Here is a 57,671-nt window from a genome sequence, read left to right as displayed (position 1 = left end):
GTTCGAGCCGCTGGCGGCGGTGAACGCTTCGGCCAACACCATCACCCACGCGGCCGGCCACAAGAACATGCAGCAGCTGATCCAGCTGCGCTGGATTGCCGTGGTGGGGCAGATCACCACCATCTTCGCCACCACCATGGTGTTCGACGTGCGCCTGCCGCTGCCGGCCATGTTGAACGTGCTGGCCTGCCTGATCGCCTTCAACATCGCCAGCACTCTGCGCTGGCAGGAAAACCAGGTGGTGTCCAACAGCGAGCTGCTGCTGGCGCTGACGGTGGACATCGCCAGCCTGACGGCGCAGCTCTATTTGAGCGGCGGCGCCACCAATCCCTTCGTGTTCCTGTACCTGCTGCACGTGATCCTGGGCGCGGTGCTGCTGGAGGCATGGTCGACCTGGACCATTGTTGTCGTCACCGGCACCTGCATCGCGGGACTGGCCTTGTTCTCCGAACCGTTGGCGTTGCCGTTGGACCACGGGCGCGGCATCTCCAGCCTGTATGTGCAGGGGATGCTGATCTGCTTCGTGCTCGACGCGGCGCTGCTGGTCATCTTCATCACGCGCATCATGCGCAACGTGCGGGTGACGGCGTCCAAGCTGGCGGACCTGCGCCAGCGCGCGGCCGAGGAAGACCATATCATCCGCATGGGCCTGTTAGCCTCGGGCGCGGCGCACGAGCTGGGCACGCCGCTGGCGACGCTGGCGGTGATCCTGGGCGACTGGAAGCACATGCCCGAGTTCAAGGCCAACGCCGTGCTGCTGGAGGAGATCGTCGAGATGCAGACCCAGCTCAAGCGCTGCAAATCCATCGTCAGCGGGATTTTGCTGTCGGCCGGCGAGACGCGCGGCGAATCGTCGGCGGCCACCACCATCAACACCTTCCTGGCGGAACTGGTGGCAGAGTGGCGGGTGGGGCGGCCGGTGGTGGCGTTTGAATTCGACAACCGCATCGCGCCCGATCATCCGGTGGTGTCCGACTCAACCTTGAAACAGATGATCTGCAACGTGCTCGACAATGCGCTGGAGGCGTCGCCGCAATGGCTGCGCATGGAGGCGTGCCTGGAAGAAGGCCAATTGGTGTTGCAGGTGATGGACGCGGGGCCGGGCTTCGCGCCGGAGATCCTGGCGCAATTGGGCAAGCCCTACAACTCCAGCAAGGGACGCCCGGGCGGTGGCCTGGGCCTGTTCCTGGTGGTGAACGTTGCGCGCACCTTGGGTGGTGCGGTGACGGCGTCGAACTGGCCGCAGGGCGGGGCGCTGGTGCGCCTGACGCTGCCGCTGTCGGAAATCGAAATCAAACCGGAAAGTAATCAATATGACTACTGAAGAAGAACGCGTGTTGTTGCTGGTCGAGGACGACGCCGCCTTCGCCCGTACCTTGAGTCGTTCCTTTGAACGGCGCGGCTACAAGGTGCTGCTGGCCGAGAACGTGGACGAAGCCAGCGCGCTGCTGGTCGACCACTCGCCGGGCTATGCGGTGGTGGATCTGAAGCTGAAGGGCAATTCGTCCGGCCTGGCCTGCGTGCAGATGCTGCACCAGCACGATGCCGAGATGTTGATCGTGGTGCTGACCGGTTTCGCCAGCATCAACACGGCGGTGGAAGCGATCAAGCTAGGCGCCTGCCAATACCTGGCCAAGCCGTCCAACACCGACGACATCGAAGCGGCCTTCGAACACGTGGCCGGCGCGGCGGAGCTGGAACTGACCAACCGCGCCACCTCGGTCAAGACGCTGGAGTGGGAGCACATCCACACCGTGCTGGCCGAGACCGACTTCAACATCTCGGAAGCGGCGCGGCGCCTGGGCATGCACCGCCGCACACTGGCGCGCAAGCTGGAGAAACAACGCGTCAAATAACACCGGGGGTCAAGTCTGACATTCGGACACGAGCTCTACTGTATCGCCCGCTAAGGCTCAGCTTGTGTCCGAATGTCAGACTTGACCCCGATTCGTGACCCCGATTCGGCTTCGCTGATCGGTGGAATGGCTTTCATCGTTTCCTTCATTTACAAGTGTAATCGAGGCTGTCAAGCGTTAAACTGTGGGGCATGACACAACAGACCTTACTGCCGGGTTTTGAACCCGAACCTCAGCTGACGGACCGGATCTTCTTTGCGGTCTTGCCCGACGCCGGCGCCATCGCCCGTATCCACCAACTGACCGCCGGGCTGAAGACCGCGCACGCCATGCGCGGCCGGGCCATCGCCGATACGCGCTTGCATGCCACGCTGTGCAACCTGGGTGACTTCCCCGGCATGCCGGACAGCCTGGTAGCGCGGGCAGGGCAGGCCGCAGCTTTAGTGGCTGCGGCAACGGCGCCTTTCGCGGTCAGCTTCGACGTTGCCCAGACCTTCGTCAACCGCGCCCGCAACCGGCCGTTCGTGCTGACCGGCGGCGACGGCGTGACCGGACTTGCCTCCCTGTATAAAAGTCTCGCGATGGCCTTGCTCAAGGCGGGCCTGCCCGGCAACCCGCCGAGCTATACGCCGCACGTCACACTGCTGTACGATGATGTGACGGCGCTGCCGCAAGCCGTCACTCCCGTCGAGTGGACGGTGCGCGAGTTGGTGCTGGTCCACAGCCACATCGGCCAGAACCTGCCTTACACCGCACTAGGCCGCTGGAGCTTGCAAGGCTAACTTTCAAGGTGAGTCCCACATGCTGATCAGACGCTGCGCCGTATTGTTCCTGGAACCCCGCGAGGATTTGGATATCGACTGGACGGCGCTGTTCGCCGGCGACGGCGCGCTCGGCGCGACGATACGCTGGATGGCGCTGGCGCCGCACTTGGGTGAGGAAGTGGAAGTCACCCTGGACGAGATGGCGGCGCTGGGCGGCATCGGCCTGACGCTGTGGCAGGAGCGCGACACCAGCGAAGGAAAATACGGCGCCGCCGTCATCGCCCGCCTGCTGGAATGCGGCCTGCTGATCGGCGATGAGCCCCGCTTCCGCGAACGCGACGAGGTGCTGCGCTCGCAAAACTGGCGGCCGCTGTCGGCGGTCGCCCATACGTTCAGCCGCTGGGGCGATATGCGGGTCGACAAGGGCATGCAGTTCCCCAGCTTTGAAGAGCTGGTGGTCTCGTATGGCGCGCCGCCCGGTCCCACCATCGAGCGCTGCGCCGAGGGCGAGGCCATCGCGCTGCCCCATCCCGACCGCGCGCGCCTCGACGACACGCTGTTCCAGCGCTACACCGGACGCAATTTCGATCCCGCCGCCGCATTGTCCGTCGCCACCGTCGCGCGCCTGTTGCAGCGCGCCTTTGGCTCGCAGGGCGAACGCGAAATGGCGCCCGGCGCCTTCGTCTTGAAAAAGCTCAGCCCATCAGCCGGCGGCCTGCATCCGGTCGAAGCCTATGTGCTGGCGCAGCGCATCGATGGCGTCGCGCCCGGCCTGTACCACTATCATCCGGTACGTCACGCGCTGGAGCCGCTGGCGGCGATGGATACCACGCAAACGGCGGAACTGGCGATGCGCATGGTGGCCGATCAGGATTGGTTTGTCGATGCGCCGATGATGGTGGTGCTGGCGGCGCGGGTGGAGCGCAATTTCTGGAAGTACCGCAATCACGCCAAGGCTTACCGCGCGCTGCTGCTGGACGCGGGCCATCTGTCGCAAACCTTCTATCTGCTGGCGACGGAAGCCGGTATGCCGGCCTTTGTGACGGCGGCGGTGAACGAGATCGACATCGAGCGGGTATTTGGGCTCGACCCCTTGAAGGATATGGTGATCGCTGTATGCGGTTGCGGACAGGCGTCCGGCGCGCAGGATACGGTGGAAATGCGCTACGAACCGTGAGCGATCGTTCGGGATGGCTTAGCGTTGGCCCGACAGGAAGAACGGAATCGCGCCGGCGGCGTTTTCCAGTTTGCCTTTGATGGCGTGGCGGGAGGCGATGAAGACTTCCTTGGCCGGCAGGCTGCGCAAGGCTGGGATCTTGTCGGCATCGAGCCTGATGCCCAGCGTGCCCAGTGCCAGTTGTGGATCGTTCAGGAAGCTGGCGCGGAACGTGTCGTCGCCGGACAATTTGGACAGCAGCAGATCGAGATCTTGCGGGGAGTGCGTGGCCATGTCATTACCTTTCGTGTGGGTTTGAAGAAATCTCGCGTGTCGAAACGCAAGTTCATCCTAGGCCAAAGCAAGCATTACCTCAAGCAACTTCCGCAAGCCCCGTGCAACTCGCAAATTGCTAGGTAGTCTGGGCCAGGTCGGCCATCCTTGCATCTTGCTCAAGCATGTCGTGATGCGCACTGTCCATCACGATCGCGAACGACTGGGCGAATGCCTGCAGCAAATCGGCCAGCGCAGAGGGATCATCGCGCAGCCGGTCCTCCAGCGCGGTGGCGGTTTCAAACAACTCTGTTGCCGAGATATTACCGGCCGCGCCGCGTATCTTGTGCACCTGGTCGGCCGCCTTCAAAAATTCGCCGTGGTGGATTGCATCTTGAATCTGTTGCAAACTCGCACCAAAATCCTTGGCGAATAGGCCAAGCAGCCGCGACAGCAGGTTGCCGTGGCCGCCCAGCCGCGCCATCGCCGCATCCAGGTCGATGCCGCGCCGCGCGTTGGCGGAGGCGGTGTGGTCCGGATGGGCGGCCGGCGCCGGTCCGGCGCTGTCCAACTGCGACCGGCCCGGGTCAGGCTCGACCCAGGTCGCCAGCACGGCGTACAAGGTGTCGGGGTCGATCGGCTTGGTGACGTAATCGTTCATGTCCATCGCCAGGCAGCGTTCGCGGTAGCCCGCCACCGCGTGCGCGGTCATGGCGATGATCGGCAGCTTGCCGTGGACCTCGTCGGCGCGGATCAGGGCGGTGGCCTGGTAGCCGTCCATGTCCGGCATCTGGATGTCCATCAGTACCGCGTCGTAGTCGCCGGCGGCGGTCATGCGCGCCGCCTCCTCGCCGCTGGCGGCCAGGTCGACCTTGACGCCGGCCCGCTGCAGGATTTCGCTGGCCACCTGTTGGTTGATGCTGTTGTCGTCCACCACCAGCACGTGCGCGCCGCGGATGCGCTGCACCGCCACCGACGGCGGCGCCGCCAGCTTGGCGGCCGGCAGGCTGCTCTCCAGGCCCAGCGCCGCCAGCACCGCGCCGCGCAGCAGATAGGGATTGGCCGGCTTGTCGAGGAAGGGCATCAGGCGGCTTTGCTCGGCGGTCTGGCGGTGATGTTCGCGCGCGTAGGCGGTCACCATCAACACCGCCGGCACCGCCGCCAGCTGCGCATCATCGGCCATCAGGCGCAGGGTCTCGATGCCGTCCAGGTCGGGCATGTCGGCGTCCATCATCAGGATGTCGTAGTCCTCCTGCTGCAGCGCCGCCACCGCCGCCGTGCCCGAGGCCACCGCGCGCGGCTTCAGGCCCAGGCTCGCCAGCTGGACCTTCATCATGTGGCGCACCGCTTCGCTATCGTCCACCACCAGCACCCGCTTGCCCTGCACCGAGGGCGGCAGCGGCGCCTGGCGCGGCGTCTGGTCGGCGGCCGGCTGCAGCGCCACGGTGAAACTGAAGCTGCTGCCCACGCCAGGCTCGCTGTCGACCTGGATCACGCCGCCCATCTTGCGCACCAGCTGCTGCGAGATCGCCAGTCCCAGTCCGGTGCCGCCGTACAGGCGCGTGGTGCTGGCGTCGGCCTGGGCGAAGGCCTGGAACAGGCGCGCCTGCTGCTCCTGGCTGATACCGAGGCCGCTGTCTTCGACCACGAAGCGCAGCGCGATGTGGTTGTCCGGCGCCGCCGCGTGATCGCGTTCGACGCGCAGCTCGATGTGGCCGCGGGCGGTGAACTTGAGGGCATTGCCGACCAGGTTGACCAGGATCTGGCTCAGTCGCAGCGGGTCGCCCAGCAGGTTGGACGGCACGTCCGGCGCGGCCCAGATCACCAGTTCCAGCCCGCGTTCGGCGGCGCGCCACGCAAACAGGTCGGCCAGCTGGCTCAGGGTGTCGGGCAGGTCGAAGGGCAGGGCTTCCAGTTCCAGCTTGCCCGATTCGATCTTGGAGAAGTCCAGCACATCGTTGATGATCTCCAGCAGGCTCTGGCCGGCGCGGCCGATCTTGCGGAAGTAGTCGAGCGGCTGCGGCGCCAGGTCGAGGTGCGTGCCCAGGCCGGCGAAGCCCAGGATGGCGTTCATCGGGGTGCGGATCTCGTGGCTGATATTGGCCAGGAAGTCGCTCTTGGCGCGGGTGGCCGCTTCGGCGTTGGCGCGCGCCTGTTCCAGCAGCCGCAGCGCGCGCGCCTTCTGGTAGGCCGAGACGAACGGCTCCTTCAAGGCCTTGAGCAGATCGAGGTCGCTGGGGGCGAAGGCCGCCTGGTACTGGTAGTTCTCGAACACCAGGTAGCCTTCCACCTGGCCGTCGATCACCACCCGCACCGCCAGCAGCGCGCAGACGTCGCCGGGCAGCGAATGCTGGTGGTGGACCTCGAAGATGTCGGGCGCGATCATGCCGCTGGCCGGCGCGTAACGCAGCTCGGCCTGGCGCAGGTCGATATTGTAGGTGTCGGCGGCGGCGTCGATGCGACCCCAGGCCGCGCGCAGCGACAGCGTCTCGGTGCCGGCTTCGCGCACCAGCGCAAGCGCCGAGTCGATGCCCTGGATGACGGTCGATTCATGCAGGATGGTGTGCAGCAGCGCGTCGAAATCGAGCTGCTCGTTGATCGACTTGACGATGGCGTTGAGTTTTTCCAGGTGCTGGGTGCGCGAGTAGACCAGCGCCTGCAGCTGCTCGCCTTTGATGTGCAGCTGGCGTACGCGCCAGCGCACCAGCGCCCAGGCCAGCGCGCACGCGGCCAGCAAGTATCCCAGCCACGCCCACCAGGTCTGGTGCCAGGCCGGCAGCACCACCACTTGCAGTTGCAGCTCATCGCTGGTCCACTGGCCGTCGCGGTTGCTGCCGCGCATGCGCAGGCGGTAGGTGCCGGGCGGCAGGCGGTTGTAGCTGGCGATGCGGCGGCTGGCGTCGACCTCCACCCAGCGTTGGTCGAAGCCTTCCAGCAGATAAGCGTAGCGATTGCGCTGCGGCGCCGAGAAGTCCAGCGCCGCCAGCTCCACTTCGAAGTTGCGGTTCTCCGGCCTGAGTGTCAGCGTCGGACCCTGCTCGCCGGCCAGCCGGTCCGGGGTCAACACCCGCTGGTCCACGCGCACCGAGCTGATGACCAGCGGCGGACGGTAGCCCCAGTCGTTCAGACGTCCCGGATAGACCACCGCGAAGCCGGCCGTGGCGCCGAACACCAGGTCGCGTTCCGGCGTGACCGCGCTGGCGCCGATGAAGAAGGTGCGGAAGGCCAGGCCGTCGGCGCGGGTCAGCGCGCGCGCCTTGAGGGTGGCGGCGTCGATCACCGCGATGCTGTCGGCGGTGGCCGCCCAGACCCGGCCCACGGGATCGGACTGCAAGGACATGATGGTGCCGCTGGCCAGGCCCGCCGTGGTGCCGACCCGCGCGAACTGCGGCGCGCCTTGCGCGTCGCGCCCGGTCATGACGCAGATGCCGCCGCCGTAGGTGCCCACCCACATGCGGCCGCGCGTGTCCAGCACCAGCGTGCTGATGACGGCTTCCGACAAGGCGTTCGGCTTGCCGGGATCGGCGCGGATCTGTTCCACCTTGCCGCTTTCCGGGTCCAGCCGGTTCAGGCCATTGCGGGTGCCGATCCACAGCGTGCCGTCGGCGTCGGCGACCACCGCGTGGATGCGGTTGTCGGTCAGGCCACCGGCATCGGCCGCGCCTTGCACGTAGCGCCGCACGGTGCCGGCCGACGGATCGTAGCGCAGCAACCCTTCGAAGGTGCCCAGCCAGAGTTCTCCTTTTCGGCGCAAGATGGTGCCGATGCGCGGATAGGGACTGGCCTGCGGCAGCGGCACGCGGCGCACGCTGCGCGCCTGGCCGTGGGTGCGGTAGAGGCCCAGTTGGGTGCCGATCCAGGCGTCGCCGGGATCGGCTTCGGCCATCGACAGGACCATGCGGTTGGGCAGGGCGGTGTCGGGATGGGCGGGGTCGGGGCGCAGCGCGGCGCGGCGCGCGCCGTCCGGCCGCACGATGTCGATGCCCTGGTCGGCCAGCGCGATCCAGACCTGGCGCTGGCTGTCGGTCATCAGGGAACTGACGGCCGCTTCCGGCGCGCCCTCGGCGCCGAACACCGAATCGACGCTCTCGTTGTGCGGATCGAACATGTCGACTCCGCGTTCGGTGCACACCCAGATCATGCCGCTGCGGTCGCGCAGCAGGGCGGCGGTACGGTCGTTGCTGAGACTGAGCGCCACCGCCGGCTGGTGCAGGATGCGGTGGCCCTTGCCGTTGCGGTACTCCACCACGCCGCCGCCGTAGGTGCTGGCCCACCAGGTGCCGGGCGTCGTCTCGATCACGGCCAGCACCATATTGCCCTGCATTTCCTTCACTCCCGGGATGCCGAGGATGCGGCCCTGGTCGGCCCCGGCGTCGACCAGGCCGACGCCGCTCTTGAGCGTGCCGAAGGCGATCTGTCCGAGGCTGTTCTCGCCGAGCGACAGCACGGTGTCGCTCCAGCCGCCGCGGCCCTCGCCGCTGACGGCCACCTGGGTGATGGCGCCGCCTTCCTTGAGCCGGGACAGGCCGGTGCCGCTGCCTATCCACAGCGTGCCGGCGCGGTCCATCAGCAGCGAGCGGACCTGGTTGTCCGGCAGGCCGGGATACTCCTCGTGGGTGTAGCGGCGCAGCGTGTGCTCGATGGTGTCGTAGTACTTCAGGCCCGCCGAGGTGCCGATCCACAGATTGCCCCTGGCGTCGCTGGCGATGGCGTTGATCTGGCCTTTGCCCAGTTCTTCGATGGGGCGGGTGAATTGTTCGCGGCGCTGGTCGAACATGGTGAGGCCGGCGGCGGCGGTGCCCACCCACAGGCGGCCGCGCACATCGACGTGCAGCGCCTGGATAAAGTCCCCGGGCAGCGACATCTGGGCGGCGCTGTCGTGGTGGAAGCTGCGCATATGATAGCCGTCCCAGCGCGCCAGGCCGGCCTGGGTGCCGACCCAGATATAGCCGTCGCCGTCCTGCGCCAGCGCCATGCCGACCGGATGGGGCAAGCCTTGCTCCAGGCCGAGGTGCTCGAACAGGGGCGTGGCCAGCTGGTCCCAGCGCTCAGGGCCGGCGACGGCGGCGCCGCACAGCATCATGCAGGCGGCCAACGCCGCGCACAGCCAGCGGCGGGCGGCCAGACAGGCGAGCGGGGTGGGGGCGTGGACGTTCAAATCGGGGCGCGCTCCTGGAAGGTAGCTTCCAGCATACGGAAATGCCGACAGAAAGTCTACGCAAAGCCACGGGAAAGCTGCGCCGCCGTTTGCACAATCGGTACAATCACCACATGGACCATGAAACCAATATCAAACCTGAAATACTGGTGCTGGCGGCGAGTCCGTCGGCGGCCGTGATGGCGCAGCTGGAGCACGCGTTTCGCTGCCATCACCTGTGGCGCCAGCCTTGCGAGGCCCAGCCGGAGTGGCTGGCGGGTGTGGCGGGGCGCATACGCGGCGTGCTGACGACGGGAGCGATCGGCATCGGGCCGGCGTTGCTGGAGCAGTTGCCGCGGCTGGAAATCGTCGCCGTCAACGGCATCGGGGTCGACGCGGTGGCGCTGGATGCGACCCGCGCGCGTGGCATTTTTGTCACCAATACTCCGGGCGTGCTGACCGAGGACGTGGCGGATCTGGCATTGACGCTGCTGCTGTCGGCGGCGCGCCGGCTGCCGGCGCTGGACCGCCATGTGCGCAGCGGCGCCTGGGAGCACGGCATGTCGCTGGCGCCGACGCGGGCGTTGCGGGGCAAGGTGTGCGGGGTGTTCGGCTTTGGCCGTATCGGCCAGGCGGTGGCGGCGCGGGCGGCGGCGTTCGGGATGCGCACCCGCTACTTCCAACCGCGCCCGGTGGACGGCGTGGCGGTCAAACGCTGCGCCACGCTGCTGGAGCTGGCGCGGGCCAGCGACTATCTGGTGGTGTGCGCGCCCGGCGGCGCGGCCACGCGGCATGCGGTCGATGCGGCGGTGCTGGCGGCGCTGGGCCCGGAGGGCACGCTGGTCAACATCGCGCGCGGTTCACTGGTGGACCAGGAGGCGCTGGTCGCGGCGCTGCGCGACGGCACGCTGGGCATGGCGGCGCTGGACGTGTACGACAACGAGCCGCATGTGCCGGCGGCGCTGCGCGAGTTGGACAACGTGGTGCTGACGCCGCACGTGGGCAGCCTGACCGTGGAGACCCGCCACGCGATGGGCCAACTGGTGCTCGACAACCTGTTGGCCCACTTCGGCGGCCGGCCGTTGCTGACGCCCGTGCCATGACGGATCGCCGACATCTGTCCTTGTTATTTCGGCGCGGGCACGAATCTCATCTCGAAATCAACCCCGGTGATATGGCGATTCGCCGGGGTGAGTTGGATCGGGTCGGGGCCATTTATCTGGCCCGCCACGAGTTCGCCGAACCCGAACGCCGGACCCGGGGTGAACGCGGCGGCTATCGGCGACACGACAACGGACAAGGTCTTGCCTAGCAGCGCGCCTTTAATCGTGTACGGGACTATATGGAAGTCGGAGTCGGCTGAATTGACGGCGCCTTCGAGGCCGACCGCTTCGACGGTGACTTTGTCGAATGGGAATTGGCCGGGGTTGGCGATCGTCACCTTGGTATCGGCGTTGATTGAAAAGTGCGTCGAGCCGAGTGGCGTGGCCAGGTTCTTGGGCCAGCGGATGTTGCCGCTGATGCTAGCTTCATCCAGGACCACCTTGGCGCTCACGTTGTAGTAGAAGGACCAGAACTCGGCATCACCTTCGCCTGTCACGGAGGTGTTCACGGTGAGGACGAGATCACCGTTGTCGCGAATGGACAGGCCGGTCGACGAGATGATCCACTGTCCCCAGGTGTCCTCCTCAACGATGTTGGCCATGCTCGCGCTCGTCGCCGCCTGCAACAGAACGCCGGAGATCCGATCGATCGTCACGTGAACGACGGCATCGGTCTCCGACGTGCTCTTGCCGATGCCCAGGAAGCCGGAGCTCCCCTCGGCGCGTTGCCTTTGCACCGCGATACCAGAATAGATGAACAACCAGACATTGGGTTCGGCCGTCAGGACCGAAACCTTTTGGGGAAGCTGAACCTGGCTGCTGTCAGCGACGTTCAAGTTGATGGTGTTGGCCATTTGCGTTTCTCCTGCCGTGACGTGAATTGAACTGAGTGTTTCCACTCTTAGAACGTGAAACGTGCTCAAAAGTTCAATTGTTTTTGCAAGGTCAATGGCAAGGAGCTGATACGTCTTCGGGCGCTGGCGGCGTGGCGGTCGGTTGTGGCGGCGGCAGCTGCGTGTGCAGCTTGACGCAGTTGCGGCCGGCGCGTTTGGCGGCGTACAGCGCTTCGTCGGCATGGCTGTAGGCGGTTTCGAAGCTGGTGCCGGCGCGGTTCCAGCTCACGCCCACGCTGGCCGTGACCTGGCGGTCGATGGGCGCGGCGAACACCTGGTCGGCGATGGCGTCGCAGATGCTGGCGGCCACCCGCATGGCTACCTCGATGGCGCTGGTCGGCCACACCACCGAGAATTCCTCGCCGCCGACGCGGCCTATCGCCACCGACGGCCCAAGCAGCTCCTGAAGGCAGCGCACCACGGTCTGGATCACGGCGTCGCCGGCCGGGTGGCCGAAATCGTCGTTGACCCATTTGAAGTGGTCGATATCGAGCACGATCAAGGCCATGTCGCCGCGTTCCAGGCAGCCGGAAGCCTGCTCGATGACGGCGGCGCGATTGAGCGCGCCGGTCAGCGGATCGTGGGTGGCGCGGTATTCCAGCTGCTGCGCCAGTTCGTGCAGCTGGCGGTTCATCTGGTTCATGTCCAGCTCCGCGCGGTCGCTGCGGCGGATCAGGCGCCGGCTCTCGCGCATCAGGCGCTCGTAGTGGACGATCATTTCAGCCAAGGCCGCGCGGGCGTCGGAACGTGGATCGGCGTGGGCCGCCCTGGCGTTGGCCAGCGCCGCGCTTTCCAGCGCAAACAGGTCGGCTTCTTCGCGGCCAGGGATGGTCATCATCAGTTGCTCACAGGGTGGTCTTGGAAATCGAGCGCGCCGAAATCGTCCTGCAGTTCCTGGCCGAATTCGAGGATGGTGTCGTCGTCCTCGTCGTGGTACCAGTTCAGGCGCACCTGGTTGCCGGCGATGGCGGCCTTGTTCAGCGCATCGAAGAAGGAGAACAGCATCTTGGTGCTGGAGCTGTTGAAGTAGGCCAGCGAGACGTTGACGGTGATGCTGGCGTCGACGCAGCCGTCCAGGTAGGCCTGCACGCGCGCGATCAGCGGGCCGTAGAAGGCTGCCGCGTTTTCAGGATAGGACTCGCCCTTGATCGACAGGGTGTCCTGGTCGAAGCGGAAGTCGATTTCCGGCGAGGTGGGCGAGGCGCTGATGAAGAGGGGTTCCATATCTGTTCCAGTACTTATTTAAATGATCGCTTTGATGCAGAACACCGTGGTGTCCGGGTGCTGCGCTTCCTGCACGAACTCGAACTCCAGCGGCTCGCTGGCGTCGCGCGCCATGGTCAGGAAACCCAGGCCGGCGCCCTTGCTGTCGGCCGGCGTCTCGTCGCGCAGCGCCTTCTTGTAGGCGGACTTGATCTCTTCCATCGTCATCGTGTGCAGCGGCTCCAGGCGGTTGCGGATGCGCTCGACGTTGGCGCTGTCGACCGGATTGGCGCACAGCAGGAAGAAGCTGTCGTCCTTCATGCCGATGCAGAAGGAGCCGCGCCGCATCTGGTTGTCGCTTTGCTCGTGCGGCGTCAGCGTGTCCGACGAGTAGTGCATGATGTTCTGCGACATTTCGACGAAGGACGAGAAGATGCGGCGGCGCGTCGGCCCCGCCGCACCGGCCGTGTCCAGGCGCGCCTTGATGGTCTCGGAAATGGCGGCCACCACGTGCTGCGAGAAATAGCCCACGTAGAAAAAGATGATGTGGCGCTTGCGGGCCACGTCCCAGAAATCGTTGAATTCTTCGTACAGCAAAATCGGTGCTCCTATGGGCGGAAACAGAAAAAGGTCAGGTCGTCGCGGCGCGGCTGTTCGCCTTGCCAGGCCCGGTAGTCGGCCAGCATGGCGTCGCTGACGTCGCGCGCGCCGGCGCCGCGCTGGGCCAGCATCACGTCGCGCATGCGGCGCTTGCCGTAGGCGATGTCCTTGGGGCCGCCGATCTGGTCGATCAGGCCGTCCGTAGTCAGGAACAGCAGGCTGCGCTCGGGGATGGTGATGATCTTGTTGGTCCAGGCGTAGTCCAGCGGGGTGTCGACGTAGCCCACGCCCATGCGTTCGCCGTCCACCGTCTGCACCGCCTGTTGGTCCGGGTCGAGCTGGAACAGCGGCAGCTTGGCGCCGGCGAAATGCAGCTGGCGGCTGGCGTTGTCGAACCACAGGAAGGCGGCGTCCATGCCGTCGTTGGAGGCCGGCGCTCCGTGCTGGCTGTGGCGTTGGTCCACCTGGCCCAGCATGCTCTTGACGCCGCGATTGACCTCGGCGATCAAAGCGGCCGGATCGCGTGGACCCAGTTGCTGCAGGGCCTGCGCCAAAGTCGACGACGAGATCAAGGTCATGAAGGCGCCCGGCACACCATGGCCGGTGCAGTCGGCGATGGCGGCGAACCAGCCGTCCGGGTAGCGGGCGAAGTGATAGAAGTCGCCGCCGACCACGTCGCGCGGCTGCCATTCCAGGTGGGCGTCGCGCAGCGTGTCGGCCAGCGCCAGCTCGGAAGGGCGCAGCAGCGAGCGCTGGATCACGCTGGCGTAGTCGATGCTGTGCATGATCTGGCGGTTTTTCTCGGCCTGCATATTGGCCACCACGTTCATCAGCTGCAGGCCGAAGCCGACGCCGGCCAGGGCGCCGTCGCGGGTGACGATGAAGCCGTCGGCCAGCGCCTTCTCGCCCGATTCGACGGCGCGGAAGGTCAGCGCTTCGATGCTCATGGCGGCGTCGACGATCAGCGGCTCCTTGTCCATGAAGGCGATGCAGCTCTTCTTACCGTACAGCTCATGGTAGAAGGGCTTGGACATCTGCGACATGAAGATGTTGCGGCTGATGAGGCCGATCGGGCGCTCGCTTTCCAGCACCGGCAAACTCATCAGGTCGCGGCGTTCGGTGAACAGTTCCAGCACGCCGAAATTGCTGGTGTCGGACAGCACCGAGACCGTCTCTACGCACAGGTCGGCGGCGACGGACAGGCGAAAACGGGGCAGGTGCAAACGAGAGGCATTGAACTCCACGGCCAGTAACCTTTGGTTGAGGACAGTGCCGTTAATGCTAATGGGAAATTGTTACAGGCCGATTACATCTTAACCAAAAGAAAAGTATGTTATCAGTCTGCGCATAGCGAGAGCATGAAGTTGAGGTGCTGGCTGATGGCGCCGCGTTCGGCATCGAGGCGCTGGTCCTCGCTTTCGGTGGCGAACTCGTCGCGGATGGCGTGGCACTGCGCCAGCGTCGCGTCGAGCGAGCGCAGCATGCCGTGCAGGCCGGCCTCGCTGTACCAGATGCGCAACAACTTGCTCAGCGCGAGCAGGGCGTCTTGTTCGGATTGCAGCAGTTCGGCTTCGGCGGCGGGGTGTTTGCTCACGATTTCCAGAGGAGGCAAGTGGTCAAAGCAGTATATACGGATTCGCCGAAATATTGCTCTTGAAAAATATATATTGTTCCCGCATAAACATATGTGAATAAGTTTCCATGCGGTAATAGTGCGGTCATATTCGCCGCGTATATTCACAATCATCTTGTGCGAACCGCACCTATCTTGCTGAAACGTCATGAAAATCCCCCAACTCAATACCGCCGTCCGTGTGATGGCCTCGTTCGCCGCCCTGTTGTTCCTGATGGCCTGCATGTCCGGCGTGGCGTTGTGGCGCTTGCAGACCGCGAATGACACCACCTCCAACCTGGTCAACCAGAAATTGGCCAGGCAACAGCTGACCTCCGAGCTGCTGGGCATGACCGAATTGAATGGCTTGCGCGCCACCTCCATCGCCCGCAGCGACAGCCTGGAGGTGGGCGACATCTTCCAGGCGCAGCTGACCGCTGGCGAAAAGCAGGCTGCGGCGCTGGAAACCCAGCTCACGGCGATGCCGGCGCAGGGCGCGGAAGCGGAACTGCTGCGCGGCGTGGCGGGCAAGAAGGCGGCCTACCTGGCGCTGCGGGCCGAACTGTTCAAGCTGAAGGATAGTGGCCGCACCCAGGAAGTGGGCGATCTGCTGGACAACAAGATGGCCACAGTGTTCCAGGCCTACACCGGCGCGTTGGGCAAGCTGCTGGCTTATCAGACGCAGCAGGCGAAGGCGCTGGCCGAGGAGTCGGCCAGCCAGTTCCAGGGCAGCCGCGCGATGCTGGCCGGACTGGGCCTGGCGTCGCTGGTGCTGGGCGCGGGGCTGGCGCTGGCGCTGACCCGCAGCATCGTGCGGCCGCTGACGCAGGCGGTGACGCTGGCCGAGCAGGTGGCCGCCGGCGAACTGCATGTGGCCATCCAGCACGGCCGCAGCGACGAGATCGGCCAGCTGTTCGATGCACTGAGCCACATGACCGGCCGCCTGGCCGATACCGTCGGCCGCGTGCGCGACGGCGCGGTGGCCATCGATGCCGCCTCGCGCGAGATCGCCAAGGGCAATATGGATTTGTCGCGCCGCACCGAGCACCAGGCCGGCGCGCTGCAGGAGACGGCGTCGGCGATGGTCGAGCTGACCTCGGCGGTCAAGCAGAACAGCGGCAACGCGCGCCAGGCCAACCGCCTGGCGGAATCGGCGTCGGCGGTGGCGGGCAAGGGTGGCAAGGTGGTGTCCGAGGTGGTGCAGACCATGGCCAGCATCAACGCTTACGCCCACAAGATCGTCGACATCACCAGCGTGATCGACAGCATCGCCTTCCAGACCAATATCCTGGCGCTGAATGCGGCGGTGGAAGCGGCGCGCGCCGGTGAACAGGGACGCGGTTTCGCCGTGGTGGCCTCCGAGGTGCGCAACCTGGCCCAGCGTTCGGCCAGCGCGGCCAAGGAGATCAAGCTGCTGATCAACGAGTCCGCCGAGCGCATCGCCAGCGGCAGCGAACTGGCGCAGGCGGCCGGCGCCACGATGGAAGAGATCGTGCTGAGCGTGGAGAAGGTGACCGGCATCATGTCGGCCATCAGCGCCGCCAGTGCCGAGCAGGAGCACGGCATCGAGCAAGTCACCGCCGCCATCGGCGACATGGACGATGTCACGCAGCAGAACGCCGCGCTGGTGGAAGAAGCGGCCGCCGCAGCCGACGCGATGCAGGACCAGGCGCGCGAACTGGCGCAGCTGGTGGGCTCGTTCAAGATCGATGCCGATGGCTGGAGCAAGGGCAGCGTGCGGGCATTCCCTACCGCCGTGCCGCGTGCCGCCTTGCCGGCGCCGGCTAACGGAGCGCTGCGCAGGGCCGCGTAAGAAGTCGCCATCACCTGGCGAATTGGCCGTCGATGGCCTGTAGAATGGACGCGTGCCAACCACGCGTTCATGCCATGACCCATTCCCGCCGCATCCTGATTCCGATTCCACTGCACGACTTCGATCCGACCGAGGTCGCGCTGAGCTGGCGCATCCTGCGCGACGCCGGCCATCATATCGAGTTCGCCACCGTGGACGGCACGCGCGGCCATGCCGATCCGATGATGCTCAGCGGCGAGGGCCTGGACCCGTGGGGCTGGCTGCCCGGCCTGCGCAAGCTGCGGCTGTTCGGCCTGATGCTGCGCGCCGATCACCATGGCCGCCAGGCCTACGCCGCGCTGGAGTTGGACCCGGCGTTCCTGCAACCCAGGCGCTTCCAGGATCTGAATGCGGCACAGTACGATGCGCTGCTGCTGCCCGGCGGACACGCGAAGGGCATGCGGCCCTATCTGGAAGACCGGGTCCTGCAAGCGTTCGTGGCGGAATTCTTCGACAGCGGCAAGCCGGTCGCTGCGGTCTGCCACGGCGTGCTGCTGGCGGCCCGTTCGATCTCGCCGCGCACCCAGCGCTCGGTGCTGTACGGCCGCAAGACCACGGCCTTGACCTGGAAGCTGGAACGCAGCGCCTGGGACTTGACGCGCTTCCTGGCCCGCTTCTGGGACCCCGGCTACTACCGCACCTACGGCGAAAGCAAAGGCGAACCGGCCGGCTATTGGAGCGTGGAGCAGGAGGTCAAGCGCGCGCTGGCGTCGGATGCCGATTTCGTCGACGTCCCGCCCGGCACGCCGGACTACCTGCGCAAGACGGGTGGCCTGGTGCGCGACCGTGCGGGCGACGACCGCGCGGCCTGGGTGGTGCAAGATGGGAATTATCTGTCGGCGCGCTGGCCGGGCGACGTGCACACCTTCGCGCGCCGCTACGCCGACATGCTGGCGTAGCGGCGGCGGGGCTTACATCTTGTACGACGCTTGCAGCGAGATCGTGCGCGGCGCCATCGGCAGGTCGTGCGGCAGGCTCAGGCCGGGTGCCGGGCTTGGTTCGCGCACGTCGGTGTTGAAGGCGTTGCGCAGCGCCAGCGCGAAATTCCACTGCTTGCGGCCGGCGCGGGTCGCCAACGTCAGGTCCACGGTGGTGTAGTCGGAGATCGCAGGGCGGGCGTCGCCAAAGGCGCGCATCCGGCCGGCCACCCAGTTCAGCTGGGCGCCGGCCTGGTAGCCGCTGGCGAAGCTCCAGTCGCCGCGGCCGAAGGCGTGATGGCGCGGCGCATAGCCGGCGTCGGTGTGGGTGGTCTGGTCGATGGAACGCTGCCACGCGTAGTTGCCCGCCAGGCGCAGGTCGCGCGTCACGGTCCAGTTCGATTCCAGCTCGATGCCGTGGCCGGTCTGGTCGCCGGTGTTGGCGTAGGTGGCGCCGGTGCCCGGCACCGAATTGGGCACGGTGCGGATGATGTTCTTCATATCGTAGCGATAGAAGGTCAGGCTGACGGTGGCGTCGCTGCGGGCCTGCCAGTTGAAGGCCATCTCGGTGGTGGCGTTGCGTTCGGGCTTCAGGTTCGGGTTGCCCAAGGCGACCGGATTGGTGATGCCGTAGCTTTCCAGGAAGGCCGGGGCGCGGAAGGCGCGGCCGTGCAGCAGCTTGGCGGTCAGGTCGAAGCTGGCGTCCCACACCAGCGCCAGGCGCGGATTGGTGGTGCCGCCGAAGTCCGAGTAATGGTCGTGGCGCACGCCGGCCGTCAGGTTCCAGTCCTTGGCGACATTCCATTCGTCCTGGAAGTACAGGTAGTCGATCTTGCGCCGTTGCGGGCGCAGGAAGGGCGTGGTGTTGGTGGTGTCGATCACCGCCGGCAGCGGGATCGGCGTGCCGTTGGCCGCGTAGTTGAAGTTGCGCCATTCATGGGTGCGGTACAGGTCGATGTCGTCGTGGCCGACGCCGAGGCGCAGGTGGTGATCGTTGAAGCCGCTGTAATCGGCGTAGCCGGACAGGCGGTAGGTGCGCTCCCAGGTTTCCGGCACGCCGATCATGCCGTTGACGAAGGTGCCGGTCGGGAACGTCGCACCAGCCGGCAGCAGGTGATACCAGGTGTTCACTTCCTGCGCATATTGCTGGGTGCTGAGGCTGGCGCCCAGGCCCCAGTCGCGCGTCACCTGCGGCTCGGCCCAGGCCAGGTTGCTGGTGATGCGTTCGCTTTGCTGGCGGCCCGCCGGGTCCAGCGCCGAGGCGATGCCGGCGCCGGTGCCCATGTCGTAGCGTTTCTTGTAGCCGAAGCGCGCGCGCCACTGGCCGTAGACCAGGTCCAGATTGCCGTCGATCGCCTTGTCCTGGTTGTTGAGCGGGCCGGGCGCCAGGCTGGCGTGGGTCTTGAACAACGTGTCGTTGCGGCTCTGGGCGTCGGCTTCGAGGGTGCGGTCGTTGCCGTCGGTCTGGCCGGCGCGTAGATAGGCCGCCACTTCCACCGGGCCGAGCATGCCGCCGTGCTGCAGCCAGGCGTCGCGGGTTTTATACGAGCCGGTGCGGGCGCCCAGCTCGGTGCCCGGCACTTCGCCGGGCCCCTTGGTGATGATGTTGATGACGCCGGAGAAAGCGTCGGAACCATACAGCGCCGAACCGGGGCCGCGGATGATCTCGATGCGGGCGATGTGTTCGAGCGGATAGCCGCCCCAGATGTTGCCCTTGTTGCCGATGTAGGCGGTGGTGATGGGCACGCCGTTTTGCAGCATCAGGATTTGCGGCGTGTAGGCGCTGACGATGCCGCGCACCACATACAGCGGCGAGTTGCTGTTGGGCGTGCGGTTGACGTGCACGCCGGGCACGCTTTCGAGTACCTGGTCGAGGTCGGTGGCGCCCATGGCGGCGATGTCGGCCGCCGTGATCACCGTGGCCACCGCCGGCGCGCGCCGCAGCGTTTGCAGATTGCCGGTGGCGATGCTGACGCTGTCGCTGGAACCATAGACCAGCGCCAGTTCGTCTTCTTCGGTCACGGGATCGAAACTGGCCTGGGCCATGCCGTGCACTGCAACCAACGGTAGGGTGAGTGCCGCGGTCAGATACAGCCGGTGGGCGCTCAACACTTTCAAAATGCTATCTCCTGTTACGTTTTTTTGATTCTAGCTTGCCCGTTGTTGAGCCGGGGTAAATATCAGCATATCCTTGCCGTAACTGTTGTAGCCGTGTCTACATGTCGTCGTACCAGTTCGGCGAATTGTTCGGCCGGCACCGCGGGGCTGAGGTAGAAGCCTTGCATCATGTCGCACTCGCGGCCTTTGAGGAAGGCCAGCTGGGCCTCGGTTTCCACGCCCTCGGCCACCACTTCCAGGCGCAGGCTGTGGGCCAGCGCGATGATGGCGCTGATGATGGCGGCGTCGTCGGCGTCCTGCGGCACGTCGCGCACGAAGGAGCGGTCGATCTTGATGATGTCGACCGGGAAGCGCTTCAGGTAGGACAGCGAGGAGTAGCCGGTGCCGAAGTCGTCGATCGACAGGCGCACGCCCAGCGAGTGCAGGCGGTGCAGCGCGGCCAGCGTGTCCTGGGCGTTCTCCATCAGCGTGCTTTCGGTGATCTCCAGCTCCAGCAGCTGCGGCGGCAGGCCGGTGTCGGCCAGCACGGCCTCGACCGAGGCGGCGAAATCCTTTTGCAGCAGCTGGCGCACCGACAGGTTGACCGCCACCCGCATCGGCGGCAGGCCGGCGCAGATGAACTGCTGCAGCTGGGCGCAGGCGGTGCGCAGCACCCAGTCGCCCAATGGATTGATGAGGCCGGTTTCCTCGGCCAGCGGGATGAAGTCCACCGGCGGTATCATGCCGCGGGTCGGATGGCGCCAGCGCACCAGCGCCTCCATGCCGATGATCTTGCCGCTGTCCAGGCAGGCCTGCGGCTGGTAATACACTTCCAGCTGGTGCTGTTGTTCCATGGCGCGCCGCAGGTCGCTCTCGAGCCGCACGTGCTCGGAGATCGAATGCTCCATCGACGCCTCGTAGAACTGGAAGCCGGTGTTGGTGCGCTTGGCGCGGTACATGGCGCTGTCGGCGTGCTTGACCAGGGTGGCGACGTCGGCGCCGTCATGCGGGTACATGGCGATGCCGACGCTGGCGGTGACGAAGATGTCGTGGCCGTCGATCGGGAACGGCGCCGACAGCACGCGCACGATGTTGTGGGCGGCGGTGGCGGCGGCGGCCGGGCTGTCGAGCTCGTTGAGCACGACGGTGAATTCGTCGCCGCCCAGGCGGGCCACGGCGTCGTCGGCGCGCACCGTGTGGCGCACGCGCTGGGCGACCGCCTGCAGCAGGCGGTCGCCGACGTCATGGCCGAGGTTGTCGTTGACGTACTTGAAGCGGTCCAGGTCCATGAACAGCACGGCCACCTGCTGGCCGTCGCCGGCCTGGCGCGCCTGGTCGATGCTGGCCGCCAGCAGCTCGAAGAACAGGGTGCGGTTGGGCAGGTTGGTCAGCACGTCGTTGTAGGCCAGGTGGCGGATGCGCTTCTCGGCGCGGTTGGCCTCGATGATGCGGCGCACCCGCTGCGACAGCACGGCGTAGTGGATGGGCTTGGGGATGTAGTCGCTGGCGCCGGCGGCGAAGGCGCGCTCGACCGACGAATTGTCCTGCAGCGCGGTGATCATCAGCACCGGCACGGCGCCGGCGTTGGGCAGTTCCTGCATGCGGGCGCAGGCGGTGAAGCCGTCCATCACCGGCATCATCGCGTCCATCAGGATCACGTCGGGCTGGAAGCGCGCCAGCATCGCCAGCGCCTCGGCGCCGTTGGCCGCTTCTTCGACATGGAAGCCGTCGCGCTGCAAGGTGTGGCGCAGCGTGCTGCGGGTGCTGCGGTCGTCGTCGACCACCAGCACTTGCGGGCGGTCGTCGCCGGGCAAAGGCGCCAGCGGGGTGGCGTCGCTGATCTCGGCGTGCAGGAAGGCGGCCAGCGCCTCGTAGTGGGCGCGCAGCGGCGCCAGCAACGGTGCGATCTGTTCGGCTTGCTGCTCGGCCGCGTAGTGCTCGGCCTGCTGGGCCAGCTGGGCCAGCGTTTCGGCGCCGAAGTTGCCGGACGAGCCCTTGAGCGCATGGGCGCGGATGCGGGCGGTGGCCATGTCGCCGGCCAGCACCGCCTGTTCCAGTTCGTCCAGGCAGGCCGGCGTGTCTTCCAGGTAGGGCGTGACGGCGTGCGGCAGGGTGTCGCCCAGCACTTCGCGCAGCTTGTCGAACACGGCCTGGTCGACCGGGCAGGGGCCGCCGTAGGCGCGCGCCTCGAACGGCGGCGCGGCCTGGTGGGCGGGAGGGCTCAGCGGGCCGCCGTGGGGCAGCCATTTTTCCAGCTTCTGGCGCAGTTCGACCAGCGTGATCGGCTTGGCCAGGTAGTCGTCCATGCCGGCGGCCAAGCATTTTTCCGCGTCACCGACCTGGGTGTTGGCGGTCATCGCCACCAGCGGCGTGCGCCGGCCCATGGCCAGCTCGGCCAGGCGGATGTGGGCGGTGGCTTCGTAGCCGTCCATTTCCGGCATGCTGCAATCCATCAGGATCAGGTCGAAGCGTTCGCGCTGGGCGGCGCGCACGGCCTCCACGCCGTCGGCCGCGAATTCGCAGACGCAGCCGTTCATCGCCAGCATGCCGGCGGCGACCATCTGGTTGGTGCGGTTGTCTTCGGCGACCAGCACGCGGAACTGGCGTTCCGGCGTCGGGGCCGGGCTCAACGCCGGCAATGGCAGCGGCGCCGGCGCCGGGTTGACGCTTGCCGGCGGGCGCATCGGCAGTGGCGGCCCCGCCACCTGCTGCTGCGCCGGACGGCAGCGTATCGTGAAGTGGAAAGTGGTGCCGCTGCCGGCCACGCTGTCGACGCCGATGTGGCCGCCCAGCAGTTCGACCAGCTGCTTGCAGATGGCCAGGCCTAGGCCTGTGCCGCCGTAGCGGCGCGTGGTGCTCGGGTCCGGCTGCACATAGGCTTCGAACAGGTGGCGGCGGACGTCCTCGCTCATGCCGATGCCGGTGTCGCGCACCTCGAAGCGCAGGCCGAACTCGGCGCCGGGCGCCAGCGCCACGCCGACCGCCACTTCGCCCTGGTCGGTGAACTTGACGGCGTTGCCGATCAGGTTGATGAGGATCTGGCGCAGGCGCAGCGAATCGCCGGCGATGCGCACCGGCACCTCGGGCGCAATGGTCCAGTTCAGGGCCACGGCTTTCTGCTGCGCGGGACGGGCCACCAGTTCCAGCACCTCGGACAGCAGGGTGCCGAGGCAGAACTCGGTCTCTTCCAGCTTGAGCTTGCCCGCTTCCATCTTGGAGAAGTCGAGGATGTTGTTGATCAGCGCGATCAAGGTGCGCGACGAGTTCCAGGCGACGTCGACGAACTCCTGCTGGCGCGGCGTGAGGCGGGTTTCCTTGAGCATGTCGAGCATGCCGACCACGCCGTTGAGCGGCGTGCGCACCTCGTGGCTGACGGTGGCGGCGAACTGCGCCTTCATCTGCGCCATGTTGACGGCGGCGTCGCGCGATTCCTTCAGCTCGGCCTCGCGCTGTTCCAGCACGTTCATCATCTGGTTGAAGGCGTGCGCCATCTCGATCAGGTCGCGCGGGCCGGCGGGCGCGGCGCGCATGCCGGACTCGCCCGATTCGGCGCGGCGCATCAAGGTCGACAGCGCGTTGAGCGGATCGATCATGTGGCGCGTCAGCAGGCGGCCCAGCACCAGCAGCACCACCGCGAACGACAGGGTCAGCGCCAGGTTGCCCAGCAATAGCGACCAGGTCAGCTGCTTGAGCGTGTTCTTGGCGATCTGCACGTGGACGTAGCCCAGCAGCTGCTGCTGGTGTTCCTGCAGTTCGAACGGCGAGGCTTCGCTCTGGCCGCCGTACACCGGCGCTGCAAACAACCAGCCGTCGGCGGTTTCACCGACCAGGCCGGCGTGCGCCGGGACCACCTTGTTCAGGTTGGCGACGTCCAGCGTGGCGCCGGCCACCACCTTCGACAGCAAGACCTTGCGCTTGGCGTCCATGATTTGCAGCGCCGCCACGTCCGGGAAGGACAGCGTGGAATTGACCACTTCGCGGGCGTTCTCGGCCGAGTGGAACAGCAGCGCCAGCGTGCTCTGGCGCGCCAGGTTGTCGGCCACGCGCTGGCCCTGGCCGATGAAGTAGTCGCGCATGCGGGCATTGGCTTCCCACGAATTCATCAGCGCCGAGAACACGGCAAGACCAAGAATGGCGGCCGAGACGATGACCGTCAGTTGGCGCTGGAAACCGGTACGACGGAGAAACTTACGGACTATGGAGATCATCAGGGCTGCGGGTAGACAAAGTCGAAACTGCGCTGTTGCAATGCGCCCAGGTTGAGGCCGATATGGCTGGCGGTACGTAAGTTGATGGCGGTCTGCAGCTCGCGCAGCGGCACCAGCGGACGGCGCCGCACGTCGCCGGCGATCACGCCCAGCGCCGAGGCGGCCAGGGTGCGGCCCAGCTCGACGTTGTCGGGCACCATGGCGAACAGCGCGCCTTTTTTCACGTGCAGCACGTTGCTCGAGAACAGGGGGACGCCGCTGTTCCACGATTCGCGCAGCACCAGCGGCAGGATGGTGCTTTCCTCGACGGTGGTGCTGTCGTGCGGCAGCCAGACGGCGTCGTGGCGGTTGTCGGCGGCGCCGATCAGCTGGGTGTACAGCTGGGCCGCGCGGGCCATGTCGCCGGCCACGTGGGCTTGCAGCTCCAGGCCCTGGGCCCTGGCCGCCTCGCGCGCCAGCTTGACCAGCCATTCGGATTTCTGCGGGTTGTAGACCACGATCACGCGCTTGAGCTCGGGCAGCAGCACGCGCAGGCGCGAGAACAGCATGGCCGGATCGGGCGTCATGCTGATGCCCATGACGTTCTCGGCGTCCGACAGCAGCAGCACGCCGCCGGCCAGCACGGCGATTTCGCGGTCCAGTCCGGCGGTGGCGTTCAAGCCCTGGCGGCCCAGCGCGATCACCACCTTGGTGCCGTTGCGCTTGAGCGTGGCGTTCAGTTCGGCGGTGTCCATTTTCGGATCGACCGGATAGCTGCGCACCTTGAGCTTGGTGCGTTCCTCGATGCCCTGGATCATGGCGATGAAGGCCGAGCGGAACGGTTCCTCGACATTCGGATAGACGACGGCGATGCTGCCCTTGCCGATCGAGGCCTGCAATTCGGGGCGACGCAGCTGGTCTTCCAGCTGGGCCAGGGTGACGGGACGGACGTCGGCGCGCAGCGGCGCCTGCGGCGGCAGCAGCGGTTCCCCCGGCGCGATCAGCATGCCGCCATGGGCGGCGCTGGCGCTGACCAGCGCGATGCTCGATGGCACGACGCCGCCGCCAGCGTGCGTTGCGCCGGTGACGCTGGCGAGCAGCAGGGCGCCGGCGCGTCGCAAACGCCGCAGTTTAAATATTGTGTTTTTCATCATACTATCTTTGCTGCACCGCTACCACGGCGCCAGGAACGGCGCTGTTAAGATGCTTTCATAGTATAAGCCGAGACTTTGCAATTCGGAAATAAAATCAGCGCTAGCGACCTCTACGCTAGGGCTCGGGGAAGACCGCGTCGAAGCTCCGTTGTTGGCTGGAGACAAGATTCAGCCCGATGTGGCTGGCGGTGCGCGAGTTCAGCGCGCTGCGCACCGCGCGCAGCGGCGTCACGCCCCGTTTCGGCATCTCGCCGTTTTGCATGGCCAGGGCCAGCGCGGCCAGGTCGCGGCCCAGTTGCACATTGTTGGGGTACATGCCGAACAGCACGCCTTTCTTGACGTGCAGCACACTGCTGGAAAATACCGGCAGATTGCGGCTCCAGGACTCCTTCAGCACCAGCGGCAGGATGGTGGTTTCCTCGACGGTGGTGGCGTCCTGCGGCAGCCACAGGGCGTCGCGGTGGCCGTCGGCGGCGGCGAACTGGGTCTCGTAGGCGCGCGCGGCGCCGGCCAGGTCGCTCGCTTCCAGCGCCACCAGTTCCAGCCCCAGGGCGCGGGCCGCCTCGCGCGCCAGGCGGATCTGCGCCTCATTGCTGGCCGGGTTGTAGACCACGATCACGCGGCGTATGCCGGGCAGCAAGGTCTTGAGCATGCCGAACAGCAGGGCCGGGTCGGGCGCCAGGCTGATGCCGTTGAGGCGTTCGGCGTCCGGCGCCGCGCCGACGCCGCCGATCACGACGGCCTGCGCCGGATCGAGCATGGCGGCCGCCTTCAAGCCTTGGCGGCCGAGGGCGATCACCGCCTTGCCGTTCTTGATCGTGTTGCGCAGTTCGGCCAGGTCGGTGCCGGCGCCCAGGGCGATCGCGCGCGGCTTGGCCTTGGCCTGGTCTTCGACGCCCTGGAGGATTTCGGCAAACACGGTGCGGTAGGGCTCGCCGATGTCGGGATACAACACCGTCAGCGTCTGGGCGTAGACCCGCCCGCCGGGTAAGCCCAGCAGCAGGGTACATAAAAAGGCAACGACGTTGATGGTTAATCGCACAATGATAGTCGCAGCGTGTTGAGTCAGCGGAAGTGTATCCTTTGCTAACGATTTTATATCCATAGATTATTTCAATGGTGGCAGTGAGAGCGCTTCCAGTTGATGTAAACTAAGTTTAATTCGCAACACTTGTTTTTCGCACTTATTCGCCCGCTCAAGATGCCCGCCGCCAAAACGCCGATCCGTACCCCGCCCATGTTCAATCTTGCCTGGCCCCTGCTCGTCGAGCTGGGCTTGGCGATCGCTTCCAGCGTCATCGGCACCGGGCTGGCGTCGCGCATTTCGGACGAGGCCGGCGGGGCTTTCGCCATCGCCAGCCAGGTGTCGGCCACACTGTTCATTTTATTCCGCATTATCGGCGCCGGGGTCAGCGTGGTGGTCACCCAGAACCTGGGCGCCGGCCAGCGCGGGGCCGCCAACCGCGTGGCCTGCGCGGTGGTGGGCGCCAGCACTTGGCTGGGCGCCGTCACCGGCCTGTTGGCGCTGCTGGGCGCGAACGGCCTGCTGCATCTGCTGAACGCGCCGTCCGAAGTGCTGCCGCTGGCGGCGCCACTGCTGCAGGCGCTGGCGCCGGCCATGCTGCTCGACGCCTGGAACGCGTCGATGGCCAGCGTGATGCGGGCCCACCTGCGCACCCGCGACACGCTGGTGGTGCTGGTGATCATGCATGTCAGCCACCTGGCGCTGGCGATCCCGATGATGCACGGCTGGGGGCCGATTCCGGCGCTGGGCCTGCCCGGCTACGCGTATGCGCTGGCGATCAGCCGCGCGATCGGCCTGGCGCTGCATTTGCTGATGTGGCGCGTGCACCTGGGCATCCGCGTGGCGCGTGACGACTGGTGGCGCCTGCCGCGGCGCGAGCTGGGCGCGGTGCTGCACATCGGCCTGCCTGGCGCGGCCGAGAACATCGCCTGGCGGCTGGCCTTCATGGTCAGCGTGGCGACGGCGGCCGAGCTGGGCGCCAAGTCGCTGGCCACGCAAGCGTATGTGCTGCAACTGATGGGCGGGGTGATGATGTTCAGCATCGCCACCGGGCTGGCGGTCGAGATCGTGGTGGGCTACCTGATCGGCGCCGGGCGGCTGCGGGAGGCGCATGGCGTGGTGCGGCGCTCGCTGGCGCGCGGGCTGGTGGTGTGCATCCTGATCGCCGCCTGCGCCGCGCTGCTGGGACGCTGGCTGCTGGGCTGGTTCACGCAGGACCAGGACATCATCGCCGCCGGCGCCACGCTGCTGTGGATTACCGTGCTGCTGGAGCCGGGCCGCACCTTCAACCTGGTGGTGATCAATGCGCTGCGCGCGGCCGGCGATGCGCGCTTTCCGGTGATGGCGGGCGCCTTGTCGATGCTGCTGGTGCTGGCCGGCGGCAGTTGGCTGTTGGGTGTGGTGCTGGGCTGGGGCTTGCCCGGCGTGTGGATCGCCTACGCCGCCGACGAATGGATACGCGGCCTGATCATGTGGCGCCGCTGGCAGACCCACGCCTGGGTGCCGCACGCGCGGGCGTCGCGCAAACGATTGCGGCCGGTGATCGTGGTCGAGGGTTAGTTGGTTTTGTAATTTAACTACATCGCCTGCATGGTGCTGTGTGAATGTTGTTGACCTTATAAGTAACGACTGTTATTTTGCTACATTCTCAACCTTCCGGGAGTGTGTAATGCAACAGCTTTCTGACGTGCGCGTGCTGGTGGCCGGCGGTGTCGGCATCGACACCATTGTGATGGTGCCTTCGCTGCCGCTGGCCGAGGCCGACTCCATCCACGTGCCCGCCGTGCACGACTACGTCGCCCATACCGGCAATGGCGTGGCGCTCAACTTGCTGGCGCTGGGACATCATCCGGTGCTGCTCGACTTCATCGGCGCCGACGCGCAGGCAGAGCTGGTCCATGCGCGCTACCGCGAACGCGGCCTGGAATTCCATGGCGTGGTGCACCCCAGCGGCACACGGCGCAGCGTCAATCTGGTGTCGCCCGATGGACGCCGGCTGTCGCTGTACGATGGCCGCCATCCGGACGACTTGCGCATGGAACGCGAATTCTACTTGCCGCACATGGAGCGCGCCCAGCACCTGCACCTGACCATCATGCCGTGGGCGCGCCATTGGTATGACGATGCCGGCGCCTGCGGCTTGCCGGTCTCGACCGACCTGCACGACTGGGACGGCAGCAATCCCTACTATCACGATTTCGCGCGGCGCTCGGACCTGGTCTTTCTCAGCACGGCGGCCTTGCGCGGCCGGCATGAGCAGGTGATGCGGGAGATACTTGAGATGGGATGTGCGACCGTGGTGGTGGCGATGGCCGGGGCGCAGGGCAGCTACCTGCTGCAGCGCGGCGATGCCCACGTGTTGCATGTGCCTTGTGCCAAGCTTGACCTGCCTGTGGTCGACAGCAATGGCGCGGGCGACGCCTTTGTCAGCGCCTTCTTGCACGCAAAATTCCAAGGGATGGACCTTGAGGACTGCATGCGCCTGGGCGCCATCGCGGGCGCACATGCCTGCAGCGTGCCTGGCACCGCCGAACGCAGCTTGTCGCTGGCGGAGCTGGCGCACTATCTTTGAAGCCCGAAAGTCGGCATCCAACCTTCGGGCCGGGGATGCCGGCTTAAGGCACGGTCAGGATGACCTTGACCGTGTCGTCGACCTGCGATTTCTCGATGTAGCCGATGGCTTGCGGATCGGCCGCCACGGCCTTCTTTACCTCGGCGCTGGAGCCCATCTCCTTCGGCGCGCTGGCTTTACCGGTGAACACCAGCTTGGACCAGATGGCCTTGACCTGGGTTGAGTCCTTGTCCAGCACTTTTTTATAGAACTCGTTGCGCAGCGGGCCGTCGCTGTGTTCGATCGGCGTGAACAGCGTCGATTTACCGAGGAAGAACTGGGCCGCCTGTTCGCCGAACATGCGCGTGGCCGGATTCTTCGGGCTGACGATGACCACGATCTCCGTTGCGAACACAGGGGCGATGGCCAGCCAGGCGCCGGTCGTCAGCAAGATTTTTGCGATTGTCGTTTTCATTTGGATTCTCCTCAGAAGACGAAATCGATGGCGGCGGCGTACACGTTGACGGTGCTGCCCGCAAAGCCCGGCTTGGGATTGAGGAAGTAGCCGGCGCCGTCGCGCGTCTTGATGTGGTCCATCTGCACCTTGAACGCGGCCGATTTGTAGAAGTCCCAGCGCAGGCCGATGCCGGTGGTCGATTGCAGGCCGGACTTGATGGCGCCGTTGGTGCCGGCGGTCAGCGCGGCCAGCGGGCCGGTGGTCGGCATGCCGGAGAAGTTGCGGATGCTGTCCTGCTTGACGTCGCCGTGCAGGATGAAGGGCACGAACTTGCCGTAGCGGTAGCCTGCCATGATGTACCAGGAGCTGGTGTCCGGCACCAGGCGCGACTCGGTCTTGCGCTTGGCGTATTCGGCCTGGCCGATGATGTTGTTGTAGTCCATCGCGATGCCGGCCGAGGTGAAGGTACCCTTGATGTCGGTGAGCTTGACTTCACTGGCGACCGAGCTCAGGCCGACCTTGTTCAGTGTGCCTACCAGGCCGCTGAGGCTGGCATTGTCGTAGATGCCGAACGTGGCTTGCGAGCGGCCCAGGCGATAGGTGAACGGGCCGTTCTCGACCACCAGCTGGGTCGAAATCACCGGCTTGAAGTCGACGTAGTAATTGCCGGGCGCGCGCACCTTGGCGCGCCCGATCGCCGCTTGCGCGGTCACGGTGGTGTCGCCAAAGCTGTGCTGGTAGGTGACATCGCCGCCGTCGGCATTGTCGACGGTGACCTGGCGGTAGACCTCATTGGGCGGACGCAGCATGGTGTTGGCGTAGCCGACGTTGCGCACGTCGGAGATCATGTACACCGGCAGGCCGACGCGGCCCAGGCGCAGCGAGAAGTCATCGTTGAGCTTGATTTTGGCAAACGCCCACGCCAGCTCGGCGCCGAATTGATCGTTGTTGCCGTTCTTGCGCACCAGGCCCTGGGCGGTGAAGGAGATGGTGTCGCTCCACTTGGCGGTGACCTGGATGCCCAGGTTGGAGTCGACGCCGGGACGGGCGTCCTTGCCGACGCCGGCGGCCTGGTTGACGCGGTTGAATTCTGCCTGGTCGGAATTGGTCATGGTCAGCGCGCCGGTGCCGAATCCGCTGACGGTGATGGGCATGCCGTCTTGCGCATGGGCGGTGGCGGCCAGGGCACTGAGGACTGCTAAAGTGGTGAATGCAAGCTTGGGTTGTTTCATCGTGTACCCCTCCAATGGTTAATGGCGATTGTCTTTGTGATGTTGTGCGCCTTATTTAGTGTGGACCGGGGGAGCGGGAAGGTGGGTGTTTTTATGGCAAAATGTCACAATTCCGTTGTTCCTAGGCAACAAATTGCATAATGGAAGCGGTATCATATGATGCAAACGGCAAGCTTGATTCAAGGATGTACTTGATGTAGCGCGGTATTTAGGCGGCCGCGGCGCCGATTGTCTTGAACATGCAAGACACAATTGACCCCGGCCGCGGGCGCGTTACAGCGCCGGCATTTTGCGGAAGCCGACGCCCAGGCGGTTCCAGCAGTTGATGGTGTTGATCGCCAGCGTCAGGTCCACCTGTTCCTTGGGCGTGAAGTGGGCCTGCAGCCGTTCGTAGTCGGCGTCCGGCGCGTGGCTGCTGGCAAGTTGGGTCAGCGCCTCGGTCCACGCCAGCGCGGCCTGTTCGCGTTCGGTGAAGAAGGGCGTCTCGCGCCAGGCCGCCACGCCGTGCATGCGGCGGTCGGTCTCGCCGGCCTTGCGGGCGTCAGTGGTGTGCATGTCGATGCAGAAGGCGCAGCCGTTGATCTGCGACGCGCGCAGCTTCACCAGTTCCAGCAGCGGCGCCTCCAGCCCCAGCTTGTTGACCGCGACTTCAAGCGCGATCATGGCTTTCATCGCGTCCGGCGAGGCGGTGTAGAAATCGGTACGTGCGTGCATGATGGTTTCCCTGGCAGTGGTGGTTGAGTGCGTCCATTCTAGGAGACCAATCGCTGCCTGTGGGAGGCCAATCCGGGTTAAACAAGCTAGTCCAATGATGCGATCCGGAGGCGTTAGCGGCCGGCGGCGGCGCGCTGGGCGGCGGGCAGGTTGCGGGTGATCGCGCGCAGCATCTGTTCGACGTCGATCGGTTTGGCGATGAAATCGTTCATGCCGGAGGCGATGCACTGTTCGCGCTCGGACAGCATGACGCCGGCCGTCATGGCCAGCACCGGCAACTCCAGTTGGAGTTCGGTGCGGATGCGGGTGGTCGCTTCGAAGCCGTCCATCTCCGGCATCTGCACGTCCATCAGCACCAGGTCGTAGCGGTGGGCGTCGCTGCGCAGGCGGTCGAGCGCGGCGCGGCCGTTGTCGACCGCGTCGATGCTGGCGCCGGCGTAGGACAGCATGCTCTGCGCCACCAGCTGGTTGATCGGATTGTCTTCCACCAGCAGGATGCGCACGCCGTCGATGCGCAGACCCGGCTGGGCGCCGTTGTCGGCGCTGGCGGCGGCCGGCGTGCCGGCTTGCGCCAGCTGCAAGGTCTCGTTCAGGCGCGCCATGGTGACCGGCTTGAGCAGCACCGCGTTGGCCGTCTCCGCGCCCTGGGTGTGCAGCAGCTTGCCCTGGCCGAAGGCGCTGACCATCAGGATGATGGCCGGGCAGTCCTGCGGCAAGGCCTGGCGGATCGCCTGCATGGTGTCCAGGCCGTTCATGCCGGGCATGTCCCAGTCGACCAGGATCGCATCGTAGCGGCCGGCGGCGCGGCGCAGCAGCGTCAGCGCCTGTTCGCCGGTCCCGGCGCTGTCGCTGCTCCAGCCGCGCGCGCGGATGGAGCGGCCCAGATAGTCGGCGCTGACCGCATCGTCGTCGACCAGCAGCAGGTGCTGGGGCGGCAGGGGCGTGCCGCCAGGCGCCGCCTCGCCGGCCGCTTGCAGCGGCACCGTCAGGATGAAGGCGCTGCCGGCGCCGGCGATGCTTTGCACTTCGATCGCGCCGCCCATCAGCGCGGCGATGCGGCGCGAGATGGCCAGCCCCAGCCCGGTGCCGCCGAAGCGCCGGGTCATCGAGGCGTCGGCCTGCGAGAACGGCGCGAACAGCAGCGCCAGCTGGTCGGGTGGAATGCCGATGCCGCTGTCGCGCACCGTGAAGCGCAGCGTGACCGCGCCGGCCAGGTCGTCGCCGCTGCGTTCCACCAGCACCGAGACCGAGCCCTTTTCGGTGAACTTGATGGCGTTGCCGACCAGGTTGATCAGGATCTGCTGCAGGCGGTGGCCGTCGCCCAGCAGGGCCTGCGGCACCGCCGCTTCGACCCCGATCGCCAGCTCCAGGTCCTTCTCGCCGGAGTTGACGGTCATGATGGTGGCGATGGCCTCCAGCACGGCGGCCAGCTGGAACGGCGCCGGCGCCAGCTCCATGCGGCCGGCTTCGATCTTGGAGAAGTCCAGCACGTCGTTGAGGATGCTGAGCAGCGAATTGCCGGACGACCGTATCATCTCCAGGTATTTCTGCTGGTCCGGCGAGGGCGAGGTGTTGTTCAGCAGGTGCGTCATGCCCAGCACGGCGTTGAGCGGGGTGCGGATCTCGTGGCTCATATTGGCGACAAATTCGGACTTGGCGCGGCTGGCCGCTTCGGCCAGGTCGCGCGCGACGATCAGCGAGCTTTCCGATTCGCGCAGCGCCGCGGTCTTTTCCTCGGCCAGCGCGGCGGCATAAGTCTGGCGCGCGGTCAGGGCCCGCACCACGCCGAAGAACAGCAGGCTGATGATCACACCGGCCAGCAGCACGATGTGGGACTTCTGGCGGTCGATCGAGTTCTCGAACGCCGGCAGCGAGGTAAAGCGCAGCGTCCAGCGATGCTGCATCTGTATCAGCGGCGCGGTGCGCAGATAGGGGTTCGGATACTGCAGCTGGTCGTTGTCGGTGCGGGTGCCGCTGGCGTACAGCAGGGCGGCGGCGCCGGTCTCGCCGCCGTCGAAGATCTCCAGCTGCACCACCCGGTCGGAGGGGCCGAGCAGGCCGGCCATCATGTCGTCGGCGCGGATCGGGCTGTACGAGTAGCCTTGCAGCGCGGCCATGCGCTGCGCCGGCGCCAGCACGGCCAGCTGGCGGTAGATGGGGAAGAACATCAGGAAGCCAGGCCGCCCCTGTTCGGCGCCGTTCTGCACCAGCGTCACCTTGGCCGACAGTACCGGATTGCCGCTGCGCGCCGCCTCCAGCAGCGCGGCCTGGCGGATCGGCTCGGACATCAGGTCGTAGCCGAAGGCCCGCAGGTTCTGGCCCTGGAACGGCTCAAGGTAGAGCACCACCGTGGACAAGGGACCCAGCGAGCTGCCGGCCTTGGCCCAGATGTGGAAATCGGGGTGGCCCTGGCTGCGCACCTGCGCTTCCAGGGCGTCGCGCCGGCCGGCCGGCACCTGGGCGGCATAGCCCAGTCCCATCACGCCGGGCAGGCTGTGAGGGAGGTCGAGCGCATCGGTGAAATTGCGCCACTGCGCGCGGCTCGGCTCCGGCTCGGCGCTGAACAGCGCGCGGGCGCCGCGCAAGCCCGATTCGTACAGGACCATGCGGCTGGCGATGCGTTCGGCGATGTCGGCGCATTCGGTGTCGAACTGTTCGCGCGCGCGGCGCTCGGTGCTCAGCGCCACCAGGTGCCAGACGATCACGGTCAGGCCGACGCAGATCAGCAGCGTGGCCCATTGCGCCGCGCTGTGGCCGCGCACCGCGCCGCTCATGCGGCGCCGTTCACTGGCGTCGGCGCACAGCACCATGCCGATCAGGCTGCACAACACCACGAAGCTGTCGAGCGAAATCAAGGCGTCGTTGAGGGGGCCGACCGCGAACGGCCCCAGGCCCCGCACCGTGCACAGCACCGCGCCGCCGGCGGTGGCCAGGCAGGCCAGGCTGGCGCCGCGCAGCCCGAAGCGGTACGAGGCCCAGGCCACGCACAGCATGAAGACATACGGCAGCCAGCCCGGATCGTCGTTGGCGGTGTAGTGGCGGCCGAAGATCCAGGCGATCAGCGCCGCCAGCAGCAGCAGCGACAGCGCGGCCTCCAGCGCGACCGCCTGGCGCCAGCGCGGCCGGCGCCAGGCCAGGATGGCCGGCGCCACCAGCAGCACGCCGGCGACGTCGCCGACCCACCAGGTCAGTACCACGGTGCCCCAGGCGGGCGCCGGCACCAGGCCGCCCAGCACCAGCGTGGCGCTGCCGACGCCGGCGCTGATCAGGCATACCAGCAGCGCGATGGTGGCGAATTTGTAGACGTCCTGCAGTTGGCCCAGGGGCCGCGCGGCGTCGGTGTGGCGGCGCATCAGCCAGGCTCCGGTCACGGCTTCGAGGGTATTGCCGACGGCGATCAGCAGCGACGCCGTCACCAGGCCGGCATTGAAGGGCAGGCCGTTGGTGGTGAAGGTGGCCAGGTTGGCGGCCAGCGCGCCCAGCAGGATGGCCGGCCAGGCGCGGTAGCCCAGCAGCAGCACGGCGGCGAAGGCGATGCCGGACGGCGGCCAGACCGGGGTGGCGTTGGTGTGGGCGAAGGCCAGCAACAGGCTGGTGTTGGCCACCAGGTAGTAGCAGGCAGTCAGCAGCACCAGCGCCAGCGGCGCGGGACCTGACGCTGGTGTGGCCGGGTTGAGCTGGTCGGAGCCTGCGCGCATGGCAGATAGCTGGGTTGTCTCGGTGGCAATCACTATACCCCGAGCTACGGCATATTTGTTGGGTTTATGGCGTGCAGGCGTAGCCAAACCGGCCTACAACATGTAATACTTTGATATCATCTTTCTAGTGAGTACGCTGCCCATGGCGTTGAAACAGTATCTGCCGTCCACCCTGCGGTTCCGGCTCAGCGGCCTGGTCATGCTGCTGGTGCTGGGAGCGACCGTCACCGTGACGGTGGTGGCGCTGGTGCTGGCCGAGCGCGACATGAAGGAAGTCATCGGCAGCCAGCAGTACGCCTTGCTGTCCGGCGCCGCCGCCCACATCGACGAGCACCTGGCCGGCAAGAAGGCCATGCTGGCGGCGCTGGCCGAATCGCTGCCGGCGCCCACGCTGCGCGATCCCGCGGCGCTGCGCGCCTACCTGAAGGCGCGGCCGACCGCGCGCGGCCAGTTCTCTTTTCTGGAAATCTACGACGGCGACGGCCTGCTGACCGGCGCGCTGGAAGAGGACATGCCGGCGCAGCCCTTTCGCGCCGCCGGCCAGGAATGGTTCGACCTGACCGTGGCGCGCGGGCGCGGCGTGGTGTCGGCGCCGTTCGCCAGCAAGCTGGCCGGCGCGCCGACGGTGCTGATCACGGCGCCGGTGTTCGACGGCGACGGCCGCGTGGCGCTGGTGCTGGCCGGCGGCATCAACCTGCTGCACTATGCGCCGTTCGAGTCGCTCAGCGCGCTCAAGCCGGGCAGCACCGGCTTCACCTTCATCATGACCGCCGAAGGCGTCCTGCTCAGCCATCCGAACAAGGCGCGGCTGCTGCACCATATTAACGAGCGTCCGGGCAACAACCGCGCCACCGAGATGGCGCTGGGCGGCTTCCAGGGCTGGACCGAGGCCGAGAACAAGGACGGCGTCAGGGGCATCTATTCCTATCGCCGCCTGCAGCATGCGCGCTGGATCGTCGCGGCGCGCTTCCCCAGCGACGAGGCGCTGGCGCCGTTGCGCGAGATGCGCTACGAGGCCGCCGCCGCGGCGACGTTGTTTGCCTGCCTGGCCGGCCTGCTGTCCTGGCTGGGCATCGCGCGGCTGCTGCGGCCCTTGCAGCGGCTGCGCCGCAACATCGCCGAGATTAAGAACAGCCGCGCCGGCATCCAGGTGCTGCAACTGGACCGCAAGGACGAAATCGGCGAATTGAGCGGCGCCTTCTACCGCCTGATGGCCGAACGCGAGGCGGCCCAGCTGCGCACCTACGAAAGCGAAAAACGGGCGCGCATCCTGGCCGACAACCTGCCGCTGCTGATCGCCTACCTGGACCGGGAACGGCGCTACCTGTTCACCAACGCGCACTATCGCAGCCAGTTCGGCCTCGATCCGCAGCAGATGCTGGGCCAGACCGTGTCCGACATTTTCGGCGCCGCCGCCGACAGCTGGCTGGGCGACCTGGATCAGGCGCTGCTGGGGCGCCGGCTGCACTTCGAGCGCGCCTTCGAGCGGCACGGCCTGACGCAGCACTTCATGGTGGACCTGGTGCCGGACGTGGCCGCCGACGGCATGGTGGTGGGTACTTATCTGATGGCGATGGATATCACCGACCGCAAGAACGCGGAGCTGATCCAGGCCGCCGGCGAGCAGCGCGCCGCCGCCGCCAGCCGCGCCAAGAGCGAGTTCGTGGCCAATATGAGCCACGAGATCCGCACGCCGATGAACGCGGTGCTGGGCGTGGCCTACCTGCTGGGCAATACGGACCTGAGCGCGCAGCAGAAGGAGTACGTGGACATGATACGTTCGTCCGGCAATGTGCTGCTGGGGATCTTGAACGATGTGCTGGACTTCTCCAAGATCGAAGCCGGCCGCATGGAGCTGGCGCCGTCGACCTTCCAGCTGGACGAGGTGCTGGCGGCGGTCAATACGGTGATGACGACCACGGTGGCCGCCAGCGGCATCCGCTTCGACATCGCCACCGACGCCGCGGTGCCGCGGGCGCTGGTGGGCGACGCCATGCGCCTGCAGCAGATCCTGATCAATTTGGTCGGCAACGCCATCAAGTTCACCGAGCGCGGGCAGGTGCTGCTGCGGGTGGAGCGCTCGGCCAACGGCATGGCCGGCTATGCCGGCGACGCCGTTGGCCTGCGCTTCGTGGTGCGCGACACCGGCATCGGCATGGACCAGGAGCAGCAGAGCCGCCTGTTCGAAGCCTTCAACCAGGCCGACGCCTCGACCACGCGCCGCTTTGGCGGCACCGGGCTGGGACTGGCGATCTGCCGCCGCCTGGCCGAGTTGATGGGCGGCGCCATCGCCGTCAGCAGCGCGCCGGGCGAGGGCAGCGAGTTTGTCGTCACCTTGCCGTTCCTGCTGCCGAAGGCCGAGCTGGCGGCGGCGCCCGAGCCGGCCGACGAGGATCCGGCGGAGCAGCGCCTGCGCGGCGTGCGCCTGCTGCTGGTGGAGGACCATCCGCTCAACCAGGTGGTGGCGCGCGGCATGCTGGAATACGCCGGCGCCAGCGTCGACGTGGCGGAGAACGGCCAGTTGGCGGTGGAGCGCCTGCGCGAGCATCCGGGCGACTATGACATCGTGCTGATGGACGTGCAGATGCCGGTGATGGACGGCTTTGCGGCGACCGGTGTGATACGGCGCGAGCTCAAACTGGACCTGCCCATCCTGGCGATGACGGCCGGGGTGATGCAATCGGAGCAGGAGCGCTGCATCGCCGCCGGCATGAACGACTTCATCGCCAAGCCAGTCGACGTCGAGCAGATGCTAGACATCATTACGCGCCATATTCCGGCCGGACGCCGTGCCTGACAGGGCGTTGCGGCGACCTCCCGACCTCCATTTCGCGCCGGCTGGCTGCATTTCGCGCCGGCTTTGCGCATTTCGTCGCATCGTTCTCCGGGCCGGCGGGCCGCTGGCTAGAGTGGAGATTCTTTCACTCAACGGAGTTCATCATGCGATCCACCAGCCTTGCCGCAGCAATCCTGTCCATCATGGCCACCCTGGCGCTGGCGCCCGCCGTCGCCGCCGACCTGAAGATCGCCGTGACCGGCGTCTCCAGCGGCGAGGGCCACATCATGGTCGCCCTGTACAACTCGGCCGAGAGCTTCCTGGACAAGCCGTTCCGCGCGACCGCCGCGCCGGCCGTGGCGGGGGCCACGCAGATCGAATTCAAGGACCTGCCGGCTGGCGACTACGCGTTCTCGCTGTACCACGACGCCAACGCCAACGGCAAAATGGACCGCAACCTGGTCGGCATGCCGACCGAGGACTACGCCTTCAGCAACAACGCCATGGGCAAACGCGGCGCGCCGGAGTATGCGGCCGCGCGCTTTGCGTTGCCAGCCAGCGGCGCGACGACCAGCGTCAGCCTGCGCTGATCGGGGAGGTCGACATGAGCCATGCGAAGAACGAACGCCGCCAGTTCCTGACCCGCAGTATCAGCCTGGCCGCGCTGGGCCTGAGTTCCGGCGCCGCGCTGGCCGACAGCGACACCTACCGCCGCTTCCACCAGGCGTTCGAGCATGACGCCAGGCTGTCGGCGTATGCCGGCGTCACCGGCGAACTGGCCGGCGATGCGGTGGTCCACGGCCGCATGCCGGACGACCTGCAAGGGACGTTCTATCGCAACGGGCCTGGCCGCTTTGAACTGGGCGGCGAACGCTATCACCACTGGTTTGACGGCGACGGCTACGTCCAGCGCTGGCAGCTCGGCGGCGGCAAGGTCAGTCATCGCGGCCGCTTCGTCGCCACCCAGAAGTTCATCGAAGAGACGGCGGCCGGCCAGTTCCTGTACCCGGCCTTCGGCACCTACATCGACCGCAGGCCGGTCAAGACCAACGACACGGTCAACGTCGCCAATACCAACCTGCTGCCGTTCGGCGGCCATGTGTACGCCCTGTGGGAAGGCGGCTCGGCCATCGAAGTCGATCCGCAGACGCTGGCGACGCGCGGCGTCAAGACCTGGCGCCCGGACCTGAAGGCCATGCCGTTCTCCGCCCATCCCAAGGCCGACCCGGACGGCGGCTTGTGGAACTTCGGGAACATGCCAGGCGCGGACAAGTTGATGATCTATCGCCTGAACGCGGCCGGCGAGGTGGCGCGCACCGGCATCGTCGAGGTGCCCGACCTGAACATGGTGCACGACTTCGCCATCAGCGCGCGTCACCTGATCTTCCTGGTGCCGCCTTACGACATGAAGTCCGAGCCTGAGATCAGCCTGGGCGACAGCCTGCACTGGGCCGGCGCAACGCGGCCGCTGCGCGTGGTGGTCATCGCCAAGGATACGCTGCAACTGCGCCAGGTGTTCGAACTGCCGGCGCGCATGGTGTTCCACTTCGGGAACGCGTTTGAAGACGGCGCCTGCACCCGGTTGGACGCCGTGATGCACGAGGGCGATACGCTGCACGAACTGGCGGACGTCATGCATGGCGAGATACGGCCATTCCGCGACGCCTCCAGCACGGTGCAGATCACGCTGGACTACGCCACGGGACAGGCGCGCGAGGCGCGGCTGTTCGGCGCCAGCGAATTCCCGAGGGTGGCGCCGCAGGTGGTATCGGTACGCCACCGCAAGCTGGCGGTGATGGGCGTGGCGCAGGGCAGTCCGGACGACAGCTTCAATACCGTGAACCTGATCGACATCGACAGCGGCAAGGCGGACAGCTACCGCTTCGACGCCGGCTGGGTGGCGGAGGAGCATGTGCTGGTGCCAAGGCGCGGCGCCCGCTCCGAGACCGACGGCTATCTGGTCGGCGTCGCCCAGGATGGGCGGCGGGGCCAGACGGTGTTGACCGTGTTTGATGCGCACAACATCAAAGCCGGCCCGCGGGCGATGGCGCGCCTATCTTATGCGTCGCCGCCCTGCATTCATGGTAACTTTCTGCCGGCCTGAATATTTTGGAAACCACGATGAACCACAGCAGCAAGCAAGCCACGGCGCCTTCGTGCGCCGATAACGCGCGGTTGGCGCATCCGCTGGACCTGATCCCATTCTTCCGGCGCCGGCCGGCGTCAACGGGACGCAATCTGTTGTACACCCTGATCTGGAACTGTGGCCTGGGCACGGTCTTGACGGTGGTCGATGTACTGGTGTCGGGCAGCGAGCGGCTGGTGACGGGGCACTGGCTGCCGATGCTGTTCGTGTCCAACCTGATCGGTTTCCTGATCCACTTCGGGCACCTGCTGGCCAACGCCGTCAGCGGCGGCTGGCCGCGCCGCGCCAAGGGCTTGCCACGGCTGGTGTTCAGCATCGCGCTGGTGGGGGCGAGCGTGATGCTGGGTTTGGGGATGGGGACCGCGCTGCTGAACGGTAAAGGCTTCGCGCAGGTGATGGACAACCGCAATGCGCTGAACCAGTCGCTGGTGCTGGCCGCGGTCATCGCCCTGGTGATGTACCTGATCAGCAGCAGCGCCGAGCGGCGCGTGGCGCAGGCGCTGGAAAAGGCGAAACAACAGGAGCTGATCGCCTTCACGGCACGCCTGCTGGCCGAGGCGCGGCTGCGCGCCCTGCAGGCGCAGATCGAGCCGCACTTCCTGTACAACACGCTGGCCAACGTGGTGAGCCTGATCGGCTCGCAGCCGGCCAAGGCCCAGCACATGCTGGAGCGGTTTATCGATTATCTGCGCGCCAGCCTGGCGGCCAGCCGCAGCGAGGAGGCCACGCTGGGCTCCGAGGCCAAGCTGATCGCCGCCTACCTGGATGTGCTGGCGGTGCGCATGGGCGAGCGGCTGCGCTACCGCATCGAAGTGCCCGATGCCTTGCGCCAGTTCGCGATCGCGCCGATGCTGCTGCAACCGGTGGTGGAAAACGCCATCTCGCACGGGCTGGAACCGAAGGTGGAGGGCGGCGAGATCGTGGTCAGCGCGCGCGCGGAGGGCCATCACATTTACCTGCAAATCAGCGATACCGGCGTGGGCCCGGGCAGCACCATGTCGTCCAAGCCGGGCGGCGGGGTAGGGCTGAGCAATCTGCGCGAACGCCTGCGTAGTTTGTACGGCGGCGCAGCTAGGGTAGAATTATTGGAAAATCAACCTTGCGGCATGACGGTGCGCCTCATGTTGCCTTTAAATGCGAGTCCGCCATCGATACACTCCGTGCCCTGATCGCCGATGATGAAGAACATCTGCGTGATTATCTGGAAGGCCAGCTGAAGACAGCGTGGCCGGAACTGAAGGTGGTTGCCAAGGCGGCCAACGGCCTCGAAGCCCTGCGCATGATCGACGAGCAGGCACCGGACGTGGTGTTCCTCGACATCCGCATGCCTGGCATGACGGGGCTGGACGTGGCCGCGCGCCTGGTGGCCGGCGCCAAGCCGCCGCACATCGTGTTCGTGACGGCCTTCGACCAGTATGCGGTGGAGGCGTTCGAGCATTCGGCGGTCGATTACCTGCTCAAGCCCGCGAGCCTGGAACGGCTGAATAAAACGGTCAGCAAGCTGAAAGCCGCGCTGCGTTCAAGCGCGCCGGCAGCGGCGGCCGGCGTGACGGCGGCGACGCTGCAAGCGCTGTTGCAGCAGTTGGGCGGTGCTGTCCCCGTCGCCCCGGCGCCGGCGCCCACCTTGCAGTGGATACGCGCCTCGCAGGGCGAACACACGCGGCTGATCGCCATCGACGAGGTGATCTACTTCCAGAGCAACGACAAGTACACCAGCGTGTTCCTGGCCGACGGCGAGAGTCTGATCCGCACGCCGATCAGCAAGCTGCGCGAGCAGCTGGACGAGCAGCAGTTCTGGCAGATACACCGCAGCGTGATCGTCGCCGCGCGCCACGTGGCCGGCACCCGCCAGGATTTTCGCGGCCGCCTGATGGTGGAGCTGAAGGGCCGCGAGGAGCAGCTGGTCGTCAGCCGTAACTACGTGGACCTGTTCCGGCAGATGTAGGCGCCAGCAGCCTGGCGAAGGCCGCGTGCCCCTTGGGCGTCACGCTCACCACGCGCGAACGCGGCGCGCGCAAGATCCAGCCCTCCCGCACATACATCTCCAACAGCGCCGCACCCAGCGTGCCCGAAAGGTGGGGGCGGCGCTGGGTCAGGTCGACACAGCAGCGCGCGAACGGGCGCCGGCTTCCTGGCAGCGGCTGGTCGGGAACGCCCAATGCCGTCAACTGCCGCCTGCCTGTTTCCGTCAATTGGTAGTCCTGGCCGGCGATCGCCAGCCACTGGTCGTCGATCATTTTCTGCAGCAGTTGCACCGCGAGTTCGCCGGCCAGATGGTCGTAGCAGGTGCGCGCTTGCAGGAAGTGCGGCGGCATCGCGCGCACCAGCGCCGGCGCCGGCGGCTTTTTGGGCTTGATCGACATGCTGAACGAGGCCAGGCTTTCAATCAGGTGCGCAGCTTCAGGGCTGGCGATGCGGAAGTAGCGATGACGGCCTTGCGCGTCCGCCACCAGCAGCCTGCCGTCGACCAGTTTCGCCAGGTGGGCGCTGGCCGATTGCGCCGAGATGTTGGCGGCGAAGGCCAGTTCGCCCGCCGGCCTGCGGGTGCCGTCGATCAGTGTCCAGGCGATCCTGGCGCGGGCCGGGTCGGCCAGCAAGGCCGCGACCAGCGCAATGTCAGGATTGTCGTCCATTGTTCATCCCACGCTGAATTATCAGTGCTTATCTTGCCTCAGAATGCGATGCATTGTCCATAACAAGGAGCGTCAATGAACACACAGCACAATACCGGCGTAGCGGAGCGGATAGGGAGATATGCCGATGGGGTGGAGGCGCCGGCCGGCGCGCGATGGCTGTACAGCGCGGGCACGCCGGGCATGCGGGCGGATGGCACGCTGCCCGGCGATATCGCGGGCCAGACCGAACTGGCGTGGTCGAATATCATGGCGTTGCTGGACCAGGCCGGCATGACGGCGGCCGACATCGTCAAGATGACGCACTACCTGGTCAACGCCGCGGACCTGCCGGCTTGCGTCGCGGTGCGTAACCGCGTGCTGGGCGAGCTGCGCCCAGCGTCGATGCTGATGGTGGTGGCGGCCCTGCCGCGGCCGGATTTCCTGGTGGAAGTGGAAATCGTCGCGGCGCGGCCGGTGCTTACTTGCCCAGTACCGGCTTGACCTTGGCCGCCGCTTCCTTGGCGTGCAGGCGCGCGGTTTCCACGTCGTCGGCCACGGCCAGCGCCACGCCCATGCGGCGGCGCGCGAACGATTCCGGCTTGCCGAACAGGCGGATATCGGTGCCCGGCACGCGCAGCGCTTCGGCCACGCCTTCGAAGGCGATGCCCGCCGCCTCGTGCTGGCCGTAGATCACTGCCGACGCGCCAGGCGTCTTCAGCGCCACGTTGACCGGCAGGCCGAGGATGGCCTTGGCGTGCAGTTCGAATTCGCTTTGCACCTGGGTCGCCATGGTCACCATGCCGGTGTCGTGCGGGCGCGGGCTCACTTCCGAGAACCAGACCATATCTTCCTTGACGAACAGCTCGACGCCGAACAGGCCCAGGCCACCCAGGTCGCCGGTGACTTTCGCAGCGATGTCGCGGGCGCGCTCCAGCGCCAATGGATTCATGCGGCACGGTTGCCAGGATTCGACGTAGTCGCCCTGCACCTGCACGTGGCCGATCGGATCGCAGAACTGCGTCACGACCTTGCCGTCGGCGCCGATGGAGCGCACCGTCAGCAGCGTGATTTCGTAGTCGAAGTCGATGAAGCCTTCGACGATGACGCGGCCCGAATCCACGCGGCTGCCGGCGGCGGCGTAGTCCCAGGCGGCTTTGACTTCGGCGGCGCTGTCGATCTTGGACTGGCCCTTGCCCGACGAGGACATGACCGGCTTGATCACGCACGGGAAGCCGATGGCGGCGGTGGCGGCCTCCAGTTCCGCCAGGCTGCTGGCGAAGCGGTAGGGCGACGTTGCCAGGCCCAGGGTTTCGGCGGCCAGGCAGCGGATGCCTTCGCGGTTCATGGTCAGCTGGGCCGCGCGCGCGGTCGGGATGCAGGTGATCTTGCCGGCTTTTTCCAGCGCCGCCAGGGTGTCGGTGGCGATGGCTTCGATTTCAGGCACGATCAGGTCTGGCTTTTCCTGTTCGATCAGCGCGGCCAGGGCGGCGCCGTCGGCCATGTTGATGACATGGGCGCGGTGGGCGACCTGGTGGCCGGGGGCATTCGGGTAACGGTCTACGGCGATCACTTCCACGCCCAGGCGCTGCAGGGCGATGATGACTTCCTTGCCGAGTTCACCGGAGCCGAGCAGCATGACTTTGGTGGCGGTAGGAGACAGGGGAGTGCCGAAAATGCGGGGAGTGTTCATGTAAACGTCCGGGAGTAAAGGGGAAACGGTAAATGGCGCGCAGGCGCAGCGCTGTTAGAACGAGTAGACCAGCGTCACCGACGTTTGGGTATCGGTGTTCTTTTTATCTTCCGGCACATTGGTGTCGTTGCGGACACTGAACGCGGCCTTCATCTGCATGGTGCTGTTGATTTTGGTGCGCAGCGCCGTCTCGGCCAGCGAATGGATGTTCGAGGTGCCGCGTTCCACGCTCAGGTTCTGGGTGAACAGGGCGCTGTCGCTCAATTTCCATTTCAGGTTGGCCGCGCCGCGTACGGTCATGCCGCTTTCCGCTTCGCCGGTTGAACGGGTGCCGTTGAAATAACCAGGGCCGATTTCCACGTCCAGGCTGTGGTCCGGCGTTTTATAAGTCTCGGTGCCGTAGCCGACGCCCACGGTGGAGTAGCGCGTGTAGGCGCCGAATTTGTCGTTGACGTGGGTGGCCAGCGCGAACAGCTTGTCGTGATCCTGAAGCAGCTTGTATGCGGCCTTGGCGGAGAACGAATAGCGCTGGGCGGAACGTTCGCGCACTTTTTCGCCATCGGCTTGCGTGACCTGTTCGTCCTTGAAATAGCCGGCCAGGACGTACTCGTTGCTCCAGTCAGGCAGCTCCTGCCTGGCATCCAGCTTGCCGGTCACCGAGGTACCGACCGTGTTACCGGAAGTGGAGATGGCGCCCAGTTCAGCAGAGTTGTTCCAGCCGTGTACAGAGGCGGTATCCGCTGCCGCAAGGCCGTGGACCAGGGTAAGGGTGGGGATGAGGAAGATCGCTTTCATGGCGATATTGTACCTTAGCCCAAAAAACAACGCATTCAAAGGGGCGTCAAGGCTACGTGCGAGGCCGTACAGAAAAACAACCAAGCTTGCGAGAAGATCAATATACTTTATAAAGGGATATCGATCATGAACGCCGCGCTCAGAGTGTCGCAGTTGCTGTTATGTGTAGGACTGGTTGCCGGTTCTGTGTGCGCTAGCGCCGCAGTGAATCGCTGTGTATCTGCCGAAGGCAAGGTGCTGTTGACCGATGCCGATTGTCCGGCGGAGAGCCGGCCGGACGCCAGCGATGACGGCGCGGTGGGCGTCGCGATCAATAGCGGCGGCGCGCTCGTGGCAGCGAGTGCGCCAGAGGTTTTGCCGGTAGCGTCGCTGCCGCGTAGCCGCTGGGCCGATCTGCCGCGTCCTTTGGTACGCAAGAGCATGGGGCAGGACGCTGGAACGCTGCAGGCGGCATATCAAACCATGCAGATGCACGACGAGATGCGCCGTCAGCAGCGTCTGGTCTCGCTACGCTAACGAGGAGCCGTATGAGAGCTATCACCGCTGTGGCACTGACCGCAATGATGTTCGCCTATGGCGCCCGCGCCGATGACAATGTCGCCTACCTGGCCAATATCACCACGTACGGCGCCGGCATCGGCGACTCTGCGGGCGCAGCGTGGGGCGGCGGCATGGCACGGCTCGACAGCGTGACGGATGGCGCGTTCAATCCGATTGGGCAGCAGTGGAATTTCGATTCGGTGTATTGGTCCGGCACGCAGAGTGGCGTGACCATCACGCTAGCCCATGCTGCGTTGGTCAGTCAGCTGGTGCTGGAAGCCGATAGCAATGACGACTACCATATCGAGTTCCTCGACCGGGACCATGTCTGGCAGGGGTTGACGGCCGTCGATATGGACAGCAACCCTCCCGGACAAAACCTGTATGGTGGGCCGTTGGAGACGCCGGTCGTGGCGCGGGCGTTTCGCATCTCCGCCAGTGGCGACAATCACTATGCGATCGCCGAGTTCCAGGCGATAGGAGCGTGGGTAGTCGATGAGGAACCGGTCGTGCTGCCGGTATCCCCGGTCGATCCGTTGCCGGTGCCGGAGCCTGCCAGCTACCTGATGCTGGCCGCAGGCCTGGCGTTGCTGGCGGTCGCAGGTCGCAAGAACATCAACTGGTCAGCCAGTAATCCGGCCGCGCGTAGATTTCCTTCAGCATGTCGATGAAGAAGCGCACCTTGGCCGGCAAGTGTCGCTGCTGCGGATACACGGCCACGATGTCGTACTGCGGCAGCGCGTAGTCGTCCAGCACCGTAATCAACTCGCCCGACGCCAGTTGCGACTGGATCTCCCACGACGAGCGCCACGCCAGCCCCAGTCCTTCCGTGGCCCAGCGGTGCAGCAGCTCACCGTCGTTGCAGTTCAAATTGCCATCCGCCCGCACCGTCACCTGCTTGCCATGATCCTGGAAGTACCAGCCTCGCTGTTGGCCGCCTTGCAGGTTGAAGGCCAGGCAGTTGTGCTGCGACAGATCGTCCAGCGTGCGCGGAATGCCGTGGCGTTCGAAGTATTCCGGCGTGCCGCATACCACGCGCCGGTTGCTTGCCAGCTTGACGGCGACGAAGCTGGGATCGATCACGCCGCCAATGCGGATACCGACGTCATAACCATCCCGCACCAGATCGACCACGCGGTCGGTCAGGTTGAACGATATCTGCACGTCCGGGTGCGCGCGCACAAAACCCGCCGCATGGGGCGCCACATGCTTGCGGCCGAAGGCGGCTGGCGCCGAGACGATCAGGTGGCCGGTGGCGCGGTGCCGTCCCTCGGACACCATGCGGTCCGCATGCCCCAGATCCGCGAGCAATTTGCGGCAATGGTCCAGGTATAGCGTGCCTTGTTCGGTCAGCGTCAGATGGCGGGTGGTGCGGTGCATCAGCTTCACCCCCAGGCGCTTTTCCAGCGCGTCGATACGCCTGCCCAGCATGACGGGCGTGATGTGCTGGCCCATCGCCGCGCGTACCAGGCTGCCCTTTTCGGCCACGTCGACGAAGGCCTCGATTTGCGTCAATTTATCCATATGCAGATTATTCCACACTTATTCCATATTTTGAGTATCGAATAAAGCGAGAGTTTGTCTTCTTATCACAGGCCGCCTTTCCCGCTACGATGATCCCATCAAGTTCAGTACTTAACCATCAGGGGACAATCATGGCACGGATGACAGCAGCGCAGGCAGCAGCAATCGTTTTGGAAAAAGAGGGCGTGAATCAGGTGTTCGGAGTTCCGGGCGCCGCGATCAACCCATTCTACGCGGCGTTGAAGAAGCAGGGCAGCGCCAAGCACATACTGGCGCGTCACGTCGAAGGCGCTTCGCACATGGCCGAGGGCTACACCCGCGCCAAGGCCGGCAACATCGGCGTCTGCATCGGCACCTCCGGCCCGGCCGGCACCGACATGATCACCGGCCTGTATTCGGCCCAGGCGGATTCCATACCTATCCTCTGCATCACCGGCCAGGCCCCGCGTGCCCGCCTGTACAAAGAGGACTTCCAGGCAGTCGATATTGAATCGATCGCCAAGCCGGTGACCAAGTGGGCCGTGACCGTGCGTGAGCCGGCGCTGGTGCCGATGGTGTTCCAGCAGGCCTTCCACATCATGCGCTCCGGCCGTCCAGGCCCGGTGCTGGTCGACCTGCCGTTCGACGTGCAGATGGCCGAAATCGAATTCGATCCGGACACCTACCAGCCGCTCGAGGCCTACAAGCCTAAAGCCACCCGCGCCCAGATCGAAAAAGCGCTGACGATGCTGAACGACGCCGAGAACCCTATCCTGACCCCGGGCGGCGGCGTGATCAACGCCAACGCCTCCGAGCTGCTGGTGCAATTCGCCGAACTGACCGGCATTCCAGTGATCCCGACGCTGATGGCGTGGGGCTGCATCCCGGACGATCACCCGCTGATGGTCGGCATGGCCGGCTTGCAGACCAGCCACCGCTACGGCAACGCCACCGTGCTGGCATCGGACTTCGTGTTCGGCATCGGTAACCGCTGGGCCAACCGCCACACCGGCACCATCGAGGTGTACACCAAGGACCGCAAGTTCGTCCACATCGACATCGAGCCAACCCAGATCGGTCGCGTCTTCGGCCCGGACTTCGGCATCGTCTCCGACGCAGGCGCCGCGCTGAAGCTGATGATCGAAGTGGCGACCGAATGGAAAGCCGCCGGCAAGCTGAAAAACCGCTCGGCCTGGGTATCGCAGTGCCAGGAACGCAAGCGCACCATGCAGCGCAAGACTCACTTCGAACAAGTGCCGGTCAAGCCGCAGCGCGTGTACGAAGAAATGAACAAGGCTTTCGACCGCAACACCTGCTACGTCAGCACCATCGGCCTGTCGCAGATCGCCGCCGCGCAGTTCCTGCACGTGTACAACGCACGCCACTGGATCAACTGCGGCCAGGCCGGTCCGCTGGGCTGGACCATCTCGGCAGCACTGGGTGTGGTCGCCGCCGACCCGCAGCGCAAAGTGGTGGCGATTTCGGGCGACTACGACTTCCAGTTCATGATCGAAGAACTGGCGGTGGGCGCGCAATTCAAGCTGCCATACCTGCACGTTGTGGTCAACAACTCCTACCTGGGCCTGATCCGTCAATCCCAGCGCGGCTTCGACATGGACTACTGCGTCCAGCTGGCGTTCGAGAACATCAACGCGCCTGAGCTGAACGGCTATGGCGTCGATCACGTCGCCGTGGTGGAAGGCCTGGGTTGCAAGGCGATCCGCGTCCTGAACGCAGACGATCTGCCGGCCGCCTTCGAGCAAGCCCACAAGTGGATGGAAGAGTTCAAGGTGCCGGTGGTGGTGGAAGTGATCCTGGAGCGCGTGACCAACATCGCCATGGGCACCGACCTCGACAAGGTCAACGAGTTCGAAGAGCTGGCGCTGCGCGGCACCGACGCACCAACCGCAATCTCGCTGCTGGACTGAGAGGAATCGTCATGACCAAACTTGCAGCCAACCTGACCATGCTGTTCACCGAAGTGCCGTTCATCGAGCGCTTCGAGGCAGCGGCCCGCGCCGGCTTCCAGGCGGTGGAGTTCCTGTTCCCGTATGCCTACAGCGCCCGCGACCTGTCCGAGCGCCTGAAGGCCAACCAGCTGGAACTGGTGCTCCATAACCTGCCGGCGGGTCACTGGGAAGCCGGCGAGCGTGGCATCGCCTGCCACCCGGACCGTGTGGCCGAGTTCCGCGACGGCGTCTGGACCGCCATCGCCTACGCCAAGGAGCTGGGCGTCAAGCAGGTCAATTGCCTGGTCGGCATTCTGCCGCAGGGCGTGACGCGGCAGGACGCGCAGGTCACGCTGGTGGACAACCTGCGCTTCGCCGCCGCGGCGCTGAAGGACGAGGGCATCCGCCTGCTGATTGAGCCGATCAACAGCTACGACATTCCCGGCTTCTTCCTGACCAACACCGCGCAGGCGGCGTCGCTGATCGCCGCCACCGGTTCGGACAACCTGTTCATCCAGTACGATATCTATCACATGCAGCGCATGGAAGGCGAACTGACGAACACCATCAAGAAGCACCTGCCGCTGATCGGCCACGTGCAGCTGGCGGATAACCCCGGCCGCAATGAACCAGGCACCGGCGAAATCAATTACCGCTACCTGTTCGAGCAGTTGGACGCCTCCGGCTATGACGGCTGGATCGGTTGCGAATACAAGCCGCGCACCACGACGGAAGCGGGCCTGGGCTGGCGCGCCGCTCACGGCGTTTAATTCGGCGTTTAAACCACATCTTTACAAGGAAAATATCATGTCTCGAGTTGGATTTATTGGTCTGGGTATCATGGGCGCACCGATGGCGCAGCACTTGCTGAACGGCGGCCACAAACTGTACCTGCACGACATCAAGAACCCGCCGTTCCCGCTGATCGAAGCCGGTGCGACGGTCTGCACCTCGGCCGCCGAAGTGGCCGCGCGCGCCGACATCATCATCGTCATGGTGCCGGATACCCCGCACGTTGAAGCTGCGCTGTTCGGCGAAGAAGGCGTGGCCAAGGGCCTGCGTCCGAACACCATCGTGGTCGACATGAGCTCGATCTCGCCGATCGAAACCAAGAAATTCGCCAAGAAGATCAATGCGCTCGGTTGCGAATATCTGGATGCGCCGGTGTCCGGCGGCGAAGTCGGCGCCAAGGCCGGTTCGCTGACGATCATGGTCGGCGGCTCGGAAGCGGCGTTCGAAATCGTCAAGCCGCTGTTTGAACTGATGGGCAAGAACATCACCCTGGTCGGCGGCAACGGCGACGGCCAGACCACCAAGGTCGCCAACCAGATCATCGTTGCGCTGAACATCCAGGCAGTGGCCGAGGCGCTGCTGTTCGCATCCAAGGCCGGCGCCGATCCTGCCAAGGTACGCTCGGCGCTGATGGGCGGCTTCGCCAACTCCCGCATCCTGGAAGTGCACGGCGAGCGCATGGTCAAGCGCACCTTCAATCCGGGCTTCCGCATCGAACTGCACCAGAAGGACTTGAACTTGGCCCTGCAAGGCGCCAAGGCGATGGGCGTGTCGCTGCCGAATACCGCGATGGCGCAGGAGCTGATGAATGCCTGCGCGGCCAATGGCCTGGGCGGCATGGACCACTCGGCACTGTGCCGCGCGATCGAAATCATGTCCAACCACCAGATCGCCGAGGCGTAATGAGTACCCTGAATCCACGCCAATTCCTGCTCGATCTGTATGGCAGCGCGGTGGACGCTGTCAGTGCCGAGAAGTGTCTGCCGGCCTACCTGCCGGAGCCGCCGACGAACGGCCGCACGCTGGTGATCGGCGCAGGCAAGGGCGCCGCCGCCATGGCGCGCGCCGTGGAGCGCCACTGGAAAGGTGACATCTCCGGGCTGGTCGTCACGCGCTACGAGCATGGCGTGGACTGCGAGCGCATCGAAGTGATCGAAGCGGCCCATCCGGTGCCGGACGAAGCGGGACTTGCCGCCGCCGGCCGCATGATGGAGATGGTAAAGGGCCTGAGCGAGAACGATCTGGTGTTGTGCCTGATCTCCGGCGGCGGCTCCTCGCTGCTGGCATTGCCGGCGCCCGGCATCACGCTGGAACAGAAGCAGGCGCTGAACAAGGCCTTGCTCAAGAGCGGCGCCGCGATCTCCGAGATGAACTGCGTGCGCAAGCACCTGTCGGCCATCAAGGGCGGCCGGCTGGCGCTGGCTTGCGCGCCGGCTCGCGTGGTCACGCTGCTGATTTCGGACGTCCCTGGCGACGATCCCGGCATCATCGCCAGCGGTCCGACACTGCCCGATCCCACCACCTGCGCCGACGCGCTGGCGGTGCTGCGCAAGTACGACATCGCCATCCCGGACAGCATCCGCGAGCACCTGGAATCCGGCGCCGGCGAGACGCCGAAGCCGGGCGATCCACGCTTCGCCCGCAACAGCCATCACGTCATCGCCATCGCGCAGGACGCGTTGGAAGCGGCGGCGGCGCATGCGCACGCGGTGGGCATCACGCCTTACATCCTGTCCGACGGGATTGAAGGCGAATCGCGCGATGTCGCCATCGTCCACGCGGCGATGGCCCGGCAGGTGGCGACGCGCGGCCAGCCGTTCCAGCGGCCTTGCGTCATCATTTCCGGCGGCGAGACCACGGTCACGGTGCGCGGTTCGGGGCGCGGCGGCCGGAATGCCGAATTCCTGCTCAGCCTTGCGGTGGCGCTGGACGGCCATCCCGGCATCCATGCGGTGGCCTGCGATACCGACGGCATCGACGGTTCCGAGGACAACGCCGGCGCGCTGTACGGCCCGGACTCGCTGGAACGCGGCCTGACGCAGAAGCTGCGGGCCAAGACTCTGCTGGAAAACAACGACGGCTACGGCTACTTCAGCGCGTTGAACGACCTGGTGGTCAGCGGTCCGACCCGCACCAACGTCAACGACTTCCGCGCCGTTTTAATTCTGTAAAAAAGGAATACCCAATGCGACGTCAACGTCAGGCCAAAATCGTGGCCACGCTCGGCCCGGCCAGCAGCAGCAAGGAAGCCATCCAGGCTCTGTTTGAAGCGGGCGCCGATGTGTTCCGCTTTAACTTCAGCCACGGCACCCATCAGGATCATCAGGCGCGCTGCAACATCGTGCGCGAAATCGAACGCAGCGTCGGCCGGCCGATCGCCATCCTGGCCGATCTGCAGGGCCCCAAGCTGCGCGTGGGCCAGTTCGCCGAGGGAAAAGTAACGCTGGTGGCGGGGCAGGAGTTTGCGCTCGACCGCGACACCGCGCCTGGCACCGCGCAGCGCGTCTGCCTGCCGCACCCGGAGCTGTTCGAAGTGATCGGCGCGGGACAGTCGCTGCTGCTGGATGACGGCAAGCTGCGGCTGGCGGTGCTGGGCAATGAAGGCCGCGTAATCCGTACCCGGGTCGTCAACGGCGGCGTGCTGTCGGACCGCAAGGGCGTCAACGTGCCGGACGTGGTGCTGCCTATTCCGGCGCTGACCGAGAAGGATCTGCGCGACCTGGACTTTGCGCTGGAAATGGGCGCCGATTGGATAGCGCTGTCGTTTGTGCAGCGGCCGGAGGATCTGGTGCAGGCACGCGCCATCGTCGGCAACCGCGCATCGCTGCTGGCGAAGCTGGAAAAGCCGGCGGCCCTGGACGCGCTGGACGCCATCGTCGCGGTTTCCGACGCGATCATGGTGGCGCGCGGCGACCTTGGCGTGGAAGTTCCGCCGGAGCGCGTGCCGGGCGTGCAGAAACGCATCCTGCGCGCCTGCCGCCTGCAGGGCAAGCCGATCGTGATCGCCACGCAAATGCTGGAGTCGATGATTTCGGCGCCGGTGCCGACGCGGGCGGAGGCTTCGGACGTCGCCAGTGCGATCTATGACGGCGCCGATGCGGTGATGCTGTCGGCCGAATCGGCCAGCGGCGCCTATCCGACGGAAGCGGTGTCCATGATGAACCGCATCATCTGCGAGGTCGAGAAGGATCCGCTGTACCGTCAGATGATCGACGCCCAGAACCAGGCGCCAATGCCGAACAGCGGCGACGCGATCTGCTCGGCGCTGCGTGATGTGACGCAGATCGTCGGCGCGGTGGCGACGGTGACCTACACCAGCTCCGGCCACACCAGCCTGCGTGCGGCGCGCGAGCGGCCGATGGCGCCTATCCTGAGCATCACGCCTAACCTGTCGACGGCGCGTCGCCTGGCGCTGGCGTGGGGCGTGCATTCGACGGTCAGCCCCGACGTGCGCAATGTGGACCGCATGGTGGCTGCTGCCTGCCAGGCGGCGCTGCGGGAAGGCTTCGGCAAGCCGGGCGACCAGATCGCGATCACCGCGGGCGTGCCGTTCGGCCAGCCGGGCAGCACCAACTTGCTGCGTATCGCGCAGATCTGGCCGGACGACGAGCCGGCGGCAGCGTGATTCTATCGTCGTCGCCTCGCGTTGCAGTGCCTATGGTGTTGCGACGCCAGTTGACGGCGATAGCGCAGATCTACTCCCAGGACTCGCCGATATTCGGTACCGTGCTGCTGCTTTGTTTGTATCTGAACGGGCCGGCGCTGGCCGCTGCTTGCGTGCTCGGCGCCGGCTGCGCCAGCGCCACCGCATGGCTGCTGAGGTTTCCGGAGGCCGAACGGCATCAGGGCCTCTACAGCTACAACGCTGCGCTCATTGGCGCGTGCTTTGGCGCTAGCTATGCGTTATCACTGGCGTCATGCCTGGTCGTTGCGCTGGCCGGCGGCGGCACGGCCGTCGTCTGCCGCGTGGCGCAAGGCGCGCGCTTGCCGGTATTGACCGCGCCGTTCGTCGCGGTGATGTCGCTGGCTGGCGCGCTTGCACCGGACCTTGGCCTGGTTCCGCTTTGGGCCGCCGATGTCGGGGCGCGCGCAGTCAGCTTGCCGGTTTTTCTTTCGTCTTCATTCGGCCAGATCGCCTGCGCTGGCGGAGTGCTGTCGGGTGGACTGCTACTCGCATGCTTCGCCTGGCTTCGCTGGCGCATGGCGGCACGGGCCGCTGGCGGCGCGTGCATCGCGTGGTGCATCCTGGGTGCCGCAACGCATACCTGGCCTGCCGCGCAATTGGACCACTATGCCGCAGCCGTTGGCCTGAACAGCATTCTGGCGGCGATTGCGCTCTATGCATTCCGCATGCCAGGCCATTGGCCGTTCACCGGGGCTGGAGCATGCGCGCTGCTGTGCGTGGCGCTCGGTGCGTTGGACATAGCCTGCTTCACGCTGCCTTTTGTCGCAACAACCTGGCTGCTCTTGAGCATGCCGATAAAAAGATCCAATGGATGTGACTATTCGTGAAAATTTCCCCTTGGGAAACGTGTAGGATCACCCGCGATAAAGCTTTCAAGAAGCCCGCTTGGCCGTTGGCGCTAGGAGTCCTCTGCCTGTTGATGACGTGGTCGGCTCGGCTATTCTTCATCGACAAATACATCAAGGACCCGCCGTTGGCGTTGCCGATTTCGGCAACCTTTGCGTTCTGGGCCGGTCTGTGCGCTACGGCAGTGTTCTTTTTCTTGGCGTGGTTTATTTGCAAGAAGGCTGGTGAAGCGCTCAGTTCAACCACGGGCGCGGTGTTCATGTGCATCGTGGTCGGCCTGGTGACGGTTTTGATCCCGGAACATACGAAGGCGACTTTGCTTATCGTCGGCATCCTTGTCGGCGGCCTGATCATCGTGCTGGGAATCGACCTGCTGGACATGGTTCCGGCGACGGATTTCGCCGGATTGGAAGCAAACAGGCGCAAGTTGCTCCATGCCGGGGTACTGGTCCTAATCGGCATGCTGCTGCCAAATTTCGCTTTCGGAATCGACGGCCTGGTGTTGAAGTCAGTGATGAAGAGCATGGGCGTATATGTCGAGCATGCGACCATCATTGTCGATAAAGACGCCTATGCCAAGATCGAGGCGGCGACCATTTCGCCGGGCCAGCTCATTCGCAGCTGCCACATGGACGCGGACAATATCTCGATCAGCGATGTCCGACTGCTCTGGCATGGCATTGGCGATCGTAGTTATGTCGAGTTCGGGGACGTGGATAAAGGTACGCGGATTGAGTTGGACAGCACCGGCATCCGGAAAGCCAGGAACTCCGATGCCAAGGCCTGGCGCGCGACCGGGCTTGCGCGGTATATCAGAAAATAGGCGCCCATATCTCCGCCCAAGACAAGGTGCAAGTGGATGTGCGCGGCGATATGGTGGGCATGGAAGCCTGCGATGCAAAGCAGGGTTCCACTCGCGAGCGGGCTTGCGAAGCCAGGAACCGGCGCGTCGAGTTAAGACTGCTGCGGTCCACGGCGTCCGTGGTGCGTCCCGGCGCCGCGCTTGCGGGGAAAGTCTGCGGCGAGCTGAAAAAGGAAGCCGACAGCAAGGGCAAGTGAGGCGCTCAAACCGGCTGGACGCCCTGGTCGAGCAGCCAGGCGCTGGTACTGGAATGCCCGGCGTTGCGCATTGCCGAGTCCAAGCCGGCAACCAGGGCCGCAGGGGCGCCCGCCGCCGTTGCTGAGTCCTGATGGAACTGGTTCAGCGCATTGACGGAACTCGTTACGCTGGCAAAAATTGCCGCAGTTGTCATCGCGCTTGCGATGTCGCTGGACAGATTTTTCGCCAAAACGATGGTGGCGCTGACGATGGCTGGATCGGGCGCGTGCAGCGGGCCCGGTCCCATGACGAAGATGGCATGCTGGTTCTCGATCAGTGCCAGCATTCTTTCGGTGTCGAGCGCCTTGGCGGCGGCATCTGCCTGTTCGGATATGGTTGGCGCGTCCATGGCGATATCGGCAAGGATGTATTTGGCAGCTATCAAGGCGTTGCGGGTGGCAAAATAGAAAGCGATGTACGCCTCCGCTGGTGTCGCTTGGTCTGGCATGATGATTTCCTTCCCTGGTTATTGGTCTGAGACGATGGTTTGAGTCGGTGCACTCTTCGGCGCCGAGTTCTCGGCCTCCTCGATCTTCTTCGCGTTGTCGTCCACGGTTTTCTTTACTTCCTGAGCAAACGCGTAGACCACCTTGGCGCGGTCGGCGATCGATATTTCCTGGCCCATGGCGGCGAATGCCTTTTCTACCGCCGGCAATTTATCGGCCGATGCTGGCAGGGGCTTGACCAGTTTTTCCAGCATGTCGTCGATTTTCTTATTGGCGGCGGCGAGATCCGCTTCGTCCTTGAAGCCGCCGTCAGACAGCGCGCGAAGCTTGGTGTACAGCTGTTGACGATGTGTTTGTTCACTGGCCACCAGTATCCGCTCGCTGCCATTTGCCATGACGCGGCTCTGCTCAATCAGCTTCAACTGGTTGCGGATGTTGTCTATGCGATGTAGCGCTACAACACCTTGAACGCGATTAAACTCTCGAAGTTCGGCGGTGAGTGCCGACGACAGCGCGGCGCCATTATTGGCCGAATCGAGTGCGGCGGTTGGCGTTTTGCAGGCGCTTAGCATCGTCAGCGCCAGCATGGGTATCATTGCGAAGCAGGTCTTCATTTGTTGACTCCAGCGCCTATCCAGAACAGGCCTATGGTGTTGATCATGGCATTGATTTGCTCGGCCTTGATGCCCGTGGCGCCAAAGTCGGCCAGCTGACCGGCGGTGGTGCCGATCAGCGCGCGCCATTGTTCGATATTGATTTCTGCGTAAGCCAACATGCGTTCATGCTGTGCACCCATGCGCATATATTCAAGCTTGTAGCGGCGCGCATCAAGGCGGTTCAGCGCGTCCAGGTACCTGGATGCGGCGATATACAACACTTCGCGCTGCTCGGCCTTGTCTTTTTTATCGATGGCGTCGATCAGCGGGGTTGTTAGCGTAAGGTTCTCCAGCCTGCTGATGCCCGCCGAGGCGGAGGCCAGCTGGCGCGCCTGCAGATACAGCACGTCGCAGATTTGCTGATCGATTTCGACGACTTTCTCCTGCGCCGCGACATCGCGTTTGCTGGCCTCCAGTTTGAGCTGCTCGATGGTCTTTTGCAGCAGCAGCGGTGCAGCCAATGGCTTCTGCGCTTCGGCCATGCCGTTGTTGGCCTGGTCGATCACGGAGGGGAACAGCACCAGCGCCATCGCGGCCCGGCCGCTTTCCGGCGGAGGCAATTTTCCATCCTTGGCCGTGTTGATGGCCTGAAGCGCGCTTTCGAGAGACGCTACCTTTTCCTCGTTCAGAAAGCGAGCAGAGAAGGCATCATTTGCGTTCTTGAGGGTCTCAAGTGCATCCTGCATGCTGCGGGCCTTCGCCTGGATCTTCGCCAGCCGGGACTCCGGCGGCTCGCTTGCCTTGACAGCGGCGTCGTATTCCTTGAGGGCTGCGGTGTAGATCTTGCGGGCTTCCGCGGTCTTTGCCCGCGAGGCTTCCAGCGTATCTTTGTCGAGGTCCAGTCTTATGTATGCCCGTCCCAGATCGCTCTCGTTGGGGAACGACTTGGCTTCGATCGCCACCAACTCTTTGCAGGATTGCGCCATGTCGTTCAGGGCCGCGGCGATATCTGCGTCTTGTACCGCGGAGCGAGCCGGGTCCTTGTAGCTTTCCTGGGCACTGGTTGAGAAGGGCTTATTGCAAGCTGGCGCTTCGAGGCCGTATTTGTCGAGTATCTTCCGGTCCCGCTGCAGCTTATCGTGGGCAATCAAGTATTGCCGTTGGTGCGACTGGACTTTCGCCAGGGTCGTGCCAGCGGCTACTCCACTGATCACCATCAGGCGTTTGTCTATGTCGTCTTTCAATTGCCCGACAGTTCGGCCCAGCATGGACTGCAGAGCGTTGTCCCGCACTGCCTCGGCGAGTTTGTCTTGTGTATCAAGCTCTGATTGCAGCAGGTCCGCCAGATTGCCTCGTTCCGTCGTAATGATCGCCTTGAGGTCAACTGCTTCCCAGCTTTTCTTCAGATCCTGGCCTTGTTTATCCCGTGCTTCGCTGTACAGGCGCGCGCCGGCGCAGCCAGTCAGCCAGACGGCGGCGCAAGCTAGCGCCAACGCCCGGATCAAGGGGGGTATTTGGGTCATGCGATTCTCCAGTCAGGGGTCCACGGTCAGGGCTTGCGGAAAGGTGACGCTGATGGACGACGTGCCGTCGTCCAAGGTCAAATCGTATTTTTGCAACGCGGCGAGGCCATCGCTGACTAGCCTTTGATTAAATTATTATGTTGATAACTATAGTGAATTAAATTTTAATGTCAAGAAATAAATAATTTTT

Annotated in this window: 48 protein-coding genes (1 of these 48 running past the window's edge); 25 read left to right on the top strand and 23 right to left on the bottom strand. The window is 65.5% G+C overall.

Annotated features, from left to right (window positions below):
- The 4 genes from AC07OK_RS07140 to AC07OK_RS07125 form a co-directional block, all read left to right on the top strand.
- Positions 1-1,324: the 3' portion of an ATP-binding protein gene (locus tag AC07OK_RS07140; protein ID WP_494689646.1), read on the top strand. It extends 53 nt beyond the left edge of the window; 1,324 of the gene's 1,377 nt are visible here — the last part of the coding sequence; its start codon lies beyond the left edge, outside the window; the stop codon is at positions 1,322-1,324.
- Positions 1,314-1,856, top strand: a complete 543-nt coding sequence (locus AC07OK_RS07135; protein WP_116989097.1) for a response regulator transcription factor — start codon at positions 1,314-1,316, stop codon at positions 1,854-1,856. The genes AC07OK_RS07140 and AC07OK_RS07135 overlap by 11 nt, the downstream gene beginning before the upstream one ends.
- Before the next feature lie 191 nt (positions 1,857-2,047).
- Positions 2,048-2,638, top strand: a complete 591-nt coding sequence (locus AC07OK_RS07130; protein ID WP_494689645.1) for a 2'-5' RNA ligase family protein — start codon at positions 2,048-2,050, stop codon at positions 2,636-2,638.
- Between the two features lie 19 nt (positions 2,639-2,657).
- The gene (locus AC07OK_RS07125) at positions 2,658-3,797 is read left to right on the top strand and encodes a putative peptide maturation dehydrogenase (RefSeq protein ID WP_494689644.1); all 1,140 of its coding nucleotides are present in this window, start codon (positions 2,658-2,660) and stop codon (positions 3,795-3,797) included.
- A gap of 18 nt (positions 3,798-3,815) precedes the next feature.
- Here AC07OK_RS07125 and AC07OK_RS07120 read toward each other — a convergent pair whose 3' ends face one another.
- Positions 3,816-4,070 carry an NHLP-related RiPP peptide gene (locus AC07OK_RS07120; protein WP_494689643.1) on the bottom strand — a complete coding sequence of 85 codons (255 nt, stop codon included), beginning with the start codon at positions 4,068-4,070 and terminating at the stop codon, positions 3,816-3,818.
- A gap of 118 nt (positions 4,071-4,188) precedes the next feature.
- The gene (locus AC07OK_RS07115) at positions 4,189-9,207 is read right to left on the bottom strand and encodes a hybrid sensor histidine kinase/response regulator (protein WP_494689642.1); all 5,019 of its coding nucleotides are present in this window, start codon (positions 9,205-9,207) and stop codon (positions 4,189-4,191) included.
- Between the two features lie 113 nt (positions 9,208-9,320).
- Between AC07OK_RS07115 and AC07OK_RS07110 the strand changes: the two genes are divergently transcribed.
- The gene (locus tag AC07OK_RS07110; protein ID WP_494689641.1) at positions 9,321-10,289 is read left to right on the top strand and encodes a 2-hydroxyacid dehydrogenase; all 969 of its coding nucleotides are present in this window, start codon (positions 9,321-9,323) and stop codon (positions 10,287-10,289) included.
- 23 nt (positions 10,290-10,312) lie between these two features.
- Here AC07OK_RS07110 and AC07OK_RS07105 read toward each other — a convergent pair whose 3' ends face one another.
- The 6 genes from AC07OK_RS07105 to AC07OK_RS07080 all read right to left on the bottom strand — a co-directional run bounded on the left by AC07OK_RS07105 (position 10,313) and on the right by AC07OK_RS07080 (position 14,579).
- Complete coding sequence (locus AC07OK_RS07105) at positions 10,313-11,143, bottom strand: hypothetical protein (protein ID WP_494689640.1); 831 nt, start codon at positions 11,141-11,143, stop codon at positions 10,313-10,315.
- Positions 11,144-11,234: 91 nt separating this feature from the next.
- The gene (locus AC07OK_RS07100) at positions 11,235-12,020 is read right to left on the bottom strand and encodes a GGDEF domain-containing protein (protein ID WP_494689639.1); all 786 of its coding nucleotides are present in this window, start codon (positions 12,018-12,020) and stop codon (positions 11,235-11,237) included.
- Positions 12,020-12,406 (bottom strand): DUF1987 domain-containing protein, encoded by a 387-nt coding sequence (locus AC07OK_RS07095; RefSeq protein WP_116989108.1) that lies wholly within the window; start codon positions 12,404-12,406, stop codon positions 12,020-12,022. Before AC07OK_RS07095 ends, AC07OK_RS07100 begins: the two co-directional genes overlap by 1 nt.
- Before the next feature lie 18 nt (positions 12,407-12,424).
- A complete protein-coding gene (locus AC07OK_RS07090) occupies positions 12,425-12,982 on the bottom strand; it encodes a SiaB family protein kinase (protein ID WP_494689638.1) in 558 nt (185 codons plus the stop codon).
- Positions 12,983-12,993: 11 nt separating this feature from the next.
- Positions 12,994-14,208 carry a SpoIIE family protein phosphatase gene (locus AC07OK_RS07085; protein ID WP_494689637.1) on the bottom strand — a complete coding sequence of 405 codons (1,215 nt, stop codon included), beginning with the start codon at positions 14,206-14,208 and terminating at the stop codon, positions 12,994-12,996.
- A 113-nt stretch (positions 14,209-14,321) separates the two neighbouring features.
- A complete protein-coding gene (locus AC07OK_RS07080; RefSeq protein WP_494689636.1) occupies positions 14,322-14,579 on the bottom strand; it encodes a hypothetical protein in 258 nt (85 codons plus the stop codon).
- A gap of 187 nt (positions 14,580-14,766) precedes the next feature.
- Between AC07OK_RS07080 and AC07OK_RS07075 the strand changes: the two genes are divergently transcribed.
- Positions 14,767-16,410: a methyl-accepting chemotaxis protein gene (locus tag AC07OK_RS07075; protein WP_494689635.1), complete on the top strand. Its 1,644-nt coding sequence runs from the start codon at positions 14,767-14,769 to the stop codon at positions 16,408-16,410.
- A 74-nt stretch (positions 16,411-16,484) separates the two neighbouring features.
- On the top strand, positions 16,485-17,348 hold the full coding sequence (locus tag AC07OK_RS07070) for a type 1 glutamine amidotransferase domain-containing protein (protein WP_494689634.1): 864 nt from the start codon (positions 16,485-16,487) through the stop codon (positions 17,346-17,348).
- Positions 17,349-17,360: 12 nt separating this feature from the next.
- On the opposite strand, the gene AC07OK_RS07065 is transcribed toward AC07OK_RS07070, so the two are convergent.
- The 4 genes from AC07OK_RS07065 to AC07OK_RS07050 form a co-directional block, all read right to left on the bottom strand.
- On the bottom strand, positions 17,361-19,478 hold the full coding sequence (locus AC07OK_RS07065; RefSeq protein WP_494689667.1) for a TonB-dependent receptor plug domain-containing protein: 2,118 nt from the start codon (positions 19,476-19,478) through the stop codon (positions 17,361-17,363).
- A gap of 68 nt (positions 19,479-19,546) precedes the next feature.
- Entirely contained in the window at positions 19,547-23,671 is a 4,125-nt protein-coding gene (locus AC07OK_RS07060) for an EAL domain-containing protein (protein WP_494689633.1), read from the bottom strand.
- On the bottom strand, positions 23,671-24,801 hold the full coding sequence (locus AC07OK_RS07055; RefSeq protein ID WP_494689632.1) for an ABC transporter substrate-binding protein: 1,131 nt from the start codon (positions 24,799-24,801) through the stop codon (positions 23,671-23,673). Before AC07OK_RS07055 ends, AC07OK_RS07060 begins: the two co-directional genes overlap by 1 nt.
- A 118-nt stretch (positions 24,802-24,919) precedes the next feature.
- Positions 24,920-25,846 (bottom strand): ABC transporter substrate-binding protein, encoded by a 927-nt coding sequence (locus AC07OK_RS07050; protein WP_494689631.1) that lies wholly within the window; start codon positions 25,844-25,846, stop codon positions 24,920-24,922.
- A gap of 195 nt (positions 25,847-26,041) precedes the next feature.
- Between AC07OK_RS07050 and AC07OK_RS07045 the strand changes: the two genes are divergently transcribed.
- Positions 26,042-27,388, top strand: coding sequence for an MATE family efflux transporter (locus tag AC07OK_RS07045; RefSeq protein WP_494689630.1), 1,347 nt, complete (start codon positions 26,042-26,044; stop codon positions 27,386-27,388).
- A 109-nt stretch (positions 27,389-27,497) separates the two neighbouring features.
- Entirely contained in the window at positions 27,498-28,400 is a 903-nt protein-coding gene (locus AC07OK_RS07040; RefSeq protein ID WP_494689629.1) for a carbohydrate kinase family protein, read from the top strand.
- A gap of 43 nt (positions 28,401-28,443) precedes the next feature.
- Here the strand turns inward: AC07OK_RS07040 and AC07OK_RS07035 are convergent, their stop codons facing one another.
- From AC07OK_RS07035 to AC07OK_RS07020, 4 genes are all read right to left on the bottom strand, one after another.
- On the bottom strand, positions 28,444-28,854 hold the full coding sequence (locus AC07OK_RS07035) for a type 2 periplasmic-binding domain-containing protein (protein WP_494689628.1): 411 nt from the start codon (positions 28,852-28,854) through the stop codon (positions 28,444-28,446).
- 11 nt (positions 28,855-28,865) lie between these two features.
- A complete protein-coding gene (locus AC07OK_RS07030; protein ID WP_494689627.1) occupies positions 28,866-30,068 on the bottom strand; it encodes a porin family protein in 1,203 nt (400 codons plus the stop codon).
- 273 nt (positions 30,069-30,341) lie between these two features.
- Positions 30,342-30,782: a carboxymuconolactone decarboxylase family protein gene (locus AC07OK_RS07025; protein WP_494689626.1), complete on the bottom strand. Its 441-nt coding sequence runs from the start codon at positions 30,780-30,782 to the stop codon at positions 30,342-30,344.
- A gap of 113 nt (positions 30,783-30,895) precedes the next feature.
- On the bottom strand, positions 30,896-34,480 hold the full coding sequence (locus AC07OK_RS07020; RefSeq protein WP_494689625.1) for a CHASE domain-containing protein: 3,585 nt from the start codon (positions 34,478-34,480) through the stop codon (positions 30,896-30,898).
- Positions 34,481-34,622: 142 nt separating this feature from the next.
- On the opposite strand from AC07OK_RS07020, the gene AC07OK_RS07015 reads away from it, so the two are divergent.
- From AC07OK_RS07015 to AC07OK_RS06995, 5 genes are all read left to right on the top strand, one after another.
- Positions 34,623-37,277, top strand: coding sequence for an ATP-binding protein (locus AC07OK_RS07015; RefSeq protein ID WP_494689624.1), 2,655 nt, complete (start codon positions 34,623-34,625; stop codon positions 37,275-37,277).
- A 143-nt stretch (positions 37,278-37,420) separates the two neighbouring features.
- Positions 37,421-37,846: a DUF2141 domain-containing protein gene (locus AC07OK_RS07010; RefSeq protein WP_494689623.1), complete on the top strand. Its 426-nt coding sequence runs from the start codon at positions 37,421-37,423 to the stop codon at positions 37,844-37,846.
- Between the two features lie 14 nt (positions 37,847-37,860).
- On the top strand, positions 37,861-39,360 hold the full coding sequence (locus tag AC07OK_RS07005) for a carotenoid oxygenase family protein (protein ID WP_494689622.1): 1,500 nt from the start codon (positions 37,861-37,863) through the stop codon (positions 39,358-39,360).
- 17 nt (positions 39,361-39,377) lie between these two features.
- On the top strand, positions 39,378-40,571 hold the full coding sequence (locus AC07OK_RS07000; protein WP_494689621.1) for a sensor histidine kinase: 1,194 nt from the start codon (positions 39,378-39,380) through the stop codon (positions 40,569-40,571).
- Positions 40,572-40,591: 20 nt separating this feature from the next.
- Positions 40,592-41,347 carry a LytR/AlgR family response regulator transcription factor gene (locus AC07OK_RS06995; RefSeq protein WP_494689666.1) on the top strand — a complete coding sequence of 252 codons (756 nt, stop codon included), beginning with the start codon at positions 40,592-40,594 and terminating at the stop codon, positions 41,345-41,347.
- Here AC07OK_RS06995 and AC07OK_RS06990 read toward each other — a convergent pair.
- Complete coding sequence (locus AC07OK_RS06990; protein ID WP_494689620.1) at positions 41,310-42,035, bottom strand: ArsR/SmtB family transcription factor; 726 nt, start codon at positions 42,033-42,035, stop codon at positions 41,310-41,312. The two genes, AC07OK_RS06995 and AC07OK_RS06990, sit on opposite strands and share 38 nt — an antisense overlap.
- A gap of 75 nt (positions 42,036-42,110) precedes the next feature.
- On the opposite strand from AC07OK_RS06990, the gene AC07OK_RS06985 reads away from it, so the two are divergent.
- Complete coding sequence (locus AC07OK_RS06985) at positions 42,111-42,518, top strand: RidA family protein (protein ID WP_494689619.1); 408 nt, start codon at positions 42,111-42,113, stop codon at positions 42,516-42,518.
- On the opposite strand, the gene purT is transcribed toward AC07OK_RS06985, so the two are convergent.
- Both purT and AC07OK_RS06975 read right to left on the bottom strand, forming a co-directional pair.
- The gene (purT, locus tag AC07OK_RS06980; protein WP_494689618.1) at positions 42,496-43,707 is read right to left on the bottom strand and encodes a formate-dependent phosphoribosylglycinamide formyltransferase; all 1,212 of its coding nucleotides are present in this window, start codon (positions 43,705-43,707) and stop codon (positions 42,496-42,498) included. The two genes, AC07OK_RS06985 and purT, sit on opposite strands and share 23 nt — an antisense overlap.
- Positions 43,708-43,761: 54 nt before the next feature.
- The gene (locus tag AC07OK_RS06975) at positions 43,762-44,502 is read right to left on the bottom strand and encodes a DUF481 domain-containing protein (protein WP_494689617.1); all 741 of its coding nucleotides are present in this window, start codon (positions 44,500-44,502) and stop codon (positions 43,762-43,764) included.
- Positions 44,503-44,628: 126 nt separating this feature from the next.
- On the opposite strand from AC07OK_RS06975, the gene AC07OK_RS06970 reads away from it, so the two are divergent.
- Both AC07OK_RS06970 and AC07OK_RS06965 read left to right on the top strand, forming a co-directional pair.
- A complete protein-coding gene (locus tag AC07OK_RS06970; protein ID WP_494689616.1) occupies positions 44,629-45,018 on the top strand; it encodes a hypothetical protein in 390 nt (129 codons plus the stop codon).
- 11 nt (positions 45,019-45,029) lie between these two features.
- Positions 45,030-45,713: a PEP-CTERM sorting domain-containing protein gene (locus tag AC07OK_RS06965; RefSeq protein ID WP_494689615.1), complete on the top strand. Its 684-nt coding sequence runs from the start codon at positions 45,030-45,032 to the stop codon at positions 45,711-45,713.
- On the opposite strand, the gene AC07OK_RS06960 is transcribed toward AC07OK_RS06965, so the two are convergent.
- On the bottom strand, positions 45,658-46,566 hold the full coding sequence (locus tag AC07OK_RS06960) for a LysR family transcriptional regulator (RefSeq protein ID WP_217942814.1): 909 nt from the start codon (positions 46,564-46,566) through the stop codon (positions 45,658-45,660). The genes AC07OK_RS06965 and AC07OK_RS06960 overlap by 56 nt on opposite strands.
- A gap of 131 nt (positions 46,567-46,697) precedes the next feature.
- Here AC07OK_RS06960 and gcl point away from each other — a divergent pair, with 131 nt between their 5' ends.
- The 8 genes from gcl (at position 46,698) to AC07OK_RS06920 (ending at position 54,876) form a co-directional block, all read left to right on the top strand.
- Positions 46,698-48,473 (top strand): glyoxylate carboligase, encoded by a 1,776-nt coding sequence (gene gcl / locus AC07OK_RS06955; protein ID WP_494689614.1) that lies wholly within the window; start codon positions 46,698-46,700, stop codon positions 48,471-48,473.
- An 11-nt stretch (positions 48,474-48,484) separates the two neighbouring features.
- A complete protein-coding gene (gene hyi, locus AC07OK_RS06950) occupies positions 48,485-49,264 on the top strand; it encodes a hydroxypyruvate isomerase (protein WP_494689613.1) in 780 nt (259 codons plus the stop codon).
- Entirely contained in the window at positions 49,182-50,189 is a 1,008-nt protein-coding gene (locus AC07OK_RS06945; RefSeq protein ID WP_494689612.1) for a 2-hydroxy-3-oxopropionate reductase, read from the top strand. Before hyi ends, AC07OK_RS06945 begins: the two co-directional genes overlap by 83 nt.
- Positions 50,189-51,457, top strand: coding sequence for a glycerate kinase type-2 family protein (locus AC07OK_RS06940; RefSeq protein ID WP_494689611.1), 1,269 nt, complete (start codon positions 50,189-50,191; stop codon positions 51,455-51,457). Before AC07OK_RS06945 ends, AC07OK_RS06940 begins: the two co-directional genes overlap by 1 nt.
- Positions 51,458-51,471: 14 nt before the next feature.
- The gene (gene pyk, locus AC07OK_RS06935; RefSeq protein WP_494689610.1) at positions 51,472-52,911 is read left to right on the top strand and encodes a pyruvate kinase; all 1,440 of its coding nucleotides are present in this window, start codon (positions 51,472-51,474) and stop codon (positions 52,909-52,911) included.
- A 32-nt stretch (positions 52,912-52,943) separates the two neighbouring features.
- A complete protein-coding gene (locus tag AC07OK_RS06930; RefSeq protein WP_494689609.1) occupies positions 52,944-53,798 on the top strand; it encodes an urea transporter in 855 nt (284 codons plus the stop codon).
- A gap of 92 nt (positions 53,799-53,890) precedes the next feature.
- Positions 53,891-54,640: a hypothetical protein gene (locus AC07OK_RS06925; RefSeq protein WP_494689608.1), complete on the top strand. Its 750-nt coding sequence runs from the start codon at positions 53,891-53,893 to the stop codon at positions 54,638-54,640.
- Between the two features lie 32 nt (positions 54,641-54,672).
- Positions 54,673-54,876 carry a hypothetical protein gene (locus AC07OK_RS06920; RefSeq protein ID WP_494689607.1) on the top strand — a complete coding sequence of 68 codons (204 nt, stop codon included), beginning with the start codon at positions 54,673-54,675 and terminating at the stop codon, positions 54,874-54,876.
- A gap of 5 nt (positions 54,877-54,881) precedes the next feature.
- Here AC07OK_RS06920 and AC07OK_RS06915 read toward each other — a convergent pair whose 3' ends face one another.
- From AC07OK_RS06915 to AC07OK_RS06905, 3 genes are read right to left on the bottom strand one after another with little or no spacing between them, the layout of a single operon-like run.
- On the bottom strand, positions 54,882-55,364 hold the full coding sequence (locus AC07OK_RS06915; protein WP_494689606.1) for a hypothetical protein: 483 nt from the start codon (positions 55,362-55,364) through the stop codon (positions 54,882-54,884).
- Positions 55,365-55,382: 18 nt separating this feature from the next.
- Entirely contained in the window at positions 55,383-55,976 is a 594-nt protein-coding gene (locus AC07OK_RS06910; protein WP_494689605.1) for a hypothetical protein, read from the bottom strand.
- A complete protein-coding gene (locus AC07OK_RS06905; protein WP_494689604.1) occupies positions 55,973-57,481 on the bottom strand; it encodes a hypothetical protein in 1,509 nt (502 codons plus the stop codon). The genes AC07OK_RS06910 and AC07OK_RS06905 overlap by 4 nt, the downstream gene beginning before the upstream one ends.
- Positions 57,482-57,671: the final 190 nt, after the last annotated feature.

The organism is Duganella sp. GW821-FHT07G03, assembly GCF_059418605.1.
Note: the sequence above shows the minus strand (reverse complement) of the source record. Positions and strands in the feature narration are given on the sequence as shown.

Excerpts from the sequence above, each read along its gene's own strand:
- purT (WP_494689618.1), bottom strand. The coding sequence starts at position 43,707 with ATGAACACTCCCCGCATTTTCGGCACTCCCCTGTCTCCTACCGCCACC.
- AC07OK_RS06945 (WP_494689612.1), top strand. The coding sequence starts at position 49,182 with ATGACGGCTGGATCGGTTGCGAATACAAGCCGCGCACCACGACGGAAG.
- AC07OK_RS07110 (WP_494689641.1), top strand. The coding sequence starts at position 9,321 with ATGGACCATGAAACCAATATCAAACCTGAAATACTGGTGCTGGCGGCG.
- AC07OK_RS06925 (WP_494689608.1), top strand. The coding sequence starts at position 53,891 with ATGACGTGGTCGGCTCGGCTATTCTTCATCGACAAATACATCAAGGAC.
- AC07OK_RS07055 (WP_494689632.1), bottom strand. The coding sequence starts at position 24,801 with ATGAAAAACACAATATTTAAACTGCGGCGTTTGCGACGCGCCGGCGCC.
- AC07OK_RS07095 (WP_116989108.1), bottom strand. The coding sequence starts at position 12,406 with ATGGAACCCCTCTTCATCAGCGCCTCGCCCACCTCGCCGGAAATCGAC.
- AC07OK_RS07035 (WP_494689628.1), bottom strand. The coding sequence starts at position 28,854 with ATGAAAACGACAATCGCAAAAATCTTGCTGACGACCGGCGCCTGGCTG.
- AC07OK_RS07000 (WP_494689621.1), top strand. The coding sequence starts at position 39,378 with ATGAACCACAGCAGCAAGCAAGCCACGGCGCCTTCGTGCGCCGATAAC.
- AC07OK_RS07010 (WP_494689623.1), top strand. The coding sequence starts at position 37,421 with ATGCGATCCACCAGCCTTGCCGCAGCAATCCTGTCCATCATGGCCACC.
- AC07OK_RS07100 (WP_494689639.1), bottom strand. The coding sequence starts at position 12,020 with ATGATGACCATCCCTGGCCGCGAAGAAGCCGACCTGTTTGCGCTGGAA.
- AC07OK_RS07070 (WP_494689634.1), top strand. The coding sequence starts at position 16,485 with ATGACCCATTCCCGCCGCATCCTGATTCCGATTCCACTGCACGACTTC.
- AC07OK_RS07005 (WP_494689622.1), top strand. The coding sequence starts at position 37,861 with ATGAGCCATGCGAAGAACGAACGCCGCCAGTTCCTGACCCGCAGTATC.
- AC07OK_RS06970 (WP_494689616.1), top strand. The coding sequence starts at position 44,629 with ATGAACGCCGCGCTCAGAGTGTCGCAGTTGCTGTTATGTGTAGGACTG.
- AC07OK_RS07015 (WP_494689624.1), top strand. The coding sequence starts at position 34,623 with ATGGCGTTGAAACAGTATCTGCCGTCCACCCTGCGGTTCCGGCTCAGC.
- AC07OK_RS06940 (WP_494689611.1), top strand. The coding sequence starts at position 50,189 with ATGAGTACCCTGAATCCACGCCAATTCCTGCTCGATCTGTATGGCAGC.
- AC07OK_RS07105 (WP_494689640.1), bottom strand. The coding sequence starts at position 11,143 with ATGGCCAACACCATCAACTTGAACGTCGCTGACAGCAGCCAGGTTCAG.
- AC07OK_RS06985 (WP_494689619.1), top strand. The coding sequence starts at position 42,111 with ATGAACACACAGCACAATACCGGCGTAGCGGAGCGGATAGGGAGATAT.
- AC07OK_RS07025 (WP_494689626.1), bottom strand. The coding sequence starts at position 30,782 with ATGCACGCACGTACCGATTTCTACACCGCCTCGCCGGACGCGATGAAA.
- AC07OK_RS07125 (WP_494689644.1), top strand. The coding sequence starts at position 2,658 with ATGCTGATCAGACGCTGCGCCGTATTGTTCCTGGAACCCCGCGAGGAT.
- AC07OK_RS06905 (WP_494689604.1), bottom strand. The coding sequence starts at position 57,481 with ATGACCCAAATACCCCCCTTGATCCGGGCGTTGGCGCTAGCTTGCGCC.
- hyi (WP_494689613.1), top strand. The coding sequence starts at position 48,485 with ATGACCAAACTTGCAGCCAACCTGACCATGCTGTTCACCGAAGTGCCG.
- AC07OK_RS07060 (WP_494689633.1), bottom strand. The coding sequence starts at position 23,671 with ATGATCTCCATAGTCCGTAAGTTTCTCCGTCGTACCGGTTTCCAGCGC.
- AC07OK_RS06965 (WP_494689615.1), top strand. The coding sequence starts at position 45,030 with ATGAGAGCTATCACCGCTGTGGCACTGACCGCAATGATGTTCGCCTAT.
- AC07OK_RS07135 (WP_116989097.1), top strand. The coding sequence starts at position 1,314 with ATGACTACTGAAGAAGAACGCGTGTTGTTGCTGGTCGAGGACGACGCC.
- AC07OK_RS07045 (WP_494689630.1), top strand. The coding sequence starts at position 26,042 with ATGTTCAATCTTGCCTGGCCCCTGCTCGTCGAGCTGGGCTTGGCGATC.
- AC07OK_RS06915 (WP_494689606.1), bottom strand. The coding sequence starts at position 55,364 with ATGCCAGACCAAGCGACACCAGCGGAGGCGTACATCGCTTTCTATTTT.
- AC07OK_RS07120 (WP_494689643.1), bottom strand. The coding sequence starts at position 4,070 with ATGGCCACGCACTCCCCGCAAGATCTCGATCTGCTGCTGTCCAAATTG.
- AC07OK_RS07030 (WP_494689627.1), bottom strand. The coding sequence starts at position 30,068 with ATGAAACAACCCAAGCTTGCATTCACCACTTTAGCAGTCCTCAGTGCC.
- AC07OK_RS06960 (WP_217942814.1), bottom strand. The coding sequence starts at position 46,566 with ATGGATAAATTGACGCAAATCGAGGCCTTCGTCGACGTGGCCGAAAAG.
- AC07OK_RS07075 (WP_494689635.1), top strand. The coding sequence starts at position 14,767 with ATGAAAATCCCCCAACTCAATACCGCCGTCCGTGTGATGGCCTCGTTC.
- AC07OK_RS07020 (WP_494689625.1), bottom strand. The coding sequence starts at position 34,480 with ATGCGCGCAGGCTCCGACCAGCTCAACCCGGCCACACCAGCGTCAGGT.
- AC07OK_RS06975 (WP_494689617.1), bottom strand. The coding sequence starts at position 44,502 with ATGAAAGCGATCTTCCTCATCCCCACCCTTACCCTGGTCCACGGCCTT.
- AC07OK_RS06990 (WP_494689620.1), bottom strand. The coding sequence starts at position 42,035 with ATGGACGACAATCCTGACATTGCGCTGGTCGCGGCCTTGCTGGCCGAC.
- AC07OK_RS06910 (WP_494689605.1), bottom strand. The coding sequence starts at position 55,976 with ATGAAGACCTGCTTCGCAATGATACCCATGCTGGCGCTGACGATGCTA.
- AC07OK_RS07130 (WP_494689645.1), top strand. The coding sequence starts at position 2,048 with ATGACACAACAGACCTTACTGCCGGGTTTTGAACCCGAACCTCAGCTG.
- gcl (WP_494689614.1), top strand. The coding sequence starts at position 46,698 with ATGGCACGGATGACAGCAGCGCAGGCAGCAGCAATCGTTTTGGAAAAA.
- pyk (WP_494689610.1), top strand. The coding sequence starts at position 51,472 with ATGCGACGTCAACGTCAGGCCAAAATCGTGGCCACGCTCGGCCCGGCC.
- AC07OK_RS06930 (WP_494689609.1), top strand. The coding sequence starts at position 52,944 with ATGGTGTTGCGACGCCAGTTGACGGCGATAGCGCAGATCTACTCCCAG.
- AC07OK_RS07040 (WP_494689629.1), top strand. The coding sequence starts at position 27,498 with ATGCAACAGCTTTCTGACGTGCGCGTGCTGGTGGCCGGCGGTGTCGGC.